Origin of the sequence: Pseudoduganella violacea, assembly GCF_014191875.1 — a bacterium.
Taxonomy (GTDB): Bacteria; Pseudomonadota; Gammaproteobacteria; order Burkholderiales; family Burkholderiaceae_D; genus Rugamonas; species Rugamonas violacea_A.
Map to the genome: position 1 here is coordinate 1 of NZ_JACHXD010000001.1, position 56,992 is coordinate 56,992.

The 56,992-nt window shown below is 62.0% G+C and carries 54 protein-coding genes, 1 tRNA gene and 1 pseudogene (1 of these 56 cut by a window edge); 21 read left to right on the forward strand and 35 right to left on the reverse strand.

Annotated features, from left to right (window positions below; genetic code table 11):
• Together FHS03_RS00005 and FHS03_RS00010 are read right to left on the reverse strand one after the other, a co-directional pair.
• Positions 1-313, reverse strand: a 313-nt coding sequence (locus tag FHS03_RS00005; RefSeq protein WP_183438990.1) for an IS3 family transposase, incomplete at its 3' end; no start/stop codon positions are given.
• The gene (locus tag FHS03_RS00010; protein ID WP_183438992.1) at positions 310-609 is read right to left on the reverse strand and encodes a transposase; all 300 of its coding nucleotides are present in this window, start codon (positions 607-609) and stop codon (positions 310-312) included. The genes FHS03_RS00010 and FHS03_RS00005, both read right to left, overlap by 4 nt.
• A 62-nt stretch (positions 610-671) precedes the next feature.
• Here FHS03_RS00010 and FHS03_RS00015 point away from each other — a divergent pair.
• The 6 genes and pseudogenes from FHS03_RS00015 to FHS03_RS00040 form a co-directional block, all read left to right on the forward strand.
• Positions 672-797 (forward strand): annotated as a pseudogene (locus FHS03_RS00015) (IS3 family transposase); the annotation flags it as partial.
• 534 nt (positions 798-1,331) lie between these two features.
• A complete protein-coding gene (locus FHS03_RS00020) occupies positions 1,332-4,109 on the forward strand; it encodes a type I restriction endonuclease subunit R (RefSeq protein WP_183438993.1) in 2,778 nt (925 codons plus the stop codon).
• Positions 4,106-5,656 (forward strand): restriction endonuclease subunit S, encoded by a 1,551-nt coding sequence (locus FHS03_RS00025; RefSeq protein WP_183438995.1) that lies wholly within the window; start codon positions 4,106-4,108, stop codon positions 5,654-5,656. The genes FHS03_RS00020 and FHS03_RS00025 overlap by 4 nt, the downstream gene beginning before the upstream one ends.
• On the forward strand, positions 5,653-7,641 hold the full coding sequence (locus FHS03_RS00030) for a DUF8451 domain-containing protein (protein WP_183438996.1): 1,989 nt from the start codon (positions 5,653-5,655) through the stop codon (positions 7,639-7,641). The genes FHS03_RS00025 and FHS03_RS00030 overlap by 4 nt, the downstream gene beginning before the upstream one ends.
• The gene (locus FHS03_RS00035; RefSeq protein ID WP_183438998.1) at positions 7,638-9,098 is read left to right on the forward strand and encodes a class I SAM-dependent DNA methyltransferase; all 1,461 of its coding nucleotides are present in this window, start codon (positions 7,638-7,640) and stop codon (positions 9,096-9,098) included. The genes FHS03_RS00030 and FHS03_RS00035 overlap by 4 nt, the downstream gene beginning before the upstream one ends.
• A gap of 13 nt (positions 9,099-9,111) precedes the next feature.
• Positions 9,112-9,372 (forward strand): helix-turn-helix domain-containing protein, encoded by a 261-nt coding sequence (locus FHS03_RS00040; RefSeq protein WP_260108009.1) that lies wholly within the window; start codon positions 9,112-9,114, stop codon positions 9,370-9,372.
• A gap of 135 nt (positions 9,373-9,507) precedes the next feature.
• On the opposite strand, the gene FHS03_RS00045 is transcribed toward FHS03_RS00040, so the two are convergent.
• From FHS03_RS00045 to petA, 6 genes are all read right to left on the reverse strand, one after another.
• A tRNA-Thr gene (locus FHS03_RS00045) sits at positions 9,508-9,583 on the reverse strand.
• 26 nt (positions 9,584-9,609) lie between these two features.
• Entirely contained in the window at positions 9,610-10,107 is a 498-nt protein-coding gene (locus FHS03_RS00050) for a ClpXP protease specificity-enhancing factor (protein ID WP_183438999.1), read from the reverse strand.
• 78 nt (positions 10,108-10,185) lie between these two features.
• Complete coding sequence (locus FHS03_RS00055; protein WP_050409980.1) at positions 10,186-10,797, reverse strand: glutathione S-transferase N-terminal domain-containing protein; 612 nt, start codon at positions 10,795-10,797, stop codon at positions 10,186-10,188.
• A gap of 115 nt (positions 10,798-10,912) precedes the next feature.
• Positions 10,913-11,677, reverse strand: a complete 765-nt coding sequence (locus FHS03_RS00060; RefSeq protein ID WP_183439001.1) for a cytochrome c1 — start codon at positions 11,675-11,677, stop codon at positions 10,913-10,915.
• A gap of 35 nt (positions 11,678-11,712) precedes the next feature.
• Positions 11,713-13,125 carry a cytochrome b gene (locus FHS03_RS00065; protein WP_050409983.1) on the reverse strand — a complete coding sequence of 471 codons (1,413 nt, stop codon included), beginning with the start codon at positions 13,123-13,125 and terminating at the stop codon, positions 11,713-11,715.
• Positions 13,126-13,127: 2 nt separating this feature from the next.
• Complete coding sequence (petA, locus tag FHS03_RS00070) at positions 13,128-13,736, reverse strand: ubiquinol-cytochrome c reductase iron-sulfur subunit (RefSeq protein WP_050409985.1); 609 nt, start codon at positions 13,734-13,736, stop codon at positions 13,128-13,130.
• Between the two features lie 315 nt (positions 13,737-14,051).
• On the opposite strand from petA, the gene mscL reads away from it, so the two are divergent.
• From mscL to FHS03_RS00095, 5 genes are all read left to right on the forward strand, one after another.
• A complete protein-coding gene (gene mscL / locus FHS03_RS00075) occupies positions 14,052-14,474 on the forward strand; it encodes a large conductance mechanosensitive channel protein MscL (protein ID WP_307729457.1) in 423 nt (140 codons plus the stop codon).
• 66 nt (positions 14,475-14,540) lie between these two features.
• Positions 14,541-15,704, forward strand: a complete 1,164-nt coding sequence (locus FHS03_RS00080; protein WP_183439002.1) for a Do family serine endopeptidase — start codon at positions 14,541-14,543, stop codon at positions 15,702-15,704.
• A gap of 11 nt (positions 15,705-15,715) precedes the next feature.
• On the forward strand, positions 15,716-16,405 hold the full coding sequence (locus FHS03_RS00085; protein ID WP_183439004.1) for a DUF2461 domain-containing protein: 690 nt from the start codon (positions 15,716-15,718) through the stop codon (positions 16,403-16,405).
• 227 nt (positions 16,406-16,632) lie between these two features.
• Positions 16,633-16,830, forward strand: coding sequence for a hypothetical protein (locus FHS03_RS00090; protein ID WP_183439006.1), 198 nt, complete (start codon positions 16,633-16,635; stop codon positions 16,828-16,830).
• A gap of 41 nt (positions 16,831-16,871) precedes the next feature.
• Positions 16,872-17,636, forward strand: coding sequence for a GIN domain-containing protein (locus FHS03_RS00095; RefSeq protein ID WP_183439008.1), 765 nt, complete (start codon positions 16,872-16,874; stop codon positions 17,634-17,636).
• A 16-nt stretch (positions 17,637-17,652) separates the two neighbouring features.
• Here the strand turns inward: FHS03_RS00095 and FHS03_RS00100 are convergent, their stop codons facing one another.
• From FHS03_RS00100 to FHS03_RS00165, 14 genes are all read right to left on the reverse strand, one after another.
• Entirely contained in the window at positions 17,653-18,771 is a 1,119-nt protein-coding gene (locus FHS03_RS00100; RefSeq protein WP_183439010.1) for a LytR C-terminal domain-containing protein, read from the reverse strand.
• 18 nt (positions 18,772-18,789) lie between these two features.
• Positions 18,790-19,719 (reverse strand): type II secretion system F family protein, encoded by a 930-nt coding sequence (locus FHS03_RS00105; RefSeq protein ID WP_183439012.1) that lies wholly within the window; start codon positions 19,717-19,719, stop codon positions 18,790-18,792.
• Entirely contained in the window at positions 19,716-20,690 is a 975-nt protein-coding gene (locus tag FHS03_RS00110; RefSeq protein ID WP_183439013.1) for a type II secretion system F family protein, read from the reverse strand. Before FHS03_RS00110 ends, FHS03_RS00105 begins: the two co-directional genes overlap by 4 nt.
• A 10-nt stretch (positions 20,691-20,700) precedes the next feature.
• Positions 20,701-22,047 (reverse strand): TadA family conjugal transfer-associated ATPase, encoded by a 1,347-nt coding sequence (locus FHS03_RS00115; RefSeq protein ID WP_183439015.1) that lies wholly within the window; start codon positions 22,045-22,047, stop codon positions 20,701-20,703.
• A 25-nt stretch (positions 22,048-22,072) separates the two neighbouring features.
• The gene (locus tag FHS03_RS00120) at positions 22,073-23,248 is read right to left on the reverse strand and encodes a CpaE/TadZ family protein (RefSeq protein ID WP_183439016.1); all 1,176 of its coding nucleotides are present in this window, start codon (positions 23,246-23,248) and stop codon (positions 22,073-22,075) included.
• A gap of 30 nt (positions 23,249-23,278) precedes the next feature.
• A complete protein-coding gene (locus FHS03_RS00125) occupies positions 23,279-23,833 on the reverse strand; it encodes a TadE/TadG family type IV pilus assembly protein (protein WP_183439018.1) in 555 nt (184 codons plus the stop codon).
• Positions 23,823-24,269: a TadE/TadG family type IV pilus assembly protein gene (locus FHS03_RS00130; RefSeq protein ID WP_183439020.1), complete on the reverse strand. Its 447-nt coding sequence runs from the start codon at positions 24,267-24,269 to the stop codon at positions 23,823-23,825. Before FHS03_RS00130 ends, FHS03_RS00125 begins: the two co-directional genes overlap by 11 nt.
• Entirely contained in the window at positions 24,266-25,678 is a 1,413-nt protein-coding gene (locus tag FHS03_RS00135) for a pilus assembly protein TadG-related protein (RefSeq protein WP_183439021.1), read from the reverse strand. Before FHS03_RS00135 ends, FHS03_RS00130 begins: the two co-directional genes overlap by 4 nt.
• Positions 25,675-25,956 (reverse strand): hypothetical protein, encoded by a 282-nt coding sequence (locus FHS03_RS00140; RefSeq protein WP_183439023.1) that lies wholly within the window; start codon positions 25,954-25,956, stop codon positions 25,675-25,677. The genes FHS03_RS00135 and FHS03_RS00140 overlap by 4 nt, the downstream gene beginning before the upstream one ends.
• An 8-nt stretch (positions 25,957-25,964) precedes the next feature.
• Positions 25,965-27,596 carry a type II and III secretion system protein family protein gene (locus FHS03_RS00145; RefSeq protein ID WP_307729458.1) on the reverse strand — a complete coding sequence of 544 codons (1,632 nt, stop codon included), beginning with the start codon at positions 27,594-27,596 and terminating at the stop codon, positions 25,965-25,967.
• A 9-nt stretch (positions 27,597-27,605) separates the two neighbouring features.
• Positions 27,606-28,484 (reverse strand): Flp pilus assembly protein CpaB, encoded by an 879-nt coding sequence (gene cpaB, locus FHS03_RS00150; protein ID WP_183439025.1) that lies wholly within the window; start codon positions 28,482-28,484, stop codon positions 27,606-27,608.
• On the reverse strand, positions 28,481-29,884 hold the full coding sequence (locus tag FHS03_RS00155) for a DUF8689 domain-containing protein (RefSeq protein WP_183439026.1): 1,404 nt from the start codon (positions 29,882-29,884) through the stop codon (positions 28,481-28,483). The genes cpaB and FHS03_RS00155 overlap by 4 nt, the downstream gene beginning before the upstream one ends.
• A complete protein-coding gene (locus tag FHS03_RS00160; RefSeq protein WP_183439028.1) occupies positions 29,881-30,393 on the reverse strand; it encodes a prepilin peptidase in 513 nt (170 codons plus the stop codon). Before FHS03_RS00160 ends, FHS03_RS00155 begins: the two co-directional genes overlap by 4 nt.
• Before the next feature lie 61 nt (positions 30,394-30,454).
• Entirely contained in the window at positions 30,455-30,631 is a 177-nt protein-coding gene (locus tag FHS03_RS00165) for a Flp family type IVb pilin (protein ID WP_176345348.1), read from the reverse strand.
• Positions 30,632-31,086: 455 nt separating this feature from the next.
• Between FHS03_RS00165 and FHS03_RS00170 the strand changes: the two genes are divergently transcribed.
• Positions 31,087-32,136: a GGDEF domain-containing protein gene (locus tag FHS03_RS00170; protein WP_183439030.1), complete on the forward strand. Its 1,050-nt coding sequence runs from the start codon at positions 31,087-31,089 to the stop codon at positions 32,134-32,136.
• Here the strand turns inward: FHS03_RS00170 and FHS03_RS00175 are convergent, their stop codons facing one another.
• Positions 32,137-33,363: an HD-GYP domain-containing protein gene (locus FHS03_RS00175; protein ID WP_183439032.1), complete on the reverse strand. Its 1,227-nt coding sequence runs from the start codon at positions 33,361-33,363 to the stop codon at positions 32,137-32,139. It lies immediately after the preceding gene.
• A gap of 99 nt (positions 33,364-33,462) precedes the next feature.
• Here FHS03_RS00175 and FHS03_RS00180 point away from each other — a divergent pair, with 99 nt between their 5' ends.
• Positions 33,463-34,392: a LysR substrate-binding domain-containing protein gene (locus FHS03_RS00180; protein WP_183439033.1), complete on the forward strand. Its 930-nt coding sequence runs from the start codon at positions 33,463-33,465 to the stop codon at positions 34,390-34,392.
• Positions 34,393-34,405: 13 nt separating this feature from the next.
• On the opposite strand, the gene FHS03_RS00185 is transcribed toward FHS03_RS00180, so the two are convergent.
• From FHS03_RS00185 to FHS03_RS00195, 3 genes are all read right to left on the reverse strand, one after another.
• The gene (locus FHS03_RS00185) at positions 34,406-35,629 is read right to left on the reverse strand and encodes a glycosyltransferase (RefSeq protein WP_183439034.1); all 1,224 of its coding nucleotides are present in this window, start codon (positions 35,627-35,629) and stop codon (positions 34,406-34,408) included.
• Positions 35,630-35,734: 105 nt separating this feature from the next.
• Positions 35,735-36,148 carry a type II toxin-antitoxin system PemK/MazF family toxin gene (locus tag FHS03_RS00190; RefSeq protein WP_183439035.1) on the reverse strand — a complete coding sequence of 138 codons (414 nt, stop codon included), beginning with the start codon at positions 36,146-36,148 and terminating at the stop codon, positions 35,735-35,737.
• A gap of 3 nt (positions 36,149-36,151) precedes the next feature.
• On the reverse strand, positions 36,152-36,433 hold the full coding sequence (locus FHS03_RS00195; protein WP_183439036.1) for a hypothetical protein: 282 nt from the start codon (positions 36,431-36,433) through the stop codon (positions 36,152-36,154).
• Between the two features lie 891 nt (positions 36,434-37,324).
• Here FHS03_RS00195 and FHS03_RS27875 point away from each other — a divergent pair.
• From FHS03_RS27875 to FHS03_RS00230, 7 genes are all read left to right on the forward strand, one after another.
• Entirely contained in the window at positions 37,325-38,185 is an 861-nt protein-coding gene (locus FHS03_RS27875; protein ID WP_221207997.1) for a hypothetical protein, read from the forward strand.
• Positions 38,186-38,404: 219 nt separating this feature from the next.
• Entirely contained in the window at positions 38,405-38,623 is a 219-nt protein-coding gene (locus tag FHS03_RS00205) for a hypothetical protein (RefSeq protein ID WP_183439037.1), read from the forward strand.
• Positions 38,624-38,947: 324 nt separating this feature from the next.
• A complete protein-coding gene (locus tag FHS03_RS00210; protein ID WP_183439038.1) occupies positions 38,948-42,511 on the forward strand; it encodes an indolepyruvate ferredoxin oxidoreductase family protein in 3,564 nt (1,187 codons plus the stop codon).
• A 118-nt stretch (positions 42,512-42,629) separates the two neighbouring features.
• The gene (gene icmF / locus FHS03_RS00215) at positions 42,630-45,923 is read left to right on the forward strand and encodes a fused isobutyryl-CoA mutase/GTPase IcmF (protein WP_183439039.1); all 3,294 of its coding nucleotides are present in this window, start codon (positions 42,630-42,632) and stop codon (positions 45,921-45,923) included.
• A 75-nt stretch (positions 45,924-45,998) separates the two neighbouring features.
• On the forward strand, positions 45,999-46,241 hold the full coding sequence (locus FHS03_RS00220) for a hypothetical protein (protein ID WP_183439040.1): 243 nt from the start codon (positions 45,999-46,001) through the stop codon (positions 46,239-46,241).
• Positions 46,222-46,647: a putative toxin-antitoxin system toxin component, PIN family gene (locus tag FHS03_RS00225; protein WP_183439041.1), complete on the forward strand. Its 426-nt coding sequence runs from the start codon at positions 46,222-46,224 to the stop codon at positions 46,645-46,647. Before FHS03_RS00220 ends, FHS03_RS00225 begins: the two co-directional genes overlap by 20 nt.
• A gap of 75 nt (positions 46,648-46,722) precedes the next feature.
• Positions 46,723-46,974 carry a hypothetical protein gene (locus FHS03_RS00230; protein WP_183439042.1) on the forward strand — a complete coding sequence of 84 codons (252 nt, stop codon included), beginning with the start codon at positions 46,723-46,725 and terminating at the stop codon, positions 46,972-46,974.
• On the opposite strand, the gene FHS03_RS00235 is transcribed toward FHS03_RS00230, so the two are convergent.
• From FHS03_RS00235 to FHS03_RS00275, 9 genes are all read right to left on the reverse strand, one after another.
• A complete protein-coding gene (locus tag FHS03_RS00235; protein ID WP_183439043.1) occupies positions 46,971-48,131 on the reverse strand; it encodes an ATP-binding protein in 1,161 nt (386 codons plus the stop codon). The two genes, FHS03_RS00230 and FHS03_RS00235, sit on opposite strands and share 4 nt — an antisense overlap.
• A 54-nt stretch (positions 48,132-48,185) precedes the next feature.
• Positions 48,186-48,470, reverse strand: coding sequence for a barstar family protein (locus tag FHS03_RS00240; protein WP_183439044.1), 285 nt, complete (start codon positions 48,468-48,470; stop codon positions 48,186-48,188).
• Positions 48,471-48,487: 17 nt separating this feature from the next.
• On the reverse strand, positions 48,488-48,805 hold the full coding sequence (locus tag FHS03_RS00245; RefSeq protein ID WP_183439045.1) for a hypothetical protein: 318 nt from the start codon (positions 48,803-48,805) through the stop codon (positions 48,488-48,490).
• 9 nt (positions 48,806-48,814) lie between these two features.
• Positions 48,815-49,633, reverse strand: coding sequence for a hypothetical protein (locus FHS03_RS00250; RefSeq protein ID WP_183439046.1), 819 nt, complete (start codon positions 49,631-49,633; stop codon positions 48,815-48,817).
• 15 nt (positions 49,634-49,648) lie between these two features.
• Positions 49,649-50,659: a substrate-binding domain-containing protein gene (locus FHS03_RS00255; protein WP_183439047.1), complete on the reverse strand. Its 1,011-nt coding sequence runs from the start codon at positions 50,657-50,659 to the stop codon at positions 49,649-49,651.
• Positions 50,660-50,671: 12 nt separating this feature from the next.
• Complete coding sequence (locus FHS03_RS00260; protein WP_183439048.1) at positions 50,672-51,940, reverse strand: MFS transporter; 1,269 nt, start codon at positions 51,938-51,940, stop codon at positions 50,672-50,674.
• A 30-nt stretch (positions 51,941-51,970) separates the two neighbouring features.
• Complete coding sequence (gene pgmB, locus FHS03_RS00265) at positions 51,971-52,612, reverse strand: beta-phosphoglucomutase (protein WP_183439049.1); 642 nt, start codon at positions 52,610-52,612, stop codon at positions 51,971-51,973.
• A 10-nt stretch (positions 52,613-52,622) separates the two neighbouring features.
• Positions 52,623-54,956 carry a glycoside hydrolase family 65 protein gene (locus FHS03_RS00270; protein WP_371871555.1) on the reverse strand — a complete coding sequence of 778 codons (2,334 nt, stop codon included), beginning with the start codon at positions 54,954-54,956 and terminating at the stop codon, positions 52,623-52,625.
• A gap of 116 nt (positions 54,957-55,072) precedes the next feature.
• Complete coding sequence (locus tag FHS03_RS00275; RefSeq protein WP_229425997.1) at positions 55,073-56,074, reverse strand: LacI family DNA-binding transcriptional regulator; 1,002 nt, start codon at positions 56,072-56,074, stop codon at positions 55,073-55,075.
• Positions 56,075-56,283: 209 nt separating this feature from the next.
• Between FHS03_RS00275 and FHS03_RS00280 the strand changes: the two genes are divergently transcribed.
• Positions 56,284-56,992, forward strand: the beginning of a protein-coding gene (locus FHS03_RS00280) for a TonB-dependent receptor (protein WP_183439050.1). The gene runs 1,733 nt beyond the window's last position; 709 of the gene's 2,442 nt are visible here — the first part of the coding sequence; it begins with the start codon at positions 56,284-56,286; its stop codon lies beyond the right edge, outside the window.

Below are 56,992 nucleotides of genomic sequence, written 5' to 3' on the forward strand. Positions count from 1 at the left end.
TGCTGTCTGTCGTGTGGATAAATTTTCGCTTCCAGACGGGTTTTAATGCGCCCTGGCGCATCAAGCTGCGAACCTTGTAGCGCCCGATGCGAAAGCCGGCGTTGGCCATGGCGGTGACCAGCCGGCGGCTACCGTAGCTTTGCTGGCTCGCCTGGAATTGGGCTTTCAGGTGCGCGCTGACCTTGCACGGCGCAGGCTTGGCTGAACGCCGCTGCGCCTCGTAGTAGCCCGATCGACTGACCTCGAGGACGCGGCAGCTCTGCTTGACCGGGATGGCCTCCTTTTGCAGTTGCTGAACGAACTGATAAATCATTTCATTTCGCGGGCAAAGAAGGCCGAAGCCTTTTTTAAGATGGTCACATCCTGCTTCAGTTGCTGATTTTCCAGCTCCAATTGCCGAATCCGCTGCTGCTCGGCGGTAAGCGGTTTGCCGATACCGGGCTGGCCGGTTTGCTCAGCGCTATACTGCTTGAGCCAGCGCCGGATTGCGCTCTGCCCAATGCTCATGCTTTCGCTGACGTTCTGGATACTCAGACCCTGTTCTTTGACCATTCGGACCACTTCCAGCTTCAGGCTTGGATCAAATGTTTTACGTTTTCTTGTCGTCATGCTTTAACTCCTCAGATAGTGGATTTTCCACCTATTGAGGTGTCCGGGCAAATTAGACCACGGCACAACGGGACATCAGTCATTACCTGATGCACCGGTATAACTGGATACGGCCACATCAGTTCAACCAGGGACAGGCACCGGCCGTCGCCGAAGAAAAACTTAACGTAGTGTCCGGGACGGGTTGACCACTACAATGCCGATTCAGTGACCCGCTCCCCAAGGGGGCCTAAAGTCCCCCTCCATATACATTGCATCGTCCTGGTCCTCAAGAATTTTTTCGCGTAACTTCGAGCGGGCGATGCGAGGGTGATGCAACACGTCTAAACGGCTCTGTGCGCCCCGAAGCTGAAACTTCATGTGCGCCGATTAATGTCTGTCAACGCCTAAAGTAAGGAGGCGGAGCCGAAGGAGTGGGGGCAGCATCGGCGGCGTTCCAGCACGGCCTCCACTAGCCACATTTAGCCACATTTCCAGTTTTATCCAGCGCCGTCGACATGTCGGCATTTTTCGTTTGGTTACACCGCATTCTTCACCCAATAGCAGTTTGGCAAGTTCGCCCGTATCCATGGCACAAAATGGCGTGGAGGAAATGCATTGCCGCTACAATACGGCCATGTATACAGACGGCCCTATTTGCGAATAAGCGCTCGATCAAACATCTTGCGCCGCATCGGTTATAGCCGGGTGATAGCCCCGCACATTGAAAGGGAAGCATACGCATGACGCCGGAAACCAAGGCCCGTCAGCAAATCGACCAGAAACTCGAGCAAGCTGGCTGGGTGATTCAGGACATGAAACAGCTCAACCTGTCAGCCGGGATGGGTGTGGCAATTCGTGAATACACTACTGACACCGGCCCAGCCGATTACGTGCTGTTCGTGGATCGCGTGGCGTGTGGCGTGATCGAAGCCAAGAAAGACAGCGCTGGCGAGAATCTCACCGCCACCGAAAGTCAAACCGAGCGCTACGCCACCGCTAACCTCAAATGGCGCAAGGACAACACGCCACTGCGCTTTCTGTTCGAGGCCACTGGCCAGATCGTCCGCTTCACCGATAACGCCGACCCGGCACCGCGTTCGCGCGAGCTGTTCCATTTCGTCCAGCCCGCCCAACTCAAGGAATGGCTGGCCCAGCCCGACACCCTGCGACGACGCCTCGCGGAACAGATGCCGGCATTGCCGGAACAGAACCTGCGCGACTGCCAGGTCAGCGCCGTCACCGGGCTGGAAAAATCGCTGGCGCAAAACAAGCCACGCGCGCTTATCCACATGGCAACCGGCGCGGGCAAAACTTTCACAGCCATCACCGCCGTCTACCGCCTACTCAAGTTCGGCGGCGCCAAGCGCATTCTGTTCCTAGTTGATACTCGCAACCTCGGCAAGCAGGCTCACCAAGAGTTCATGGCCTATACGCCGCCAGACGATGCGCGCAAATTCACCGAACTGTACAACGTGCAACGGCTGGCATCTTCCAGCATCGACCCGCACGCGCAGGTGTGCATCAGTACCATTCAGCGCATGTACTCCATCCTTAGTTGCGAATCCCTCGATGAAGCCGCCGAGGACGTGTCGCCCAACGAGGCGCAGCAACCTACCAAACAGCAAAAGCTGGTGCGCTACAACCCGGCGATTGCGGTCGAGGAATTCGACTTCATTATCATTGACGAGTGCCATCGCAGTATCTACAACTTGTGGAAGCAGGTGCTCGACTACTTCGACGCCTACCTCATCGGCCTCACCGCGACGCCGGACAAACGCACTTTTGGTTTCTTCAGCGAAAACATCGTCGCCGAATACAGCTACGAAGACTCGGTAGCAGATGGCGTGAACGTCGGCTATGACGTGTACGAGATCGTCACCGAAGTCACCCAGAAAGGCTCGGAGCTGAAGGCGAAGGAATGGGTGGACCATCGCGACCGCGCCACCCGCAAGAAGCGCTGGGCCGAGACCGAGGAAGACACCGCCTACTCCGCCAAAGAGCTGGACAAATCGGTGGTCAATCCGAGCCAGATCCGGCAGGTGATCCAGGCCATGAAGACGGCGGTGGAAACTCAGATCTTCCCCGCACGCAAGGAAACGCCCAAAACCCTCATCTTCGCCAAGACCGACAGCCATGCGGACGACATCATCAACATCGTGCGCGAGGTCTACGGACAGGGCAATGCCTTTTGCCGTAAGGTGACCTACAGCGAAAAGGACGCCGATGGCGTGCTGGCGAGCTTCCGTAATGACTTCCATCCGCGCATCGCCGTCACCGTGGACATGATCGCAACTGGGACCGATGTGAAACCGCTGGAGGTGCTGCTCTTCATGCGCGATGTGCGCAGCAAGGGCTACTACGAACAGATGAAAGGTCGTGGCGTGCGCAGTCTGGACGCCGACAGTCTGAAGCGCGTCAGCGGCAGTGCCGATGGCGCCAAGACCCGCTTCGTACTGATCGACGCGGTGGGCGTGGAAAAATCCTGCAAGACGGAAAGCCGTCCGCTGGAAAAGAACCCCAGCATGGCACTGAAAGATCTACTGCAAGGTGTGGCCTTAGGGCCCCGCGACAACGACATCGTGTTGTCACTGGCGAATCGCCTCGTGCGCCTGAACAAGCAAATCGATGACAAGGCGAAGGCTCGCATCGAAAAGCACAGTGGCGGCATTCCGTTGGGCGAGCTGGGCAAAGCACTGATCCATGCGCTGGACCCAGACGCCATCGTGCAAACTGCGCTGGCCACGGCGAAAGCGAAGGGTATCACGCGCAGCGAAGACAGCTTGCTCCCCGAAGAAATCGACGCCGCCCGCAAGACCCGCGTGATGGCGGCCTGCGCACCTTTCGACAAACCGGAACTGCGCGACGAGATCGAAAACGCCCGCCGCGAGCGCGAGCAACTCATCGACCACATTAACCTGGATCAGGTAACATTCAGCGGCTTCTCCGAGCAGGCTGAGGCGCAGGCGAAAAAGACGATCCAGAGCTTTGCCGACTACCTCAAGGCTCACAAGGACGAAATCGCCGCGCTTGGCTTTTTCTACGCCCAGCCCTACCAGCGCCGCGCGCTCACCTTCGACATGATCGAAGAGTTGCACGAACAGTTGAGCCGTCCGCCGCTGATGCTCACCACCGAGCGGCTGTGGAGCGCCTATGCGCGGGTGCAGGCTAGCCAGGTGAAAGGCGCGGACAAGAAGCGCCAGCTTACCGATCTAGTGTCCCTCGTGCGTTTCGCGCTCGAGTTGGACGGCGAGCTTAAGCCCTTTGCTGAGGAAGTGGACAGGCGCTTCCAAGCCTGGATCTGGCGCCACAACGCCCAGCGCGGGACCGCCTTCAGCGCTGAGCAAACCGAATGGCTGCGACTGATGAAGGAGCACATCGCCAGCTCATGCTCGATCAGCCGCGAGGATTTTGATTACGCGGAACTGGCCGACAAGGGCGGGCTGCAGAAGGCTTGGGGGCTGTTTGACAAGGAATTGGATACGCTGATGAACGAAATGAATGAGGAGTTGGTGGCGTGAGTGAGTTGCCGAAGGGTTGGAGCACTGCAACGCTCGAAGACGTTGCAGTGTGGTCGTCAGGTGGGACTCCCTCACGGTCCAATCCTGCGTACTTCACAGGTGCCATTCCATGGTTCAAAACAGGCGAGCTTGGGCCGCGTGTTCTACTCGCCTCTGAAGAACATATTTCTGTAGCCGCAGTTGAGTCTTCCAGTGCAAAGATATTTCCACGAGGTTCCGTGGCTCTTGCAATGTACGGGGCAACGATAGGAAAGGTTTCGATTTTTGGCATAGACGCAGCCACAAACCAAGCATGTGCCGTTGGCATACCGGACGCAACGACTGCTGAGTTCCTTTATTACTTCTTGGTTTCTCAGGAAAAAGCATTTGCTGATGCCGGCAAAGGCGGGGCGCAGCCAAATATTTCTCAGGGAATTGTTAAGGCTTGGCCTCTGTTGCTTCCTCCTCGCGCCGAACAATCCCGTATCGTGGCAAAGCTCGAGGAGCTGCTGTCCGACCTCGATGCCGGCGTGGCGGAGCTGAAGTCCGCGCAGAAGAAGTTGCAGCAATATCGCCAGTCCCTGCTCAAAGCTGCCGTCGAAGGCGCGCTCACGGCCTCATGGCGCGAAGCCCAGCGTGCCTCGAACACGTCCCTTGAGACCGGCGAGCAACTGTTGGAGCGCATCCTCCGAGAGCGCCGCGCCCGCTGGGAAACCAAACAGCTCGCCAAGTTTAAGGAACAAGGCAAAACCCCGCCCAAGGATTGGCAAAAGAATTACCCCGAACCCGTCGCGCCCGACGCTACCGGCCTGCCGGCATTGCCGGAGGGGTGGGTGTGGGCAAGTGTGGAGCAAGTCGCATCTGATGAACGCTACAGCCTCGCAATTGGGCCATTTGGAAGCAATCTCAGGGTGCCTGATTATCGCGATTCCGGAGTTCCGCTTGTTTTTGTGCGGAACATTCGCTCTGGCAAATACGGTGGTGAGCACACTAGATATGTGACTTCAGAAAAGGCTTTCGAGCTAGATGCCCACAGTGTTAAATCCGGTGATGTCTTGGTCACAAAGATGGGAGAACCGCCCGGCGACGCAGATGTTTATCCGGGTGATCAGCCGCCGGCAATCATCACGGCCGATTGCATCAAGATTCGATGCTGGAACGGCTTGTTGCGACCGCACTTCCTAAAGTCCGTGATCAATTCGCACATCGGGAAACAGCAGATCGAGCCCATAACTCAAGGGGTTGCTCAGAAAAAAGTGAGCCTTGGACGGTTTTCCAGCCTTGCCCTTCCCGTTCCCCCGGCAGTAGAACAAGCAGAAATTGAACTTGCGATTGAAATAGCAAATCGTGAGATAAATGAGCAATTAGTGACGGTTGAACTCTCCCTCAAACAATCCGCCGCCCAACGCCAAAACATCCTGCGCGCAGCCTTCGCTGGCCAGCTCGTGCCGCAAGATCCGAACGACGAACCGGCCAGCATGCTGCTCGAGCGCATCCGCAGCGAGCGCGCCGTGCACGCCCCCACAAGAAAGCCGCGCGGGCGCAAGACTGAGGAAATCGCAGCATGAACGGATTGATTGAGGAGCCGTGGAGCGAGGATGATTTCGCCGGCTTGGCCGAATCTTGCGACCTGGAGTGCAAGGCGGCGCAGGGGCGCGACGGGCGTGGCGAACTACCGGAGGATTTCTGGAAGAGCTACAGCGCCATGGCTAATACTAACGGCGGCGTTATCCTGCTTGGCGTGCAGGAAAAGCCGCGCGGGCAGTTCCGCCCGCTGGGTCTGACCGATGTGGAGCGGGTGCGCAAGGCGCTGTGGGACAACCTGCACAACCGCAAACAGATCAGTCTCAATCTGTTGAGCGAGGCCGACATTCAGCCGATCTACGTCGCAGGCAAGACGATTTTGCAGGTGCGGGTACCGCGTGCGGCCCGTCAGCAGCGGCCTGTGCATTTGGGCGGTAATCCGTTCGGCGGCACTTGGCTGCGCCGCTTTGAGGGCGACTACCCCGCCGACGATGAAGCGGTACGCCGTATGCTGGCAGAGCGTGTTGAAGACTCGCGCGACGAACGTGTGCTCAAGGGCTTTGATTTCGGCGACTTGGACATGGACACCGTGGCGGCCTATCGTAACCGCTTTGCGGCGGTGAAGCAGGGCCATGTATGGACAGATCTGCCCGTGCCGGAATTTCTTGAACGCATAGGCGCCTGGGGTAAAAACCGCGAAGAAGGCTATAGCGGGCTGCGGCTGGCGGGCCTGCTGATGTTCGGCCGCGCCGAGGTGATTCGAGATGCGTTGCCGCATTACATGGTGGACTTTCAGGAGCGTCCCGAGGCCAAAACCGAGAAGCGCTGGATCGACCGTTTGGTGCCGGACGGTAGCTGGTCAGGCAATCTGTACGACTTTTTCCGCCGCGTGTACCAGAAGCTCACGGCCGATCTGAAAGTGCCGTTTCAGTTGCAGGATGGTCAGCGAGTGGAAGACACGCCTGTGCACGAAGCGCTGCGTGAGGCGTTGGCCAACACGCTAATCCATGCGGACTACTCGGGGCGCGTGTCGGTGTTGGTTGTCAAGCGGCCGGATATGTATGGCTTTCGCAATCCGGGACGGATGCGTATTCCGCCGGAAATCGCCATCCATGGCGGCAACAGCGATTGCCGAAACCGCCGCCTGCAGACCATGTTCCAATTGGTAGGCTACGGCGACCACGCCGGTTCAGGCTTACCCAAGATTTATACCAACTGGGCAGGCCAGCACTGGCGTCGCCCGGTTCTGCACGAGTTGCCGGAGCCTGAGCAGACTCTAATGGAGCTGCGCATGAGCAGCCTGGTGCCTCCGCAAGCCGTTGCCGAGCTGACAAAGCTGTTGGGCGATCGTTTTGCCGCGCTGCCGGAGACCGCGCGTCTGGCCCTCATCACGGCGCAGGTGGAAGGGTTGGTCAGCCACGACCGACTCAAGCAGATATGTACAGACCATCCCGCAGACCTGACAAAGATGCTGCGTGGCCTAGTGCAGAACGGTTTTCTGGTGCCGGACGGCGCTGGCCGGGGAATGGTCTATTTTCTCCCTTGGCAACGGCGCTCGGCAGCGACGGTTTTTGACTTGGCCGATCAGGCCGGCTCGGCGGCTGGCTCCGATGTTGTACCACCGGAGCTTGCGGGCGTACCACCGGAGCTAGTCGCCATACCACCGGAGTTAGTCGTCGTACCACCGGAGCTAGGGGCGCCAGCTTCTGCCCCGGTAGGGCCTTATCTCGACTGGTCTGCCCTTCCTGACGCGCTGCAGACCCAACTGATCGAACAGGGACGCATGGTTTCCGGGCAAGGGCGAGTGGCCCCGATTGTCCTTCGGGAAACAATCTTGGCTCTCTGCACCAATCGCCTGCTGGGGCTGCGTGTGCTGGCGCAAGCGCTGCAGCGCGACTCGGACGATCTGCGTAAACGAACGCTCACTCCCATGGTCAAGGAAGGTGCCCTGCGCACCGCTTATCCTTCCATGACCGACCCACGGCAAGCGTATACAGCTTCAGCCAATTTTGCGGAAAACAAGGAATGAATACCTCTACCCTCATTCAGAAAGTCTGGAATTTTTGTCACACGCTGCGCGATGACGGCGTGGGCTATGGCGATTACCTGGAGCAGCTCACCTACCTGCTGTTCCTGAAGATGGCACACGAGTATGCGCAGGAGCCGTACAACCGCGACACCCACATTCCCAAGGGTTTTGATTGGGCCACCCTGCGGGCCAAGACCGGTGAGCCGCTGGAAGCGCACTATCTAGCCACCCTGCACAAGCTGGGTTCCGAGTCGGGCATGCTGGGCGCGATCTTCTTCAAGGCGCAGAACAAGATCCAGGACCCGGCCAAGCTCTCACGCCTCGTGCAGATGATCGACGAACAAAGCTGGGTGGGCATGGATGCCGACACCAAGGGTGATTTGTACGAGGGGCTTCTGCAAAAGAACGCTGAAGACACCAAGAGTGGCGCCGGCCAGTACTTCACGCCACGTGCCTTAATCCAGGCCATGGTGGAGTGTGTACGACCAGAACCGGGCAAGACCATCGCCGACCCAGCCTGCGGCACGGGTGGCTTCTTCCTCGGCGCCTACAACTGGCTGACCCGCCCGAACGCTACTCTGAACAAGACGCAAAAGGCTTTTTTGCGCGATTCGACCTTCCATGGCAACGAGATCGTACCCAACACGCGCCGCATGTGCCTGATGAACCTGTTTCTGCACAATATCGGCGAGCTGGAAGGCGAACCTTCAGTGGAGCGTTCAGATACCCTGATCGCGGAACCCAAACGCAAGGTAGATTACGTGCTGGCCAACCCACCGTTTGGCAAGAAGAGCAGCATGACGATCACAAACGAGGAAGGCGAGGAAGACCGCGACGCGCTGACCTATGAACGCCAGGACTTCTGGGAAACCACCTCGAACAAGCAGCTCAACTTCCTGCAGCACATCGTCAGCATGCTCAAGGTAGACGGCAAAGCTGCCGTGGTATTACCCGATAACGTGCTGTTCGAGGGTGGCGCTGGCGAGAAGATTCGCAGGAAATTGTTGGAGACCTGCGATGTGCACACCATCTTGCGCCTACCCACCGGCATTTTCTATGCACAGGGGGTGAAGGCCAACGTGGTGTTCTTCGACAATGCGCCAAAGGATGGTCGTGTGCATACCAAAGGCGTGTGGTTCTACGACCTGCGCACCAACAAGCACTTCACACTGAAGACACGCACCCTGAAGCTGGATGATTTGCAGGACTTTATCGCCTGCTATCATCCAGAAAACCGCCACGAGCGGCACGAAACCGAACGCTTCAAGTACTACCGCTACGAAGACCTGGTCGCCCGCGACAAGGCCAGCCTGGACATCTTCTGGTTGAAAGACAATAGCCTGGATAGTCTCGATGACCTGCCTCCACCCGATGTACTGCAGCAGGAAATCATCGAGCATCTCGAAGCGGCCTTAGCCTCGTTTCGAGACGTGGAAGTCGGATTGCGGGCAAACTGACACGCGCGCAGCATTGTCGCAAGAACGGTTGGGTGTATTGGCTGGTATCGACGAAATGTCATACAGCGCAAGGATGAACCAGTACGAGAAGGCGAAGCACGAGCCTGACTTCTCCATGGTAGAGAGGATCGCCAAAGTCCTGAATGTCCCAGAGTCATACTTTTATGCCGTGGACGACGAGGCAGCCTGGCTGCTCGTAGTTTTTCACCGTATGGCAACCGCAGAACGCGCCAAATTACTTCAGACCGCTCGCGAACTTGTTGAGCCCGAGTAGTACGACTTCCCACGAAGGCCAAAGCATCGTTGACCGAAGTGGGGTACAAGTGGGGTACAAAACTGAGGGCGAGACACAAAAAGCAAAAAGGGCTACAAGCCGAAGCTTATAACCCTTTGATGCATTTGATGTTTTTGGTGCCGGCTGCCGGTTTCGAACTGGCCACCTGATGATTACAAATCAACTGCTCTACCAAATGAGCTAAGCCGGCGTAACTTTTACGGGGACGATTATACGCTATTTGATACGCGTGAGGGTGGGGCGGCTGCCTTTTTTGGGCGGTTCGCCGCCGTCGTCCGGACCCTTGTCCTCGTCCTCGCTGGCCGGGGCCGGGGCGCTGGCGGGAACGGCCGACAGCACCGGCGCGGGGGCCGCTGGCGCGTCGGATTCAGGCGCGTCTTCCGCCGCCGCCGAGGCCATGCCCAGCAGCGGTTCGAAGGCCATGCCCTGGCCGTTTTCGTTGGCGTAAATCGCCATTACATTGTTGACCGGGATGTAAATCTCGCGCGACACGCCGCCGAAGCGGGCGTGGAAGTAGATCGCGTCGTTGTCCATCTTCAGGGACGACGTGGCGCCGTAGCTGATGTTGAGCACGATCTCGCCCTTCTTCACGTACTCCATCGGCACGCGGGTGGCGCCATCGACTTTCACCGCCAGGTAGGGGGTGTAGCCGCAGTCGGTGCACCATTCGTAAATGGCGCGCAGCATATAGGGCTTGGTTGAGATTTCAGACATATTGAAAACCAGATAAAACACGGCGCGCCGGCCTGGGGCCGCACGCGCCGGAAAGTCAGTGACAGACGTGTGCCGCGCTTAGCGGCGCATCACCTTCTCGGATGGGGTCAGCGCTTCGATATAGGCCGGACGCGAGAAGATGCGCTCGGCGTATTTCATCAGCGGGGCGGCCGTTTTCGACAGTTCGATGCCGTAATGGTCGAGGCGCCACAGCAGCGGAGCCACGGCCACGTCCAGCATGGAGAACTCGTCGCCCAGCATGTATTTGTTCTTCAGGAACAGCGGGGCCAGCGTGGTCAGACGGTCGCGGATTTCCGCGCGCGCCTTGTCGTGGCTCTTGTCGTTGGCCTTGGCGCGCTCGCTTTCCAGCGTGTGCACGTGGACGAACAACTCTTTTTCGAAGTTGAACAGCATCAGGCGCGCGCGCGCGCGCATCAGCGGATCGGCCGGCATCAGTTGCGGATGCGGGAAGCGTTCGTCGATGTATTCGTTGATGATATTCGATTCGTACAGAATCAATTCGCGTTCGACCAGGATCGGCACCTGGCCGTAGGGATTCATGGTCGAAATATCTTCCGGCTTGTTGAACAGGTCAACATCGCGCACCTCAAAGTCCATGCCTTTTTCGAACAGGACCAGACGGCAACGTTGGGAGAATGGACAAGTAGTACCCGAGTAGAGAACCATCATGTTTGTAGTTCCTTAGAAACAAAGGGGGCGATACCGCCGAGCGGATCACCCCAGATCGGGCCTGCTTGATTGGCAGGCCGCGTGAAACACGCGCCGGACAAGCCGGCGCGCTCTCTTATTTAACTTCTTTCCAGTACGACGCGTTCAGGCGCCATGCCAGCAGTGCAAAGCCGGTCAGGAAGATCAGCACCCAGACGCCCAGCTTCTTGCGAGTCTGTTGCGCGGGTTCCGCCATCCATTCCATGTAGCCGACCAGATCCGCCACCTGGGTGTCGAAATCGATCTTGCTCAGGGTGCCCGGCGTCACCTGCTTGAAGCCGGTGAACTTGTGCACGCTCTTGCTTGGGTCGTGCGGATCTTTTTCATTGACGAAGACCGCCTCCTGCACGCCCTGCATCTGCCACAGCACGTGCGGCATCGCCACGTTCGGTACAACCATATTGTTGTAGCCGGTCGGACGCGCCTCGTCTTTGTAGAAGGTACGCAGGTAAGTATACAGGTAGTCGCCGCCGGTGCCGGCAGGCGAAGCTTTTGCGCGCGCGATCACCGACAGATCCGGCGGCACCACGCCGAACCAGGCCTTGGCATCCTTGGCCTGCATGGCGGTGGTCATCATTTCGCCCACTTTTTCATCGGTGAACAACAGGTTGGCCTTGATCTGGTCTTCGCTCAGCCCCAGGTCACGCAGGCGATTGTAACGCATGGACGAGGCATTGTGGCAGTTCAGGCAGTAGTTGACGAACAGCTTGGCGCCATTCTGCAGTGCCGCCATATTGTGCGAACGGTCCGGCGCCTTGTCCAGCGGGTGGCCACCTTCACTTGCGAAGGCAAGGCCTGGCAGCAGGGCCAGGATGGCGAGCAGTTTCTTAGGAAAATTCATGTATCAATCCTTTTGCTTAGCGTTCGGGTCGTCGATTAGTGCGGATGGAAAGTCACGCGATCCGGCACTTTCTTGAACGTACCCGCGGCGCTCCACCATGGCATCAGCAGGAAGAAGCCGAAGTAGTACAGGGTGCACACTTGCGAAACGATGGTGCCGATCACGCTTGGCGCCTGGGTACCAAGGTAGCCCAGGGTCACGAAGGCGATGGCCAGCAGCGCGTACACATACTTGTGCCAATCAGGACGATAACGGATCGATTTCACCGGCGAGTGGTCCAGCCATGGCAGGAAGGCCAGGATCACGACGGAACCGCCGAAGAAGACCACGCCCCAGAATTTCGCATCCAGCACGCTCGGCAGCATGCCGACGATGGCCACCAGGGCGCCCACGGCAATCGCCGCCTTGACCTGGAAGGACAGGCGCGATTTCAGCCACAGGAAGGCGACGTAAGCGGCGGTACCGGCCATCAGCACCCACATGAAGTCGGCGGTGGTGGCGCGCAGCACCGAGTAGAACGGCGTGAAGTACCAGGTCGGCGCGATGTGCAGCGGGGTTTTCAGCGAATCGCCCGGCAGGAAGTTGTTATATTCCAGGAAATAACCCCCCATTTCCGGCGCGAAGAACACGACGGCGCTGAAGATCAGCAGGAAGATCGAGACGCCGAACAGATCGTGCACGGTGTAGTAAGGGTGGGAAGGAATCGAATCCACCGGGTGGCCGTCGGCGCCCAGGTTTTCTTTGACTTCGATGCCGTCCGGATTGCTCGAACCGACTTCGTGCAGCGCGATCAGGTGGGCCGCCACCAGACCCAGCAGCACCAGCGGGATCGCGATCACGTGGAAGGCGAAGAAGCGGTTCAGGGTCGCGTCGGACACCACGTAGTCGCCGCGGATCCACAGCGACAGGTCAGGGCCGATCAGCGGAATGGCGCCGAACAGGTTGACGATCACCTGGGCGCCCCAGTACGACATCTGGCCCCATGGCAGCAGGTAGCCGAAGAAGGCTTCGGCCATCAGGCATAGGAAGATGGCGAAACCAAACAGCCAGATCAGCTCGCGCGGCTTGCGGTAGGAGCCATACATCAGACCACGGGTCATGTGCAGGTAGACGATGATGAAGAACGACGAGGCGCCGGTCGAGTGCATATAGCGCACCAGCCAGCCCCACGGTACTTCACGCATGATGTATTCGACCGAACCGAAGGCCAGGTTGGCGTCCGGCTTGTAGTGCATGGTCAGGAAGATGCCGGTGACGATCTGCAGCACCAGCACGAACATGGCCAGGGAACCGAAGATGTACCAGAAGTTGAAGTTTTTCGGAGCGTAGTATTTGCCCCATTGGTCGTTCCACAGCTTGGTCAGCGGGAAGCGGTCGTCGATCCAGCCCACCGCCTTCTGCGCCACCGGCGCGTCGGCTGGGAATTTGGTTTCCTTGAAAGCCGCCATGGTTATGCCTCGCCTTTCTCGTCTTTACCGATCAGGATCTTGCTGTCGCTCAGGTACATATGGCGCGGTACGGGCAGATTGTCCGGCGCCGGCTTGTTCTTGAATACGCGGCCGGCCATGTCGAAGGTCGAACCGTGGCATGGGCAGAGGAAGCCGCCTTGCCAGTCGTCCGGCAGGGAAGGCTGGGGGCCGGAGGCGAATTTGGTCGATGGCGAGCAGCCCAGGTGGGTACAGATGCCGACGGCTACCAGGATTTCCGGCTTGATCGAGCGGTGCTCGTTCATGCAGTACTCGGGCGTGAATTCGGCTGGGTTGCGTTGGGAGTCGGCGTCGGCCAGTTGGTTATGGGTTTTTTTCAGCGACGCCACCATTTCCGGGGTGCGCTTCAGAATCCAGACCGGCTTGCCGCGCCATTCCACGGTTTTCATCTCACCGGGCTGCAGGGAAGAGATATCCACCTCAACCGGTGCACCGGCGGCTTTCGCCCGTTCCGATGGCTGGAATGTACTTACCAAGGCTCCCGTAGTACCCAAACCGACCACCCCACCCGCCGCGCACGTGGCGACGAGCAAGCCGCGTCGGCTGGAATCGACCTGCTTTTCGTTACTCATACAAACCCCAATCAGTCAAAATGCGAATCTTATTTATTTAAGAACTCGTTCCGAAACGGCGATGGGGGCGATACAAGTCCCGCCCAGCAAAAAGCTGCAACAACTCCATGGCCATTTTGAAACGAGTTCTAAGCGTTAATAGAGCTTCTAGCAACCTTAAATTATAAGGTAAGCTCAAAGCGATTTAAAGAAAAACCGTTTGCAATCCAGGATTGTGCCCGCATTTGGCGAAATTTCCCAGCATGCAACAGATTTGCGGCAAAAACGGAAAAAACTGTATGATCGGCGAAACATTCAAACTCACGGAGGTGCCATATGGCCATGTTGCAGGAATTTAAAGACTTTGCCATGAAGGGCAATGTGATCGACCTGGCGGTCGGCGTGATCATCGGCGCGGCCTTCGGCAAGATCGTCGATTCGCTGGTGCAGGACATCATCATGCCGCCCATCGGCAAATTGCTGGGCGGGCTCGATTTCGCCAACTATTATGTGCCGCTCAATGGCCAGGCGGCCAATCTGAGCCTGGCCGAGGCGAAAAAGCTGGGCGCCGTCCTTGCTTACGGCAACTTCCTGACCATCCTGCTAAACTTCGTCATATTGGCTTTCGTGATCTTCCAGATGGTGCGCCTGATGAACAAGGCCCAGCGCAAGGAAGCCGCGCCGGCCGCCGCCGAACCGGCACCGCCGGCGGAAGATATCGTGCTGCTGCGCGAAATCCGCGATGCCTTGAAGCGCTAAGCCCCCTCCCCGGCCAGGGAGCGGACAGGCCGTGCGCGCGGCCTGTCTTAATATATTAGAAACACCATGCGAAGACTCTGGTTATTGTTTGCGCAAACGGTGACCATTGTCCTGGCACTGTACTTCGTCTATTCCGCCCTGCGCCCGGCGCGCGAGGCGCGCGCGCCCGAGCGCGCGCAGCAGCTGGGCACCACCACCCGCCCCGCCGTGCTGCTGGAATCGACCGGCGGCGCGCCCCAGGCCGGCTCTTACCGGGCCGCGGCCGGCCGCGCCATGCCAGCCGTGGTCAATATCCTCACCTCGAAAACGCCGAAGCGCCAGCATCCGCTGAGCCGCGATCCCTTCTTCAAGCGCTTTTTCGGCGAGCGCGAACGCGATGGCGATGAAGAGGAACAGAACAGCCTCGGTTCGGGCGTGATCGTCAGCCAGGAAGGCTATATCCTGACCAATAACCATGTGGTCGACGCCGCCGACGAAATCGAGGTGGTGCTGGCCGACGGCCGCAAGGCCGCCGCCAGCGTGGTCGGCACCGACCCGGAAACCGACCTGGCCGTCATCAAGATCAATCTGGAGAAGCTGCCCGTCATCGTGCTCGGCCACGACGAGCAAGCCCGCGTCGGCGACGTGGTGCTGGCCATCGGCAATCCCTTCGGCGTGGGCCAGACCGTCACTATGGGCATCATCTCCGCGCTGGGCCGCAACAATCTGCACATCAACCATTTCGAGAATTTCATCCAGACCGACGCCGCCATCAACTTCGGCAACTCGGGCGGCGCCCTGATCGACACCAACGGCAATCTGCTCGGCATCAATTCGGCCATCTATTCGCAAAGCGGCGGCTCGGTGGGCATCGGCTTCGCCATTCCCGTCACCACCGCCAAGTCGGTGCTGGAATCGATCATCCGCAGCGGCCACGTGGTGCGCGGCTGGATCGGCGTCGAGTCGCAGGAGATCACGCCCGAACTGGCGCACAGCTTCGGCCTGCAACGCGACAGCGGCGCCATCATCGCCGGCGTGGTGCGCAACGGCCCGGCCGACCGCGCCGGCATGCGTCCCGGCGACATCCTGCTGTCGGTGGACGGCAAGCCGGTGAAGGACACCAATGAAATGCTCAACCTGATCGCCCAGCTGCAACCGGGCGGCCAGTCCAGGATGCGCGTGCTGCGCAAGAGCCGCGAAACCGAACTCGAACTCACCGTGGGCAAACGCCCTGTCACCAAAACCAAGTAAAACGGAAACCTATGCATCTGCGCGACCTGACCCGCTATCTGCAAGAACTCAGCGAAAACAATAATCGACCCTGGTTCATCATGAACAAACCGCGCTACGACATCCTGCGCGAGGAATTCCTGGAGCTGGTCACCCAGGTCATTACGGAAGTCGGCAAGTTCGATCCGGCCGTCAAGTTCTGCAATCCGAAGAAGGCCATGTTCCGCATCAACCGCGATGTGCGCTTCGCCCACGACAAAAGCCCGTACAAGACCAATTTCTCGGCCGCGCTGGCGCCCAACGATATGCGCCGTCCCACCATGGCGGGCGGCCCGACCTACTACTTCCAGCTCAATAAGGAAGGCATGCTGCATTTCGGCGCCGGCGAATACATTCCGCCGCCGCACCGCTTGCGCGCCCTGCGCAAGCATATGGTGGAAGACGCGGCCGGCTTCCGCAAGGTATTGAACAACAAGGCGCTCAAGACGCGCTACGGCACGATCCAGAACGAGGGCAAGCTGCAGCGCCCACCCAAGGGCTTCGACGCCGATCATGAACACATCGAGTTCATCAAGCTGAAAAGCTTCTTCATCTGGACCGAGGTGAAGATAGAGCTGAACAAGCCCGAACTGCTGCTGCCGCAGATCGCGGCCGGCCTGAAGGATTCGCTGCCCCTCGTGACCTGGATGCGCGAGGCCAAAACGGAGGAAGAAGAGAGCTGATTTTCCTGCACTTTTCACTCTGCACGCCCCGCCCTTCCCCTGCGCTTTTCCCTCCCCGCTGAGTTTCATACGCGAACTTGAGCCGAATCTGGCTCAAGTTCGCTTAAACGCATTTCAAGTCGCCAAAAATGCAGTTCGTCGCAAGTCCATAGAGTTGGACAGGGCGCTTCTCTATAGTTCACTCATCGGAACACGAAACACGCAGCGAACTGACAAGGAGAGCACAAATGAACATCGCCAAACACATGGAAGCCATCTTCATCGTGGCAGCAGTACTGGGCGGCGCCAGCGCCATGGCAACGGCGGCCGTACCGGCAAGCGCCAAGGCCAATGCGCCTGTGGTGGCCAAGGCCCCCGCCGGCGATATGCAAGTGGTGACGATCACCGCGAAACGCCTGAGCGCCGCCGAAAAAGCCGCCCTCTGATGATGTTCCACCAACCGCATCCCCTGACGACGGAGCACTCGATGAACAAGTTTATCAACGCAACGATGATGGCTGTGACCCTGTATGCCAATGCCAGCACCATGGCGATGGCGGCCGAAACGGCAAGCGAGTCGCGCCAGGTCGATGCGCGCGTCGTCAAGGTGGTGCTGGATGGGGTGATCGACCTGCACCTGAAACAGGGGCCGGCGGCCTCGCTGGTGGTGTCGGGCGACAAGCGCTATCTGCAAAAGATCACCATCACGCAAAACGGGCAGACCCTGCGCATCGGCACCGAGCTGCGCGGCATGCATCTCTCCAGCCCGAATCTGCGCGCCGAGCTGACGCTGCCGAATCTGCGCGAGCTGGTCTCATCGGGCGTCGGTTCCGCCGTCGTCACCGGTTTCGACGGCGAAGAAATGCGCCTCTCGCTGGAAGGCGCGGGCGCCGTCACCATGACCTCGCACTTCAAGAGCTATGACGCGCGCCTCAGCGGCGTGGGCAGCATGACGGTGAATGCGGGCGACACCGAAAACATCGACCTCAATCTGCGCGGCGCGGGCCAGATTGTCATCGCCGGGCAAAGCAAGAAGCTGCGCGCCAAACTGGGCGGCATCGGCAGCCTCGATGCGCAGCAATTGCGCGCCGACAGCGTAGACGTCGACATGAGCGGCCTTGGTGGCGCCACCGTCTATGCCAAGAATTCGGCCAATCTGCGCCTGAGCGGCATGGGATCGGCCACCGTGTATGGCCGTCCCACCAGCCGCCAGTCCAGCTCACGCGGACTGGGTAGCGTGGCCTGGCAGTAAAACTTTCTCTCCATGCCTATGGTGCTTGCCGTCCGGCCGGTCCGGACGGCTTTTTTATTTCCGGCGCCGCAGACAGATCGCGGCCCAGCACCAAACGGATATCCACCCGCTTAGACTGGGCCGGCGCCTGCTGCGCCTGCGGCAATTCTCCGCGCCCTACGCGCCGCTCCAGCACAGCGACCGCCTCGCGCCGGCCTTCGCCATATTCGATATGCGTCTGGCGCACGGCAAAGGGCCGTACATTCGACAGCCGCACCACCTCCACGCCATTGCCGCGCAGACGGCGCGCCATCGCCGCAGCCATCCCTTGCACGCCATTGCCATTGCTGATTTCCAGGCGCAGCACGGCGGCGGGGCGCTCTTCCGCGCGCGCTTGAACGCCCGCAGCGGCGGCCGGCATGGCGGCCGGCATGGCGGCCGCCGGCTGTGCGGCTTGCGCTGGCTGCAGCGGCACGCGGCGCACTTCCACCAGGGCCGGGCCCACGGCATGCAGCTCGGTCTTTTCCGCCAGTTCCGGCCAGGCGCTGGCGAGGCCGGCCACCGCCGCTGGCAAGGCCGTGGCGGGCACGCTGCCGCGCGCCAGCGCATAGTCCTGGCCGATATCGTGCTGACGCAGCATGCGCGCCTGGCGCATCATCTGCAAAGCGCGCGCGCTCTGACCGGTCCGCTCCAGCAGCGCCGCCAGCTTCTCCCAGTTCTGCGCATTGGCCGGCTGCAGCGCGCAGACTTTTTCCAGCAACTGCAAGGCCGCTTCGGCATCGTTCTTCAGGTAGTAGGCATAGGCCAGGTTCGCCAGCAACAAGGCGCTGTCCTGCAGCGGCAATTGCGGCTCGTCTTCCAGTAAAGCTCTCCACTGCGCGATCGCACCATCGTAATCGCCCTGCTCGGCCAGCAGCACCGCCAGGCCATTACGCGCATGGGCATGGCGCGGATCGATCTGCAGGGCGAGGCCATAGGCACGCCGCGCCTGCGGCGCATGATGGGCCTCATGCTCGCTGCGGCCCAGGGCGTAATAGCCATCGGCACCGATGCCGGCCGGTGGCGCCACCTCCACCAGCGGCGGCGGTGCGGAGCTGCAAGCCAGCAGCATGGCCGCGAGGGCCATCGCGCTGCAGCATGTGGTGCGGGTGTTCATCGTGTTCTCCCGAAAAATTTAATGCGGCTGATCGAGGAAGATCCGGCTCATCTGAATGCCGGCTGGTCCCATCAGGACCACCATCAAGGCAGGGAAGATGCAGAAAATCAGCGGAAACAGCAGCTTTACCGCCACCTTGGAGGCCGCCTCCTCCGCCGCCTGGCTGCGTTTCAGGCGCAGGTTCTCGGCATGCACGCGCAAGGAATCGCCCATGCTGGTGCCGAAGCGTTCAGCCTGCACCAGCATCGCCACCAGGGTGTCCACGTCTTCCACGCCGCTGCGCAAGGCCAGGTTGCGCAAGGCTTTCTCCTTGCTGAAACCGGCGCGCATTTCCATCAGCACCAGTTGCAGCTCCTGCGCCAGCACCACGCTTTTGATATGCACCTCGGCCGCCACCTTGGCCAAGGCGCGCTCCATGCTCAGTCCCGCTTCGACGCAGACCGTGAGCAGGTCCAGCGCGTCGGGCAGGTTCTCGAAAATGTCGCGCTGGCGGCGGCGCGCGATATTGGCCAGCACGCCGTTCGGCAGGTAATAGCCCAGCGTCGCCGCGCCGAACAGCAAGAACATGAAGCCCTGGCCCGGCATCCGCGACGCCAATCCCGCCGCCAGCGCGCCGCTCACGGCCGGCAGGCCCAGGGACAGCACGGTCTTGGCGGCGAAATACAGGGTCGGCACGGAAGCGTTGCGCCAGCCCGCGTTCATGAAGCGGGTGCGCAACTCGGAGCGTTCCCAGCCCTCTTCCGGCAGCGACAGACGGGTAAAGGGCTGGACCACGCGCGCCACGCGTTCGATCCAGCGGCCTTCCTCGTCCTTGCCGCCGGGCGGCTCTTCCAGCGCGCCGATGCGCTGGCGCAGCGCGCCGGCGCCGAACAGGAACATGGCAAGGGCGGCCAGTCCAGCCACCACCAGGAAGACCAGGCCCAGAAACAGCCACTGTTCGGTATTCATATGCGTATCCTTATCATCTGCCGCATCCAGACCACGCCCACCAGCATGATGCCGACGGCGAACCACAGCAATTGCACGCCGACCGGATCGGTCCACAGCACCCGCACATAGCCCGGGTTCACCAGCGACAGCACCAGCATCACCGCCAGCGGCAGCAGCGACAGCACCCAGGCCGACATCTTGCCCTCGGCCGCCTGCACGCGCACCTGGCCCAGCAGCTTGAGGCGGGCGCGCGTCAGGCGGCTGACATTGCCCAGCAGCTCGGCCAGGTTGCCGCCCGATTCGCGCTGGATCAGCACCGCGATCACCAGATAGCGCAGATCGGTAAGCGGCACGCGCTGCGCCAGATTGTGCAGCGCCTCATTCATCGACACGCCGTAGTGGATTTCCTCGTAGGTCAGCTTGAATTCGCCCGCGAGCGGCTCGGGCAGCTCGTTGCCCGCCATCTGCAGCACATTGGCAAAGGAGTGCCCGGCGCGCAGCGCGCGCGCGAGGAAGTCGGCGGCTTCCGGCAGTTGCTCCTCCACCTTCTTCAGGCGCTTGCCGCGCGCGCGCAGCAGCACGAAACAGGGCGCGGCGGCGGCCAGCAGCGGCAGCAGCAGCGATGGCAGCGCGGGCACGTCGAGCCAGAGCGGCAGGACCAGCGATGCCACGTCAGCCGTCAGCGCCCCGCCCAGCAGGCGACCCACGGTCCACGGCAAGCCGGCCTGCAACAGCAAGCGGTCCAGCGTGGCGACGCCGGGCAGGCGCCGCAGCCAGCCTTCCAGCCATGGCGATTCGCTGTAGCGCCGCTGTTTCAGGATGCCGCCCGCGCCCAGCCCTTCGCTGCGCGCCGACATCGAACGCAAGCGGCGCGCAATGCGGCGCGCGCCGCCGCCATGCGTGCCCGACCACCAGAGCCAGACGCCTTCGATCATGAAGATCACGGCCGCGAACAGCAGCACGGCGAACGCGGTAAACAGCATGTCCATGCTATTCCCCTCACTCGAACACGCGATCGGGATCGAAGGCGCTGTCCGGCACCGGCGCGCCGAAGGTGCGCAAACGGTCGGCGAAACGCGGCCGCAGTCCGGTGGCGCAGAAGTGGCCGCAGACGCGGCCGTTTTCATCGACCCCGGTCTGCTCGTAGCGGAAGATCTCGTGCATGGCCAGCATATCGCCTTCCATGCCGGTGATTTCCTGCAGGCTGACCAGCTTGCGCGTGCCGTCCGTCAGGCGCGACACCTGCAACACCACCGTCACCGCCGAACAAATTTGCTGGCGCGTGGCGCGCGGCGTGAGGTTGGCGCCGGCCATGCCGACCATATTCTCCAGCCTTGCCAGGGCGTCGCGCGGCGAGTTGGCGTGGATGGTGGCCAGCGAGCCTTCATGACCGGTGTTCATGGCCTGCAGCATGTCCATGGCTTCGGCGCCGCGCACCTCGCCCAGGATGATGCGGTCGGGCCGCATGCGCAGCGCATTGCGCACCAGCGAACGCTGGGTCACCTCGCCGCGCCCTTCGATATTTGGCGGCCGCGTTTCCAGGCGCACCACATGCGGCTGGCGCATCTGCAGCTCGGCCGCATCCTCGATGGTGACGATGCGCTCGGCCGGCGGAATGAAGCCGGACAGCACATTCAGCAAGGTGGTCTTGCCGCTGCCGGTGCCGCCCGAAATCAGGATATTGATCTTGGCGCGGCCCAGGGCCCGCAGCACGTCGATCATGGGCGGGGTCAGGCTTTTGTAGCTGAGCATCTGCTCGATGCTCAGCGGGTTGGCAGAGAAGCGGCGGATCGACAGGATGGGGCCATCCACCGCCAGCGGCGGGATGATCGCGTTCACGCGCGATCCGTCCGGCAGGCGTGCATCGACCATGGGACTGGATTCGTCCACGCGCCGGCCCACGCGCGAGACGATCTTTTCGATGATCTTCATCAGGTGGGCATCGTCGTGGAAGCTGACGGCGGTCAATTCCAGCCGACCGGCGCGTTCGACATACACCTTGGCGTGCGTGTTGACCAGGATGTCCGAGACGCCGGGATCGGCCAGCAGCGGCTCCAGCGGGCCGAAGCCCAGCATCTCGTGCTGGATGTCGAGCACCAGGCTGTGGCGCTCCGACTGGTTCAGCACAATACGCTCTTCCTCGATGATGCGCTGGACCAGCAGCGCCAGCTCGTGCTTGAACTGCTCCGGCGTCAGGCGCTTCAGGCGTTCCAGGTCGATGCGGTCCAGGATCGCCTGGTGCATGGACTTCTTCAATTCGCGATAGGCGGCGCTGGCCATGCCGGCCGGCGTGGCGCAGGCCGCACGGACGTCGTCGGCAAGCGCAAGGCGTTCGCGCAGGCTCATGGTGTTCTCCTCGGACGGCATGGGCTTATTGCTCGGCTTCGCTGCGGCCGAACAGGCGGTTGAACAGACCCTTGTTCTCCATCACGCGCCGCTCCGTTACCAGCGCCACCAGCTCGGCCAGGCTGCGCGCCACCGGGCTGCTGCGCGAAAGCTGCAGCACCGGCACGCCCTGGTTCACCGAATCGGTGGCGCACAGGTAATCGTTGGGCACCGTGTGCAGCACATCGGCGCCGAGCGCCTGTTCCAGGTCCGCCAGGCGCAGCTTGCCGCCCTTCTCGTAGCGGTTGACGATCAGGCGGGTACGCTCGGACGGATAGCCGAGCGAGCGGAAGATGTCGAGCAGGCGGCGGCCGTCGCGGATATCGGGCAAGGCCAGCTGCAGCACCGGGTAGATGGCGTCGGCGCAATCGAGGGCGCGCAACGACAAGGCGTCGATCTGGCGTCCCACGTCGAGCACGATGTAGTCGTAGTGCTGGCGCGCCACGCGCAGGATGGTGTCCATATGCTCGGGCTTCATCGCCACGGTCTGGCCCGGGTCGTCGGCCGCCGCCAGCACGCCGAAGCCGGGCGAGACATGCACCAGGCTCGATTCCAGGAAGGCGCCGTCCATGCGGCCGATCTGGGCGCAGATATCGGACAGGGTCATGCTGGGCTTCTGGTCCGACACATACAGCGTGGCGTCGCCGAACTGGCCGTGCAGGTCGATCAGCAGCACCTTCTTGTCGGCCAGGGCCGCCAGCGCATAGCCGAAATTGGTGGAGAGGAAGGTGGCGCCGCTGCCGCCCTTGCAGGAGATGAAGGCCAGCGCCTTGCCGTCGCGCATGCGCGTGACGCCGGTCTCGATTTCGATGCGGTCGATGGCCTCGTGGAAGGCGCGGTGCACCAGCGGCAGCGGCAGCACTTCGCGCATGCCGGCGCGCATGGCGCGGATCAGCAGATCCTGCTGCGGTTCGCGCGCCAGCAGGATGAAGCGGGCCTGCGGATACAGGCGCGCCAACCGCTCCACCATGTCGGCCTCGCCCGGCTCGACATCGCTGGCGTCGAAGATCACCAGCTCCGGCGCATCGGACATGATGCGCTCCACCGCGTCGCGCAGGCCGGCGCGCGTGGCCGCCAGCAGCACCGGCGGCATGCGCGCCGAACCCTGGGCGCCGATCTCCGCATGCAACTGCCTATCGTTACTGATCATCAGTGCCTTCATGATTCTTCCTTTCGCATGGCTTGCGGCGTTTTAAGGGGAAAGCGGTGCGCCCGGCGTGAAGCCCAGCGACTCGGCGCGCACCACCACGGTGGAACGCGGCAGCGCAAGCTGCAGGGGCAGCTGCGCCGGGGAAATGAAGGGCAAAGACGGACAAGCGCCGCCATTGCCACACCAGCGCACCCGCACGAAGCGGATGCAGGAGGCGCCCTGCGGATCGCGCAGGCAGTTGAAGGCATTGCCGGCGGGGCTGGCCGGCATGGGCGACGCCGGCTGCAGCGCGCCCGCCGCGTCCAGTCGCAGGTAATCGATGGCGAGGTTGTCGCCGTTGATCGTGCCATCCAGCGTGGCGGCGCCGAACATGGCTTGCTGGCGCAGCTGCGCCATGGCGGCGCTGTCGGAGAAGTCGGTGATGGCCGCCGCGCGCGCCGCGCGCCGCGCCACCTCCTGGCTCAGGTTCAACAGATACATATAGCGCGCCAGCTCCATCCAGCCGAGCAGGAAGAGGAAAAAAACCAGGCTGGCCAGCGCCACCTCGACCGTGGTGGCGCCGCGCTGGCGGCGCAGGGCTGGCGGCTTAGTTGACATAGGGTTGCACCGAAGAGCCGGACAGCGTGATGCTGCCCGCGCCCAGGAGATTGAACAGCGGATCGCTGAGCTGGATCTGCACCGTGACGCCGATCCGCTGCGGCAGCGCGCCGCCGCAGGGCAGATCGTCGCAGCGCACCGAGATCTGCCCGGCGCCCGGCCTGGTGTCGAGCGCCGCTTCGCCGACCGCGTCCAGCACCAGCTGGCTGGCGCGCGCCGCCAGCGTCGGCGCCAGCAAGGGGTTGCCCAGTTCCGGGCGGGGCATGGTCGCCATATAGCGGGCGGCGTCGAAGGCCGCCCTTTGCAGCACCGTGTAATGCCACATCATGCGCCCGCCCATCAGCAGCACGGCCAGCAGCAGCAGCACCGCCAGATCCAGCACGATGGCCAGTTCGATGGCGACCACGCCGCCCTGCTTGCGCCGCGGCGCGCTCATCGCAGCAACTCCACCGGCGTGCCCAGGCTCTGCTCACTGGCCAGGCCCGCGAATTCGGCGCTGATGGCCGCGCCGCTGGCCGGCGCCACCATGAAGAAGGTGCCGATCGCCAGTACACTGGCCTGCTGCAGCTGCCCGGCCGGCACCGGACAGGCCAGCAGCGGAATTTGCAGCAGGCGCCGGCGCGCCACGCCGACATTGCCCGTGGGGGCCGTCACCATCGCGACATAGGGCGCCGACAGGGCTGGATACGATGGCGCCGTCGGCACGCTCGGCGAGGCCGGGTACAGCTGCGGCCAGTAAGCGCGCGGATACGCCGCGCCGGACGGCGCAATCGCGGCCGGGCCATAGGCCCACAGCGGGCCGTAGGCCGCGGCATTCACCACCGGTTCCGGCAAGGGGTCGGCCACGGTGCTCAGCGGCTTGCCGGGCGTGCCGGCGGTGGTGGGCTGGGCATGGGGCGCGCTGGGCGCCACGCTCATCCAGCTGGCGGCCGCGAACGACGCGACATTGCTGTCCGGCGGCGCCGCCAGCGGCGTGCAGGATAGAGGATCGGCCGCCGGTCCATAGCTGTTGAAGCGGGAGTTGAGCTGCAGCGCCAGGGTAAACGGCGTTTTGCGGCGCACCGTCAATAACTGGCTGCCGATGCGGCGCAGGTGCAGGCGGCCGGCGCACATGAAGGGCGCCAGCACGCTGTCTTCGGTATTGGCCAGCGTGCCGAGGGTGCCGGCGGCGCTGACGGGATCGACCAGAAAGTACTCGCCGCTGCTGGCGCCCAGCGCCGGATTCAGGTTCAGCAGGTTGTAGCTGACGCCGCGCCGGAAGCCATACTGCACCAGCTCATCGACCGGCCCGGCGATATTGCGCGTCTTGCTGGGCGCCGGGTCCATGGCGCAAATCGCCAGCGGCGCGATGGCCAGGCCGGAGCGCCCCGCCACCGCCACGGCGGCCACCTGCTTGCTGGCCTGGGCCGGCGCCAGCAGAAACAGGAAGGCGGTGGCCACCGTGCCATGCTCCTCGGCCAACTGGCGCGTATCGACGCGGGCGAAGAGCCGCCCGGCAGGGCTGGCGGCGGTATCGGCCACGCTATGCCAGGGGCCATCGGGATCGTCGGCAAAGCTCAGGGCGGCGCTGGACCAGCTGACGGGCTGCGAATAGCGGTAATGGCTGACGACGGCAGTCTGCGCCGCATGCGACAAGGCGTTGTTGACGCCGGCCGCCGTGCCATTCAGCTCGCGCGCCGCCGCCAGCGCGGTGCTGTCGGCCAGGGTGCGCATCTCCTGTTCGCGGCTGTACAACTGGCCCAGGTCGATCACCAGGCCGAGCAAACCAAGCAGCAGCACGACCAGCAGGCCAAACATCAGCGCGATCGCGCCACGCTGGCGGCGCAGGGAGGTGTGGCGTTTCATTTTCCACCACTGACGCCGATGGTGAAGGCGCTCGGCTGCGGCGCCGGCGCACTGAAGGACTTGCGGTACTGCTCCTGCGCCTGCAGCGCCGCCGCGCCGTCGATGCCGCGCACCTGTTCCGGATTGACGCCGCCGGGGTGGATGCGCTGGCGCGCCATCGCGGCGCGCACGGCGTCGCCGAAACGCGCATCCCATTGCGGCGTGCTGCTGGCCGCGTCGATGCCGGCGCAGCCCGACAGCAGCGCGCCGGCCAGCAGCAAGGTCAGTGCCTGTTTCATGGCGGCTCCTATTTCAGTTGGAAGCCGCTGTCGCGCGGCGCGGAGGAAGCGTTGGATGCGGCGTTGGACGCGGCGGCGGCCGGCGCGGCGCCTTCCAGGCGGCCGTTCAGCATCAGGCTGGAACGGCTGGGCGCGGGTGGGCCATCGGTCGGCAAGCCATAGCCGGGCGGCAGCGGCTTGACCAGATGGGCGGTGACGACAAACAGCAGCTCGGTGCGGTCCTGCTGGAAATCGGTGCTGCGGAACAGCGCACCCAGTACCGGCACCTCGCCCAGCACCGGCATGGCCTGCAGATTGCCGGATTGGGTATGGCGGATCAAGCCGCCGATGGCGAAGCTCTGTCCATCGAACAGCTGCAAGGTGGTAGCGGCGCGGCGCGTGGTGATCAGGGGCAGGACCGAGCTGCCGCCCAGGCCCGCCGCGCTGATGCCCACGCCTTCGCGCGACAGCTCCGACACTTCCGGCGCCACCTTGAGGTGGATGCGGCCGCCCGACAGCACGGTGGGCGTGAAACGCAGGCCGACACCGAATTCCTTCTCCTGCAGGGTGACGCGGTTGTTGTCCTGACCGACGGGAATCAGCACCTTGCCGCCCGCGAGAAAACTGCCTTCCTGGCCGCTGATCGCCATCACCGTCGGCTCGGCCAGGATGCGCACCAGGGCGTCGTGGCGTTCGCCGTCCACGCGCAGGCGGTTGCCATCGGGCTTGCCCAGCATCAGGCCACCGCCCGTGGTGCCGCTCAGGAAGTTGGACAGCACGCTGGCCGTCCAGCTGCCCACGCCGCGGTGCAGCAGGGCGCTGCCTTCCAGCTTGTCGAGCAGGGTCTTGGACACTTCCGCCACCTTCACTTCAAGCATCACCTGCTGCGGCGCCGTGACCGACAGCATGTTCACGATGCGGCCTTGCGCGGCGCCGCTGTCCGGCGTACCGGCGGCGGGCGCGGATGGCTTGGCCGGCGATCCGCCCGCTGCCTCCTCCGGAGCGGCGGCGGCCAGCGCCTGCGCCGGACGCCGCACATAGGCTTGCGCCAGCTCCAGCACGCGCGCCAGCGTCGGCGCGTCCTCCACTTCGCCGCTCAGCACCAGCGCATCGGCGGCGGCGCTGACGCGGATATGGCGCTCCGCCGGCAACAGTTCGGCCAGCGCCGCCTGCAGGCCGGCCGTGTCCACGCCCACCGTCACTTCGATCACGCTGCAAACGCCGCTGCGACCCTGCACGATCATATTGGTGCTGCCCACGTCCGTGCCCAGCACGTACAAGGTGTCGGGCGCAACCAACATGGCTTGCAGTATGGCGGGATTGCCCACGCTGCGGTTGCTCACCGCTTCCGGCAGGCGCAGCAAGGTTGACTTTCCGATCGGCAGCGCCAGCTTGCCCGGCGCGGCGGCCTGGCCGCCGCAATGCAAGGCGGCGTTAAGCGCGGTCCGCTGCACCACTTTCGATGCGGCGGCGGCCGGCATGGGAGCCGCGCCACCCGGCGCAAGCGGCGTGGAAGCGGCCGACGCCACAGCCAACGTGCCGGACGCCGGCGCGGCAAGGGCGCTCCGCGGCGGCGCAGTGCCGCCGCACAGGGCGAGCGTCAGCAGGCAGGCCTGCGGCAGGCGGCGCTGCAGGAGAAGGTGGAAGAGGCGGGTCGTCATGGCGGCTCCTCACAGACACTCCCGGCGGCTGCGCAAGCCGTCGATCACGCCGCTGCAGGCTTTGTCCGCCGCGGCGGCTGGGCGGGCGCCGCGCGCGCGCCGCGAAGGCGCGGCCGGCGCGGCCTCGGGCGTCATGGCGGCGGGGACGGCAACGGCCGGCGGCAGCGCGGCGACGGCCGCCTGGCCGCCCAGCAGCGAGAGCTTGGTGGCGCCGCCGGTCACGCCGGGATGCGGGTCCACCTGGTTGCGCAGCGCCAGGGACAGGCTGCCCACGCTGCGCGCCAGGTCCAGCTTCTCGGCCTGCACCGGCGTCACTTCCAGCGTCACGGCGTTGACCACGCGCGGCTTGGTATCGTCGCGGCTCACCTCCTGCGCCACGGCCAGCACCAGGATCCGTTCCAGCACGATCTTGGAGATGGCCGCCTCCTGCGCGCCGCGCGCGCCGCTCTCGGCCTGCATATTGACCAGGATGTCGACGAAGTTGCCGGGCAGGGCGAAGCCGGCCACGCCCACCACGTCGTTGACGCGCACCGTGATGGCGCGCTTGCCTTCGGCGATCAGGGCCGACAGGCCGCCCAGGGTGCCGGCCGGCGCCAGCTTGGCCGCCGTCAGCGGCTCGCCGCGCAGCACGCTCGATTTGAGCACGCGCCCATTCAGCTGCAAGGGATCGCGCAGGGCGCCTTGCGGCAGGCTGGCCGCCGGCCAGTCGGCCAGCTTGAGCATGTCCGGCGCCAGGCGCTGGCCCAGGTTGACGTCGATCCCGGCCACCACGATGCGCGCCGCCGCGCCGCTGTTCTTGTGCAGCAGCCAGCGTGAGGCCAGCACCACGGCACACAGGCCCAGCGCCACGGCCACCGCCATCATCAGATATGCGCGCCGGTTCTTCATTTGATGCTTTCGTAGAGGCTGGCGTCGGCCGCCTCGCAGTTATGCAGCGCGGGACCGCTGGACAGGGCTGCTGCGCCCTCCTCGTCCGCGGCGGCAAACATGCTGCTCCAGGCCTGCTCCAGCGCGGCGCGCATCAGGCGCGGCGTGGCCCCGGTGAAACCGGCAAAGTCCACCAGCCGGCTCACCACTTCGCGCGGATAGCAGGCCAGCAAAGGCTCGCCGCTGCCGCCATGCAGCTCGGCGACCAGGTAGCCGAGCATGGCTTCGTCCGGCGCGATATTGGCGGCGCGGCAGTGCTGGCGGAACAAGGCGCGGTAAGCGTCCTCGCCGATGGCGCCGACGGCGATCTTGTAGGCGACGCGGCGCAGCGCGGCGCTATCGAGCAGGGCGTGCGGCGCCAGGCTGGTGGCGAACACCAGCACCGCGTCGAACGGTAGGCTGAACTGATGGCCGCCCTGCAGCGTGAGCTGGTCGCGGCGCGCATCGAGCGGCTGGGCGAAACGGTTCAGCAGGTCGGCCGGGCGCACGCGCTGGCGTCCCAGGTCATCGATGATGAACAAGCCGTTGTTGGCCTTGAGGTGGGGCGGCGCCTGGTAGCAGCCGCTGTAGGCGTCGTAGCGCAGGTCGAGCATATCGGCCGCCAGTTCCGCGCCGGCCTGCACCACGGGACGCTGGCACAGCACCCAACGGCTGTCGCCATGGCGCCGCTCCAGCGGCTGGCGGCCCACCGCGCTGGCCGGCGGCAGGTGCAGCAGCGGATCGTAGATCTGCACGATTTCCTGGCCCAGCGCCAGCGCATACGGCACCGCCACCACGCCCTGCAGCAGGCCGCCCAGCTTGCGCGCCAGCGTGCTCTTGCCGCTGCCCGGCGGGCCGTACAGGAAGATCGAGCGGCCCGAATGCAGGGCCGCGCCGGCCAGCGCATGCACGCTGGCCGGCAGGCAGTCGCCGGCAAACACTTCGGCCATATCCTCGGCCGTGATGGCGGCCAGCAAGCCGGCCTGGCGCTGCAGCACGGCGCAATAGGCTTCCAGCGTGACCGGAGCCGGGCCGGCATAGCGGCAGCGCTCCAACCAGGCGGCGGCGCGCTGGCGGCCGGCGCCGGTCAGCTGGTACTGCACGTCGATGTCGGAGTCGCCGCGCCAAGCCACTTCGGCCAGTTGCTCAGCCACCAGGAAGTCGAGCAGCTCGCGCAGCACATTGAGCGACAGGCGCAGGCGGGTGGCCAGCGCCGGCAGCGGGCTGCGGCCGGCGATGCACAGGGTCTTGCCCAGCAGTTCGACCAGCATCGGCTGGTCCAGGCCGGTGTCGCGCACGGTCTTCGCTTGCGGCGGCAGCAGCGGCGCCGCCTCCTCATGGGCGCCGCCGAAAACGGCGGCCAGGGTTTCGCTTTCCATCATGCTGATCCTCCTGTATGAGCAACCGATTCTAGCGACGTGTTTCCTAGTGGATATTGATCGGCAGCAAAAGGTTGGGCCGTGGCCGGCAGCGGCCGATGCGCCCACGCCACAAGCAACAAGCCGCCCAGCGCCACCGCCACGCCATACGGCAGGCGACGGCGCGGCGGCCGCGCCAGCAAGGCCAGCAGCGCCAGCACGCCGCCGATCAGGAAGGCCAGCCAGGCGATCTGCAGCGCGCCGAGCGGGCCGGTGAAGGCGCCCACCATGATCAGCAGCTTGACGTCGCCGGCCGCCATGGCGCCGCGCAAGTACAGCGGCAAAAACAGCAGCGCGCCGGCCGCCATGCCGCCCAGCGCCGGCAACAGCGGCAGGTTCAGCTTCCAGCGCAGCGCAAAGGCCAGCAGCAAGCCGCCCAGCACCAGCAGATTGGGAATGCGGCGCCAAGCCAGGTCGGTGATGGCCGCCTGCAGCAGCAGGCAAAGCAGAAGAATTTCGAGCACGTTCAGCATGGCCGGCTCCCAAAAGGCTGCCGGCGCGCGGCCGGCAGCCAAGACGCTTGCCCCGATGGCGTTACGGGGTGAGCAGGGCGGCGATATTGGTGAAGCGGGCCAGCAGGGCCGGCGTGAACAGCGCGAGCGCCGCCACGATGGCCGCCGCCATCAGCGCCGCGATCAGGCCGTATTCGATGGCCGTGGCGCCCTCCTCATCGCGCACAAAACGGCTCAGTGCTTGTTTCAAGGTATCCATGATTGACTCCCATAAAATGTTGAATGGACTCTGGCGCTATTGCATTGCAGCACCATTGCACTCAACTATAGGAGCGGCGGTTTTGGCGAGAATTGATGAGACGCAAGCTTCCCGCAAGGAACTATTCTTTCGCTGCAACAAACACCTTGCGCTGCGCGCCGTTTGTGTCAAACTGCAACAACAGTTTCCAGCAAGCTCATTAAAACCGGCCCAAACAGGGGTTTTCCCTGGGAAAACGGACGGAAATGGGGTATAAGCGCCTTCGCGGGCGCCGCTGGAAGCGAAAAAATTTCGTAATTTTTTCACAGCTTAATTGCCTATTATGCAAAAAGCTATTATCCTGATCAGCTGTCCTTCGGAAAGGCCTCGTGCTTTGCGTCACTGTGTGCCTTAATTAACATAAAAACAATAGCCCACTCGCCGCGACGGTACCTGATTATTTTCAGAGAACGAGCATGGATTCCCTACTGAAACACATGGTGGACATGACCGGCCACCGCGATCACACGATGCTCGACATCTCCGTGATCTCGGCGGTACAGGAGCTGGCGCGCGCCTCGCAAACCCGGGTGCTGACGCTGGCCCAGGTGCGTGGCCAGACCTTTGTCCGGGCGCGCGCCAGCATCGAGAGCGGCCGCCCGGCGCGCATGGACGAGTCGCCCGACCCGGCCAGTCCCGGCGAGCCGCTCAGCAACTACCCGGCGCTGGCGCGCTGCATTGCGCGCCACGAGCTGAATGCGGACATGGAAGACGCCGAAGGCCGCCATACCCTGTGGCTGCCGATCTGGCTCGGCGACAAGGCCAGCACCTGCCTGGAAATCGTCCACCCCACGCCCTACACCAGCGAAACCATCCACATCATCGGCGGCATCGTCAGCGTGTACCGCAACTTCCAGAACCTGCTCGACTACAGCGAGCGCGACTCCCTGACCGGCCTGCTCAACCGCAAAACCTTCGACGACCAGCTGGCCAAGATGCAGCAAGCCTCGCACGCTGAACCGGACGGTCTGACCCTGCCGCCGGGCGAGCCGGAACGGCGCCACCACTGCGAGGCGGAGCGGCAATGGCTGGCGGTGGTCGACGTCGACCACTTCAAGCATGTGAACGACCGCTTCGGCCATTTGTACGGCGACGAGGTGCTGATCCTGATCGCCAACCTGCTGCAATCGTCCTTCCGCGCCCAGGACCGCGTGTTCCGCTTCGGCGGCGAAGAATTCGTGGTGCTGCTGCGCTCGACCACGCTGGACAATGCGCGCCGCATCATCGACCGCTTCCGCATGAATGTGGAGCAGCACGATTTCCCGCAGGTGGGCAAGGTCACGGTCAGCGTGGGCTTCGTCAGCATCAGCAGCTACGAGGCGCCGGTGGTGGTGCTGGGCCGCGCCGACCAGGCGCTGTACTACGCCAAGAGCCACGGCCGCAATATGTCCTGCCACTACGATGAGCTGGTGAGCGGCGGCCTGCTGCACGCCATCGAATCGAACGATACGGCCGAATTCTTCTGATCAGGCCTCGGCCAGGGTCAGGAAACGCATCGGGTCCACATTCCATTTGGCCGGCAGCTCGTGGCCGACGATCTTGTCGCCGCCGCCGAAGCCCAGGCCGCGCGACAGGTCCACGGTTTCCGGCTTGATGTAGATGTTCGACTTGGTGTTGAAGAAGACGTTGACCTTGGGCGCCAGCAGATTGGTTTCGTGCGGCTCCACCACCACGCCCAGACGGCCCGACTCCAGCAGCACCAGGGTGCCGACCGGATAGATGCCGACGCAGCGCATGAATTCCTGCACATACTGCGGGTTGAAGTGGAACTTGCTCCACTCATAGATCTTGCGCAGCGCGGCGGCGGCCGGCATGCCCTTGTGGTAGCAGCGGTCGGCCGTGATGGCGTCGTACACATCGACGATGGCCGCCATCTGCGCCAGCTCGCTGATGCCGTCGCCCGCCTGCTGCGAAGGATAGCCGGTGCCGTCGCGCCGCTCGTGGTGGTGCAGGGTGATGTCGAGCGGGATGGGGCCGATGCCGGGCGATTTGCGCAGGATGTCGTAGCCGTCCTGCGGATGCTTGCGGATGACGTCGAACTCCTCCTCGGTCAGGCGGCCCGGCTTGTTCAGAATGGCGTCCGGCACCAAGGCCTTGCCGGCGTCGTGTAGCAGGCCGCCCAGGCCCGCCTCGCGCGTGATCTCCTCGTCCATGCCGCGCGAATTGCAGAAGGCCACCAGCAGCGCGCACACGCTGACCGAATGCAGGAAGGTGTAGTCGTCCTTGGTTTTGATGCGCAGCAGGCCAAGCAGGGCGCCCGGATTGCGCAGGATCGATTCGGTGATGTTCTGCACCACCGGCTGCACCTGGTCCACTTCCACCGCCTTGCCCAGGCGGACGTCAGCCATCACATTGCGCACCAGGTTCGAGGCCTGGTGGCGGATCTGGGCCGCGCGCTGCAATTCCTCGCCCAAGCCGACCTTGACCACCTTGGCCGGCTTGGCCGCCAGCTGCGTGATTTCGCGCTCGGTCGCCTCTTGCGCCTCGGCCACGGTGGGGGCCGCCTCCACGTCCAAGCCCTTGGAGGCGTCGATGATAACGTCGTGGATGCCGGCTTTGAGGATCTTGCGGATCTCGTCTTCGCTGGTGATCAGGAAGCGGTTGCGCACGAAGGGGTGGGTCATCCAGTCGCAGCTGAGATCCTGGATATACATGCCGACCTTGAGCTGGGACGAATCAACTTTCTTGAACATACAGATCCTGCAAGGTGGGAGGGCGGAAAGCGTTAGAATGAGTATAACAAAGAGTTTCCTCTAGGGATCACCTTTACCCCGCGCGCTACACTAAGTTACATGGAAATACGCCAACTCCGCTACTTTGTTGCAATTGTCGATCATGGTTCCCTGTCGCGCGCGGCCCTGGTGCTGCATGTGGCCCAGCCGGCGCTGACCCAGCAACTACGCCATCTGGAGGAAGAATTGGGGGTGCAACTGCTGCACCGTTCGGCGCAAGGCGTGCTCAGCACCGATGCCGGCAAAGTGTTTTACGACCATGCCCAGGCGATCCTGAAACAAGTGGCGGATGCGAAACAAGCGGTTACCCATTCGGCCCGTCCCGCGGGCAGCGTCACGCTCGGCCTGCCGCACAGCGTCTCGGGCGCGCTGGCCCTGCCGCTGCTGACGGCGGCCCAGCAGCACTATCCCGACATCACCCTGCAACTGACGGAGGAGTTGACCGGCAATCTGGCCGAGCAGCTCAAATCCGGCCGCGTCAATCTGGCCGTGCTGTTCGACGATGGCCAGCTCACGCCCTTCGCCACCACGCCGCTGGCGGAAGAAGAACTGGCTTATATCTGCCGCGCCGACGGCGAGGACTTCAAGCTGGGCGCCAGCGTGACCCTGGCCCAGGCGCTGGGCACGAAGCTGATCCTGCCCGGCCTGCAGCACGGCGTGCGGCCGCGCATCGAAGCGGTGGCGCGCGCCGCCGGCCTGCATACGGGCGACGTCATCGAAATCAATTCCATCGCCATCCTGAAATCGGCCATCCTGGCCGGCATGGGCGCCACCATCCTGCCGGTGGCGCCGCTGCTGGCCGAGATCGAACGCGGCAGCATGCGCGTCCATTCCATCCACCACCCGCCCATCTCGCGCACGGCGGTGCTGTGCGCCTCGCGCACGATTCCCTTGACGAATGCGGCCAACGCCATCAGCCAATTGGCGCTGCAAGTGGCGCAGGAACTGTGCCGCAGCGGCGCCTGGCCCGGCGCCCGCCTGCTCGGCTGAAGCGGCGCGCCAGCTAAGCGAGGGCGAAACGCTTCTGCTCGGGCAGGCAATGGCGCTGCAAATCGTATCCCTGCACGATGGTGTTGCGCGCCGCTTCGCGCAGATGGCCGAGCGAGGCGCGCCGCTGCAAGGCGTCCGCCACGCTCGCGGCCAGCGCCTGCGGGTCGAAGAAGTCGGTCAGCAGGCCATTCACGCCATGTTCGATCACCTCCTCCACCGGCGCCGTGCGTGAGGCCACGATCAGGCAACCCACGCTCATCGCCTCCATCAGGGACCAGGACAGCACGAAGGGATAGGTGAGATAGCTGTACACCGCCGACACCTGCATCAGCTGGGTGAGCAAGGCATGCGGGACTTTGCCGACGAAATGGATGCGGCGCATATCGAGCCGCGCCGCCACCTCGTCGCGGAAGATCGCTTTCCAGCTCTGCCCCTTGGGTGGCGCGGCGCCATAGCTGACGCCATCGCCGCCCACAATCACGATGCGCGCGTTCGGCCGCAAACGCTGCAGCTCCGGCAAGGCGCGCATGAAGGTGTGATAGCCGCGGTAAGGCTCCAGATGGCGCGCCACGAACGTCACCACCTCGTCGCCCGGCCGCAGCACCAGCCCCGCCTTGGACAGCGTGACGCGGGCCTGGGCATCGGGCCGGAAGCGCTGGCTGTCGATGCCGTCGTGGATGACCGAAATGCGCTGGCGGAACCAGTCTGGATGGCGGTCGCGCTGGAAGCGCGTCGGCGACAGGCCCGCGTCCGCGCTGGCCATCGCATGCAGCAAATGGGTATTGCGCAGCCGCAGGCGCTGGCGGCTCTGCAGGGTGGCTTCGGCGCTGAATTCCGGATCGAAGTGGGAATCGCCGCCCTCGGCGCCGTAATAGTATTCGGCATAGATTAGCAGGCGCGCGCGCGGAAACACGTCCTGGGCGAACAAGCCCTCGCCCCAGCCGGGATGGACGAAGATCACCTCCGGCGTAAAGCCCTGCTCCTTGAGCCGCTGCAGCGACTCCGCCGCCGATTCGCCGCGCAGCAGCTTGCCGTACAAATCGCGCAGCTGCGGCGCTGAGGACGTGCCGCCGGCCCCCGGCGCCAAGTGGTGGCAGACATAGCGCACGCCCGGCAGCGCTTCGCTCTGGGCACGCATGCCGAGGGCGACGACCTCGTGGCCATCGGCCGCCAGGGCCGGCGCCAAATGGCGGAACTGGCCGGGGAAATTCTGGTGGATGAAGAGAAAGCGTGCCATAAAGCTTGCGAAATTGTATTTTGGAAATAATATATCAATTTTGCAAAGCAGCTCCAGCCATCATTATTTCTTATATCCCGGCAGGCCCGCCGTCCTGATGCGAAGTTAAGACTTCTTATTCTTGAGCGCGGCGGCAATCGCCGGCATATAACTGGAATGCAAGATTCCCATCTTGGGTAAGGGAAGATGGGCTTGCGGACCAGGCGCCGGAGCAAACCAGTCGCTATCGAAGGGAAGCGCAAGCAGTACCGCCACGTCAAATTTGGTCCGGTAGGACAGGCCGCTGCTGGAAAATCCGGGATCTGCCGGGTCCAGTACGACCTCGGTCGGATACAAGCGGTCGGTTTTCTGGCTCGTCCCATACACAACCGAAACTTCATGCGTGCCCGGCGACACCCTGGCCACCAACGCCGGCCGCCGCTTAGGGCCGGGCTGGCCCAATACCTGCGGAAAGGCGCACCAGACAATATCCCCCGGCGCAGGCAACGGATGGAAGAGCCGCTTTGGCCGCAGCGCCATGGCTCAGAAAATCCGCTCCGTGAAACTCTCTTCCGGCGTACCGGTGGCCGGACTCTCCCTGCGGATAGCGTCGATTTGGTCTTGGCTTAAAGTCCCGTCGTCTTGCTCGTAAAAGGGCAGGTAGCGCTCCGCCATCTGTTTTAGCGCCAAATGCGCCACTTCTGTTTTGCTCAGGCCCGTGACCGCCATCAGCTTTTCCAGTGTCGCCTGGCTCACGCCGGTCGGCGTATCCTGCTTGCGCAAGCGCAACAGAAATCCGGCTTGCTGCAATTCTGTTTTGTCCATTTTCCACGTCCCCGCATTCGATATATCTAATATATATCAGCCACCCCGGTTTTCAATCAGCCATCATTTTTCCTTATGACGCCCTCCGAGTTTCATATTTGTTTGTACGTAAACTTGACCGAACACTGAACAAGGAGGGCTGCACACGCCATCCACAGCCCGTCCATCTCACGCACCTTGGTGCTGTGCGCCTCGCGCCCCATTTCGCTGGCGAACGCGGCCAGCGCAATTGCCCGCGAGGCCCAGCAAGCCGTCGTCGAGCTATACGAGAGCGTTCCGTCATATTGCCCCAACTCTCACTACTGGAGACCTGAAGGCGTCGCACTCGGAATGAGGACCAATCCGATGTCTTATCAGGAGTCCGCCACATCTGCCACCGCGTACGCAGCCCAAACCGGGCAGCGACTCTTACTTCGACTCTGAATTCTCCAGCGGCCCCATCTTCATACGCGGCAAGACTGAAAAGGCATTTTCCACAATGAGGTTGCAGCAGGATTGGATATACGCCGCATCCATTTTCGTCGGCAAGCTGTGCGGTACTGACCCAGTTGAATCAATGCTCCCTAAACATGATGCGCGTGGATAAGCTAAGTCCGTGTGAGCCGCGGAAAACGCCAGCCTTCTGGGCTGTTCAGCATTAGCAGTTAATCTTCCCTATTAATATGCATGCGAACTGAAAGTGCTGGCATTTTTAAATATTAATCAAGTGACAATTTGATAGTATTTTAGATTTTATGCCGCGTTATATTTAATGCAATCACATCAAGTTAAATGTTAAGGAAGATTTTTAAATTTAACATTTAAACAATCAAACCTTAGCTACTAGGATGGAAAACAAAATTGGATGTGATTTATAACCACATTATAGAAAGTTAAATTCCTATGACAGGCATGAAGAAACTTTTAATTAGCATCTTATGCGCAACAAATATTCTTTTTCTAGAATCTGCTGCAGCAGCTCCCGCTGGAGATATTTCCGTAAAATCTTTTATCCACTTCTCTTGGACAGAGGGCAACACCATCTCTTACTGCGCTGTGAACAGTAGAGGAGAATCCTCCTGTAAGAATGCAGAAATGCCACAGACAGTAAAACATGTTTTGAAAGTCTTGCCCGGTAGTTTTGTATCGATAACCAAACCTAATTGGCTCGTGTTATCGGACAGCAGAGTAAGTCTTTGCGTACTAGCGGATGTTGATGAGATTTTATGCACAAAAGTAATGGAGGGGAGTGAACATCTTGGCTACGACATAACGTATCAAGACGCTTCTTTGCAAATCACCGAACAACCAAGAAATGGCGCCGCCGCCGAGAGAACGTCTAATTTTTCAGCACAATTTTCTAAATCGATGACAACAGCATCACTTCGGCTCTTTAGCGTAATGCGGAATTTTGATGGCAAAATTACAACCCCGTCGCAAGATAGGCCTACTTTAGCTACAAGAAAGGATAAGGTATCCAATAGAGATTTGCATCATACCGATAACACCGACTCATTAAATATACGAGGTGCAATTAAAGACGAACCGCAAACTGACCTGCGTTACGTGGACGATGATGATGACTCCAATGGGGAGTTTGGTGGGTTTGGTGGATTTGGCGGCGGATTTGGCGCAGCTGGTGGCGGAGGTGGTCCGACATGCTCGCCAGTAGGTTGTGTTATCACGATTCCTCCTCCACCACCGATCAACGACCCAACCCCCCCCCTCTTCCGCCTTATTCCCCAGTGTCACTTTGCATACAATTTGGGATAAACTGCGATACGCCAGCCCCAAGTACTCCAAGTACACCGTTGCCAAACTTAGGTGATAGTAGTGTGGGGGAGGCGAAGAGATGCGAAAAGGTCAGAGCAGATTGTCGTGCAGCCTGTAGCGATGCAACGTTGCCAACCCCTCCTGGAAATGATGGTTGGAATTTCTATCGTTGCTTAAACAAGTGCATTGCCAGCGCAGGCTGTCCTTAAAGGGGAAGATATGCAAAAACATATTGCAGTGGAAATCAATAAACTGATGATGGAATTTTCCAAAAAGCTAAATGATTCGCTTATCCTGGTGCAGGATGGCGGCGAACCAGATGATTTTGCGAAATACCGCGAAGAGGTAAGCAAGCTTATGACAATCATGTATCTGGATATCATGAAGCCAATCCATCTTTGCTATCCTGATCTGGAGCCTCAAGGCTTAAAGAATTAGCTTTCCCCAGCGCCCCTCATCTTGCTCTCAAGATAGCGTAGTTCAGCCCAAATTGCGGCGTCATCATCGGTTTGCTATGGACCGATGATGACGCCCTTTTTCTTAAAATCAAACTAAATTCGTCTGATAAATGGCTTGCTCCAATAGTTAGCCATCATTTTTCCTTATACCCCCATCCGAATTCCGTATTTCCGTATACGTAAACTTGGCCGTACACTGAAAAAGGCTGCCCACGCTGCAGCCATCGTGACTAGGAGAGGACGCGCCCACCCGGCGCCGACCCCGCCAGACACACACCGGACCACAACTTTGGAGACAGCCACCATGCCCGATATCTCGGCACCAGGCAGCAACTCGCCTGTACTGAACCCCGTCACCCTCGACGATAAATACACTTCCACTTCCGGCAAGATCTTCCTCTCCGGCATTCAAGCCCTGGTGCGCCTGCCGATGATGCAGCGCGTGCGCGATGCGGCGGCCGGGCTGAATACCGCCGGCTTCATCTCCGGCTACCGCGGCTCGCCGCTGGGCGGCCTGGATGAAACTCTGTGGAAGGCGAAAAAGCATCTGGAAGCGAACCACGTGCAGTTCGTGCCGGGCGTGAACGAGGATCTGGCCGCGACGGCGGTCTGGGGTTCGCAGCAGGTGGACCTGATCGGTCCCGCCAAATACGATGGCGTCTACGCCATGTGGTACGGCAAAGGGCCGGGCGTGGACCGCTGCGGCGACGTCTTCAAACATATGAACCATGCCGGCACCTCGAAGCATGGCGGCATCCTGCTGGTGGCGGGCGACGACCATGGCGCCTACTCCTCCACCCTGCCCCACCAGTCCGACCATATCTTCTCGGCCTGCATGATCCCCCTGCTGTATCCCTGCAATGTGCAGGAATACCTGGATCTGGGCGTGCACGGCTGGGCCATGTCGCGCTTTTCCGGCTGCGCGGTGGCCTTCAAGGCGCTGGCCGACACAGTGGAATCGAGCGCCTCGGTCGATGCCGACCCATTCCGCGTGCAAGTGAAGATTCCCAAGGACTTCCAGATGCCGGAAGGCGGCCTCAATGCCCGCCTGTCCAGCATCCCGCTGGGCCAGCAGGCGCGCAATCAGGAAGCGCTGATGCAGGACTATAAAATCTACGCGGCCCTGGCTTACGCCCGCGAGAACAAATTGAATCACACCACCATCGACAGCAAGGACGCCAAGCTGGGCATCATCGCTTCCGGCAAGTCCTATCTCGACGTGCTGGAAGCGCTGGAAGAACTGGGCATCGACGAGGCGATGGCGGCGAAAGTCGGCCTGCGCCTGTTCAAGGTGGCCATGCCTTGGCCGTTGGAGCCGGACAGCGTGCGCGAATTCGCGCAAGGCCTGGACGAGATCCTGGTGGTGGAGGAAAAACGCCAGATTGTCGAGTACCAGCTCAAGGAGCAGCTGTACAACTGGCGCGACGACGTGCGTCCGCGCGTGATCGGCAAGTTCGATGAAAAAGGCGAGTGGGTGGCGCCGCGCGGCGAATGGCTGCTGACGTCGAAGGCCGACTTCTCGGTGTCGCAAGTGGCGCGCGTGATCGCCAGCCGCGTCAAGCGCTATATCGCCGACACCAATATCCAGGACCAGATCAAGGCCCGCCTGACTTTCCTCGACGCCAAGGACGCGGTGCTGCGGAAGGCTATCGGCACGCCTTTCCGTCCAGCCTTCTATTGCTCCGGCTGCCCGCACAATACCTCGACCAAGGTGCCGGACGGCAGCTTCGCCCTGGCCGGCATCGGCTGCCACGTGATGGCGACCTCGATCTATCCGGAGATGAACAAGCTGACCACCCATATGGGCGGCGAAGGCGCGCCATGGATCGGCCAGGCCGCCTTCTCCAAAGTGCCGCATGTGTTCCAGAACCTGGGCGACGGCACTTACTTCCACTCCGGCTATCTGGCGATCCGCGCCGCCGTGGCGGCGAAAGTGAACATCACCTACAAGATCCTGTACAACGACGCCGTGGCCATGACCGGCGGCCAGCCGGTGGACGGCACCGTCTCCGTGCCGATGATCGCGCAGCAGATGGCGGCCGAAGGCGTGAAGCGCGTGGCCCTGGTGACGGAAGACCTGTCGCGCTATGAAGACCGCTCCGCCCTGCCGGAGCTGGTGACGCTGCACGACCGCAAGGATATGGACGCGGTACAGCGCGAACTGCGCGAACTCGATGGCTGCTCGGTGCTGATCTACGACCAGACCTGCGCCGCAGAGAAGCGCCGCCGCCGCAAGAAAAACGAATTCCCCGATCCGAACAAGCGCATGGTCATCAACGAAGCCGTGTGCGAAGGCTGCGGCGACTGCGGCATCCAGTCCAACTGCGTGTCCATCCTGCCGAAGGAAACGGAATTCGGCCGCAAGCGCACCATCGACCAGTCCTCCTGCAATAAGGACTATTCCTGCGTCAAAGGCTTCTGCCCCAGCTTCGTGACGGTGGAAGGCGGCGCACTGAAGAAATCGAAGACCGGCGTGAGCAAGGACAAGAACAGCGACGATGGCTGGGGCGCGCTGCCGCAGCCGGTGCTGCCGGCCTGCGAGCAACCCTACAACATCCTGATCAACGGCATCGGCGGCACCGGCGTGATTACCGTCGGCGCGCTGATGGGCATGGCCGCCCACCTCGAAGGCAAGGGCGCCTCCGTACTGGACATGACCGGCATGTCGCAGAAAAACGGTTCGGTGACTTCGCATGTGAAAATCGCCGCCTCGCCGGCCCACCTGCGCGCCCAGCGCATCGCCACCGGCGAAGCCGACCTGATTCTGGGCTGCGATATGCTGACCGCCGGCGCCGCCGACGCGGTGTCAAAAATGCGTCCGGGCCGCACCCTGGCCGTAGTCAACCTGCACGAGCAGCCGCCCGGCACCTTCGCCCAGAACGCCGACTGGCAGTATCCGGCGGAAGAAGTGCGCGCCCTGATCAGCGAATCGGTGGGCGCCGCCAGCAACCCGGGCAGCGTGGACTTCATCGACGCCACCAAACTGGCGACGGCGCTGATGGGCGATTCGATCGCCGCCAACCTCTTCATGCTGGGCTATTCCTGGCAGCGCGGCCGCATCCCGCTGAGCGAAGCCTCGCTGCTGCGCGCCATCGAAATGAATGGCGTGGCGGTGGAATCGAACAAGCGCAGCTTCCTGTGGGGCCGCCGCGCCGCCGTCGACCTGAAGCGCGTGGAGAAAGTGGCGACGCCGACCCAGGCCATCGTGGTGCAGATGCCGCAAAGCCTGGACACCATCATCAAGAAGCGCGTGGACTTCCTGACCGGCTACCAGAACGCGGCCTACGCCGCCCAATACGCGGAGCTGGTGGAACAGGTGCGCGCCAAGGAAACGGCCCTGGGCCTGGGCAATAAGCTCACCACCGCCGTGGCCAAGAACCTGTCCAAACTGATGGCCTACAAGGACGAATACGAAGTTGCCCGCCTGTATACCGACGGCCGCTTCGTCGAGCAGATGAAGCAGCAGTTCGAAGGCGACTTCTCGCTCAAGTTCAACCTGGCGCCGCCGATCTTCGCCAAGAAGGATGCGCAAGGCCATCTGGTGAAAGCCGAATACGGTTCGTGGATGTGGAAAGCCTTCCAGCTGCTGGCCAAGTTCAAGGGCCTGCGCGGCGGCGCCCTGGACATCTTCGGCTACACTGAAGAACGCAAGATGGAACGCGCCCTGATCGTGGAATACCGCGAACTGGTCGCCGATCTGCTGGCGCGCCTCGACGCCGGCAACCACGAGCAGGCTGTGGCCCTGGCCGCCCTGCCGGAGAAAATCCGTGGCTTCGGCCATGTGAAGGAAAAAGCCGTCGCTACCTTCCATGAAGAGAAAGCCCGCCTGCTGGCCGACCTCCGCGAAGGCCAGAAACGCGCCGCCTAAGGCCGCGCCCTCCCCCGCTCCGGCACACCGGACGGGGGACGAGTTGCTTGACGTTTACGTTAACGTCATATAATTTAGATCTGATCCCGATCGCGTGACAAGAATTTCAAGGACATCCATGAACGATCTCACCACCGCCAAGAATCTCGCCGTCGAACCTGAGCAGGCGAAACCTGCCAACAAGGTTCGTTTCGTTACCGCCGCTTCGCTGTTCGATGGCCATGACGCTTCGATCAATATCATGCGCCGCATCCTGCAATCGAACGGCGTGGAAGTGGTTCACCTGGGCCATAACCGCTCGGTGGACGATGTGGTGACGGCCGCGCTGGCGGAGGATGTGCAGGGCATCGCCATCTCCAGCTACCAGGGTGGTCACGTCGAATACTTCAAATACATGATCGACCTGCTGCGCCAGCGCGGCGGCGCGCATATCAAGGTGTTCGGCGGCGGCGGCGGCGTGATCGTGCCGTCCGAAATCGCCGACCTGCATGCCTATGGCGTGACGCGCATCTTCAGCCCGGAGGACGGCCAGCGCATGGGCCTCGCCGGCATGATCCAGTGGATGGTGCAGCAGTGCGATATCGACCTGTCGGCCTATTCCCCGACCTCGCTGGCGCCGCTGCAGGAAGGCGAGATCACCGCGCGCCACCGTCCGCTGGCCCAGCTCATCACCGCGCTGGAAAACGACAAGGCTTCCGCGCCGCTGCGCGCCGAGCTGCACAAGGCGGCCGAAGGCTTGAAGATTCCCGCCCTGGGCATTACCGGCACCGGCGGCGCGGGCAAATCCTCGCTGACCGATGAGCTGATCCGCCGCATCCGCCTGGACCAGGGCGACGCGCTGAATATCGCCGTGATTTCGATCGACCCTTCGCGCCGCAAATCGGGCGGCGCGCTGCTGGGGGACCGTATCCGCATGAACGCGATCAACCCGTGGGCCGGCCAGGCGCGCGTCTTCATGCGTTCGCTGGCCACGCGCGAAGCGGGCTCCGAGATTTCGCAGGCGCTGCCGGACGTGATCGCGGCCTGCAAGGTGGCGGGCTTCGATCTGGTGATCGTGGAAACCTCGGGCATCGGCCAGGGCGACGCCGCCATCGTGCCGCATGTGGATGTCAGCATGTATGTGATGACGCCGGAATTCGGCGCCGCCTCGCAGCTGGAAAAAATCGACATGCTCGATTTCGCCGACTTCATCGCGATCAATAAATTCGACCGCAAGGGCGCGCAGGACGCGCTGCGCGACGTCGCCAAGCAGTACCAGCGCAACCGCGAATTGTGGAGCAAGCGTCCGGAGGAAATGCCGGTGTTCGGCACCCAGGCTTCGCGCTTCAACGACGATGGCGTGACGGCCCTGTACCAGGGCTTGCTGCCCAAGCTGGCGCAGTTCGGCCTGTCCACCAAGGCCGGCATCCTGCCGGTGGAGAACGTGCGCTTCAGCAGCGGCAAGAACGTGATCGTGCCGCCGGCGCGCGCGCGCTACCTGGCTGAAATCGCCGACACCGTGCGCGGCTATCACAAGAACACGCACAAGCAGGTCAAGCTGGCGCGCGAACGCCAGCAGCTGCAGGAAGCCAAGCGCATGCTGGAAGACGCGGGCAAGACCGTGGCCGATTTCGACGGCATCATCCTGGAACGCGACCATGCGATGGATGCGGCGTCCAAGAAGCTGCTGGCCATGTGGCCCGATATGCAGGCCGCCTATTCGGGCGACGAGTATGTGGTGAAAATCCGCGACAAGGAAATCCGCACCGGCCTGATTCAGCACACCCTGTCCGGCACCAAGATCCGCAAGGTATCGCTGCCCAAATACGCCGACCACGGCGAGCTGCTGCGCTGGCTGATGCTGGAAAACGTGCCCGGCTCCTTCCCCTTCACCGCCGGCGTATTCGCCTTCAAGCGCGAGGGCGAAGACCCGACCCGCATGTTCGCCGGTGAAGGCGACGCCTTCCGTACCAACCGCCGCTTCAAGCTGGTGTCCGAAGGCCTGGACGCGAAGCGCCTGTCCACCGCCTTCGACTCGGTGACGCTGTACGGCGCCGATCCGGCCCTGCGTCCCGACATTTACGGCAAGGTGGGCAACTCTGGCGTGTCCATCGCCACGCTGGACGATATGAAGGTGCTGTACGACGGCTTCAATCTGTGCAGCCCAAGCACCTCGGTATCGATGACCATCAACGGCCCGGCCCCGACCATTCTCGCCATGTTCATGAACACCGCCATCGACCAGCAGGTCGAGAAGTTCGTGGAAGAGAACAAGCGCCAGCCGACCGAGGACGAAGCGGCGAAGATCAAAGCCTGGGTGCTGCAGAACGTGCGCGGCACAGTGCAGGCCGACATCCTGAAGGAAGACCAGGGCCAGAACACCTGCATCTTCTCCACCGAGTTCTCGCTGAAGGTGATGGGCGATATCCAGGAATACTTCGTCCACAACGAGGTGCGCAATTTCTACTCGGTGTCGATCTCCGGCTACCACATCGCCGAAGCGGGCGCGAATCCGATTTCGCAACTGGCCTTCACACTGTCGAACGGCTTCACCTTCGTGGAAGCGTATCTGGCGCGCGGCATGCACATCGACGATTTCGCGCCGAATCTGTCCTTCTTCTTCTCCAACGGCATGGACCCGGAATACACGGTGCTGGGCCGCGTGGCGCGCCGCATCTGGGCCGTGACCATGAAGGACAAATACGGCGCCAACGACCGCAGCCAGAAGCTCAAGTACCACATCCAGACTTCGGGCCGCTCGCTGCATGCGCAGGAAATCGACTTCAACGATATCCGCACCACGCTGCAGGCGCTGATCGCGATCTACGACAACTGCAACTCCCTGCACACCAACGCCTACGACGAGGCGATCACCACGCCGACCGACGAATCGGTGCGCCGCGCGCTGGCGATCCAGCTCATCATCAACCGCGAGTGGGGTCTGGCGAAGAACGAGAATCCGAACCAGGGTTCCTTCATCATCGAAGAGCTGACCGATATGGTGGAAGAAGCCGTGCTGCAGGAGTTCGAGCGCATCGCCGAGCGTGGCGGCGTGCTGGGCGCCATGGAAACCGGCTACCAGCGCGGCAAGATCCAGGAAGAGTCGCTGCTGTATGAGCACAAGAAGCACGACGGCTCCCTGCCCATCATCGGCGTCAACACCTTCCGCAACCCGAAAGGCAGCGAAGCCCCGGCAACCATCGAACTGGCGCGCTCCACCGACGACGAGAAGCAATCGCAGCTCACCCGTCTGGAGGAGTTCCACACCCGCCATGCCGATGCCGCCCCCGCCGCCCTGGCCGCGCTGCAGAAAGCCGCCATCGACAACGAAAACGTGTTCGCCAAGCTGATGGACGCGGCCCGCGTCTGCTCCCTGGGCCAGATCACGACCGCCCTGTTCGAAGTCGGCGGCCAGTATCGCCGCAATATGTAATCCCACCGGGAGGCGCGTCCGCGCCTCCCTTTTCCCTCAAGTGCTACACTGAATCCGATAGATACGGAGGCAGTCATGGCAAGCTTTCAACTCACCCTTCCCGACGATCTCGCCGAACAAGCGGCCGAATTCGGTCTACTCGATCCCTCAGCTATCGCCGACCTTCTGCGCGCCGAAATCCGGCGACAGATCATGCACAAAATCTCCGCCGGGATTGCAAGTCTGGAGTCATCTGACGAGGTGCCGATGAGCGAAGAGGATGTCCAAGCCGAAGTACGCGTTGTGCGGGATACACAGCGTGTACCGGCTCGTGCTTGATACCAATGTAATAATTTCCGCACTCTTGTGGCGTGGCACGCCCAATCAATTACTGACCACAGCAGCAAGTGGTCTTGACGTCTTATACACCTGCCAGGAGATACTTTCTGAACTCAGGACAGTTTTACAGCGGGCCAAATTCACATCCAGATTGCGTAGCTATGGCAGTACTCCAGATCAGCTGACAAGTTATTTCGCCTTGTTGGCAAATCAGGTGCAATTGACGCTCCCCATTCCTTCGATTACCGGCGATCCTGCGGACGATATGGTACTGGCCTGTGGTGTTGCCGCCAGCGCCGATTTTATCGTTACGGGGGATACTGGCTTACTCAATATCTCCTGTTATCGCGGCATCCCGGTTGCCTCTCCGCGCATGGCTTTGAAAAAAATCGAGCAGCATCCGTAAGCTAGCGGTATATCAAAACAACTCGGCGATCACACTTTTACACTAGTCACTCTTATTCACAATGGAGGGACCGAGATGGCAACGATACAGATTTCCCTGCCGCGTGAGCTGGCGGAAGAGGCGGCGACGCTGGGTTTGTTGAAATCGCAAGTACTGGCCGAGCTGCTGCGCGATGAGATCCGGCGGCGCACCTTCAGCGAGCTGTTTGCGCAGGCCGATCCAAGTCTGAGGCTGAGCGAGCCGCCAGCCGACGAGGCTCAACATCCCGACCGCCGCAGCAACCGCAGTCCGCGCAATATGCATCGCCCGCCCAAATCCTGCTGCTAAACGCCATCCTCGCCGGACAGAAATTCCGGCGCTGCCAGCAGCCATTCGGCCAGCTGGTGGTCTTCGATTTCATACACGCCGCGCGCCGCCTGGTAAATGATCTGCTCCGTCAGCAGGCGCTCCACGGCCACCTGCACCTGGCGCGCCGTTAAAGGCTCGCCTTCGATGCCGACCGCCTGCGCCAGTTGTCGCCGCGTCTCTTCGATGTACAGCGGCTGGCGCGCGACGATGGCACGGATTACGCCGCGGTCCAGCGGACGCATTTCCATCAGCCGTTCCGCATAGCCGGATGCTTCGCGCGAGTCGGCCAGCACACGCTGGGCCACGCCGAGAATATCGGTGCCGCCCATCTTCATCAGGCGCTCGACCGCATCATGGAACAGGCCCGGCGTATGGCTCAGCGCGTCGAAGGCCGCGTTGGCCTGGGCCGGGTCCAGCGTCCGTCCGGTGGCTTGCTGAAAAGAGGCCGACATGAATTCGACAAAGCCGCTGTCGAGATCGGGGAAGTCGGTGCTTTGGCTGAACTGGAACAGCGGCGCCTTGATCTGGCTGAACATCAGCTGCAGGCGGTTACGCGAGGAGCCGGTGAACACCGTCTTCACGCTGCGCTTGCGCACATCAAGCGTGGTGCGCAAGGCCGCCACCAGTTCGGTGAATTCGGGCTTGGCCAGATGCTGGATTTCGTCGAAGGCAATCAGCACCTTGCCTTTGGACTCCGCCACCACCGCATCGATCAATTCGGGAAGCCGCTGCAACTGCGCCTGGCTGGCGTCGCCCTTGGCGTGGAATTCGGCTTCGGCCTTGAGCTTGCCCACCGGCCCCAGGTCCAGTTCCAGATTGGCTTTCTTGAAAGGCTTGAGCAGCTTGTTTTGCAGCTTGGCGCCGAAGGTCTTGGGCTTGGCCGCCTGCGACAGCGCGAGCAGCAGCGCCGCCAGCGGGTCGCTGCGGTTCTGCCACATGCTGCAGTAGACAGTCAGATAGCCTTGGGCTTCGGCGGCCGGGAACAAATCCTCCAGCAGGAATTCGGTCTTGCCCTTGCGGCGCGGCGCGAACAGCACCAGCGAGGAAATCAGGCCGGCGCGCAAAGTCTCCAGATAGGCATCGGCCAGCGCCTTGCGCGGATAGTGCCAGCGGATCTCTTCAGCGTGATTTACCATGAATTACCATCAGGGAATGTAATTACAATACCCTATTGTAATTCAATGTAAAAGCTAGTCGAACACGATTGAAACACCGGAATCGTCTCTTACCTCGCGGGCAATGCGTTGCAGCCCGTTGAAGAATTGCGCTGTTTGTTTCTGCAGATTGCCGGTGTTGCAGACCCTGATCCGGCATTCGCCCGGCCAGCCTGGACCGCCGCCCGAAACAGCATCCCAGAAAGCGCTCAGATTCCGGCCAAAAACCTGCGCGCCATCAGGGCGGATGGTTTCAAGGTAGAGCCGCCAGAAATCGCCCTCCGAACTGATTTTCGAGCAGTCGAGCAGATAGGTCTTCATTGGCGTCCTAGGCGGCATTACATCGGGAGAGAAAAAGGGGTGCCCGATTTTTGCGGACACCATCCTTGAGCGAGAGCATGGCGGATGATTGCGGCGACCTGCCCCGGCTTCACGCTCAAGTAATTATCCGAAGATTCTATATGTGGGAAGTCCAGCCAATAGTCGCGGCTACGCAGCCCTTCCACCTTGAGGATTGAAGCATCACCGCTCTCGATTTGAATGATCAGGTTCAGCGTGAAGTGCCCGTCATCGCTGGCTCCGGACTTTGAAATCACGTAGCGGTAGCGGACTTCATCCACTTCGATAGCGCGGCTCTTTTTCCTTGGGAAGCTCATTTCGAGAACCTATTCATGGCACTCCCGCAAAACGTCGGCGAAGACTTCATCGGCCAACGCGCCCAGCGTCGGCAGCACATCTTGAAGCCAGATGGCACCATGCCGATCGGGCGAAGCATATGGTTCTTGATCCTTCAGCAGATACGTCCCCACCTCAATCACTGAGGCGGAATCTTCAATGCCGCAAGCAATGATGGCCTCAATCGGCGCGCGCAAAAGCTCCCGCGTCAAGTGAGGGCGCAGCAGGCATGCCGGCGCGATGATACAAAAAATCTGCTGGACGGCGCAAAAAGCATTGGTCGGCCAGTACGTTTTTTCAATCTGCTCGAGCAACTCCTGGTCGCTCACCGTGCCGGGATTCAATCGCGCTTGTTCGTACAGCGCAAATAGTGGCGCAGCCCTCGCGACGTCAGCAATGCAGGACAGAGGTCCAGGGAACTGCAGCGTTGCCTCCTGGAGCGGGACGCTAAAGCGAAAAACAGCGCCCGCCGTTGACAATACCCGCACCCAGCCACCCTCGGCTTCTATCCGATCGAAGGGATTGGACTGCTCCGAAACAAATGTCCAGATCGGCTCGTGATTTTGCAGCGACTCCAAAACAACGACGCCGATTGAGCCGTGTTCCAAAGCCTCGCCGCACTTCACCATGTACTGCCCACCGGACAACTCCTTCTGCGCCAGGATCGCGACATTGAGCCAATCATCGGACTCTTGTCCCGCATGAACTCGGACCATTCCGCTGTCCTGTACTGCGTATAACTCGCCGTTGGCGCACACGAGGCCATTGAAGCTGCGCACTTCCTGGTTTTCCCACTTTGTAGCGATCACTTTGATGATCCTTGCTCAGTGTGGACAGGAACCGGCCGTGGCACCGGCCAGAAGCACCGGCTGCCACAGCTCCTGCAAGGACTCGGCGGGCGCGCCTTCGATCAGGGACAGCAGCATCTGGCTCATGCGCGCGCCGGCGCGGCGGGCATCCGGCTGGTCGATGGTGGTGACGTCGAGGCCGACCAGGGTATCGGCCACGCTGCCCCAGACAATGACCGACATCTCCTTGCCAATCTCGATGCCCGCATCCATCAGCGCGCGCACGGCGCCGACGCCGGACAGGTGATTATCCACCACCACCGCTGTCGGACGGTCGGTGCATTCGAGCAGCTGCTGCATGGCCTGGTAGCCGCTGCGGCGGTCGATGGTGTCGCCGATCATCCAGCGCGGATCGGCGCGCAGTCCCGCCTCCGCCATCATGGCGAGGAAGCTTTCCTTGCGCTGGCAGGCGAAGTTCATTTGCAGCGGGGCGCTGAGCAAGCCGATGCGCTGGTGGCCGAGGCTCAGCAAGCGTCCCAGCGCCAGGCGGATGCCTGATTCGTTATCGTAGTCGAACCAGGCGTAAGGCGTATCAAGCCGCGTGCGGCCATGGGCGACAAAGGGGAAGCCCGCCTTGCACAGATAGGCGATGCGCTCGTCATGCACCATGGTGCGGCTGACCACCAGGCCGTCGACGCGCTTGCCGCGCACCATCTGCTCGTAGGACGGCAGCTCGTTCGCCTGCGAAACCGGGGCGATGATGAGGTTCATGCGCGCCGCTTCCAGCGCTTCAGACATGCCGCCCACGACATCGAGGAACATGGAATCGCCCAGGTCCGCCGGCAACAGGGGATAGATTATGCCGAGCACATTGCTGCGGCCCACGGCGAGGCTGCGCGCCATGGGGTTCGCTTCGTATCCGGCTTCGCGCGCCGCCTCCAGCACGCGCTGGCGGGTCTTGTCATTTACTTCGGGATAACCGTTGAGGGCGCGGCTTACCGTTGTCTTCGACATGCCAAGAAGATTGGCAAGGCTCTTTAAATTCATCGTACAAACGGTTCAGTGCTGTCCCGAAATTATAGCCGAGGCATCATAGCCATCAGAACCACCGTCGACCGCCTTTTTGAAGAAATACAACATAATCAGCACGATCGAGATCGGCACCAGGGTCAAATAGAAAGCAAAGTGGCCGCTGAAGTTACCGAACACATAGCCGGTAATCAGCGAGCCGGTGGTGCCGCCCAGCGCCGAGAAAATCACCAGCAGGCCAGTCATGGCGGAATGCTGATTCTTCGGCAGAGAGCTGAGCATCACCGAATTAATGCCCGGATATATGGGGGCCATGAACAGCCCTATCAAGGGGAAAAGAAAAGCGGCGATGGGCGCGCGCGACCAGCTGATGTCCGGATCGAGCACCACATTGTGCGTCAGGGGCAGCGCCAGCAGCACCATGGCGCCCATGCCCAGCACGCAGGCATTCATCACGGGATACCAGTTCAGGCGGCGCATCAGCACCCCGGCCGACAATCGTCCCACCGCCAGGCAGGCGGCAAAGATGCTGGTCACTTGCACGCTCATGGCAGTGGGCAGTTTCAGGATCTCGTTATTGAAGGTGGGCAGCCAGGTGCCGACGCTCTGCTCCACCAGCACGTACAGGAAGGCGGTGATGACGAAGATGCAGACTAGGGGCTTGAAGAACAGCTTGAGCATCTCGGCAAAGTCCTGCGCCAGGCTGCGGTCTTCCGGCAGGGCCGCCAGGTGCTCGTCGAAGGGCGTGGCGAGCAGCAGCATGAAGGTCGCCGCGCACAGCCCGGCCAGCAGCCAATACACTTGCAGCCAGCTTTGCGATTGCGGATTGGCGGAGTCGATGAAGTAGCCGAATACCCAGTAGGCACTGAGCACGCCGATCATGAAGAAGCCTTCCAGCGTATTCATGATGCCCGCGTGCTGCTTGCGGTCCACCGAGATCAGCCCGATGGTGGAATACACCGATACCTTGACCAGTGCGAAAGCCACGCCGACGCAGAGGAAAAGCATCTTGGTGGTGAGGAAGCCAGGCAGCAGCGGCATGGCGCTGCTGGCCGCCGTGACGATGGCCAGCCCGGCCAGCATGGCGTTCTTGTAGCCGAAGCGCGGCAGGAAGGACGCCACGAGGAAGGACACAATCGCAATGGGCAGATCCTTGAAGCCTTCCAGCACGCTGGCACCGGACTTGCTGACGCCATAGTTGTTGATGACTTGAAGGATGACCGTGCCCACGCTATTGAGCAGGATGGCGAATACGAAGTAAATCAGGAACAGGATGAACAGAATGCGCTGCTTCTTCATGGTGTCTCCGTGCTTCTTGTCGTTGTGCGTTTAGTATGAAGCCAGATCGAATTGCGCCAGGCCGGGAATCACGGCGTCGGCCTGTTCCAGCGTTTGCGGGTCGCCTATGCCCAGCGCCCACATGCCGGCCGACTTGATCGCGGCCACGCCGGCCACCGCGTCTTCCACTCCCAGGCATTCGGCGGGCGGCACGTCCAGCTCGCGCGCCGCCTTCAGGAAGATTTCGGGATCGGGCTTGCCCTTGGCGATGGTGGCGGCATCGACCACGTAATCGAATTTTCCGCGTATGCCCAGGCGGTCCAGCACGGTGAAGGCGTTACGGCTCACGGATGCCAGACCAATTTTCAGGCCGGCGGTGCGGCAAGTGTCGAGCGCCCGCACCGCGCCGGGCAGCAGGTCGCCGGGCGACATGGTGACGATCAGCTCCTTATAGTGCTCGTTTTTCTCGTCGGCCAGCGCCAGCTTTTCTTCCTGGCTGTAGCTGCGCTGGGACGAAGCCAGGATCAGCTCCAATGATCCCATGCGGTCGATGCCTTTCAGGTGCTCGTTGAAGGCTTCGTCGAAATGCACGCCCTGGGTTTCGGCCAGGCGCTTCCAGGCTAGGTAGTGGTAGCGCGCGGTATCGGTAATCACGCCATCGAGATCGAAGATCACGGCTTTGAATCGGCTCATGCTGCTCTCCTTAATGATTCGCCAGGCGCAGCGGCGCGTCTTGCACCAACTGTACGCGCTTGCCGCAATGGGTCAATTCCAGCGTTTCGCCTTTCAACAGGCGGTATTCGGTCTGCTCTCCTTCCACCCGCACCTGCAACAGGCAGCCATGCAGTTGGATGCGGAACTGGTAGTGCTGCCATTGCGCCGGCAGTTTGGGCGCGAAGCGCGCTTCGCCATCGATGACGCGCATGCCGGCGAAACCATAGGCCACGCCCATCCACGTTCCGGCCATGGCGGCCGTGTGCACGCCGTAGTGGGTGTTGCCGTGCGTGTTGTCCAGGTCGAGGCGCGCCGTCTCCATGAAGTAGTCGTATGCCTTGTCGGCATAACCCACTTCGGAGGCGATGATGCTGTAGATGCAGGAGGACAGCGAAGAGTCGTGGGTCGTCACCGCCTCGTAGTAGTCGAAGTCGCGCTTCTTGTCTTCCGCCGTGAACTGGTCGCTCAACAGCAGCAGGGCCAGCACCACATCGGCTTGTTTGCAAACCTGGTGGCGGTAGATCACCATCGGGTGGTAGTTCAGCAGCAGCGGATAGTTTTCCTTCGGCGTGTTGGCGAAGTCCCACACTTTCTTGGAGAGGAAGCTGTCGTCCTGCTCGTGGATTTGCAGGCGCTGGTCGTAAGGCAGAAGCATCAGGTCGGCGGCGCGGCACCATTCTTCCGGCTCCTCCGCTTCCAGTTCCATGGCGGCGGCGATGCGCGCATAGTCTTGCGGATACTGGTTCTGCAGGCGTTCGGCGATGGCGGCGGCGTAGTGCAGATGCATGCGCGCCATAGCGTTGGTGTAGTAGTTGTTATTGACCAGGGCCGTGTACTCGTCCGGTCCCGTCACCTGGTTGATGACGAAAGCACCGTCGCGGTTATAGCTGCCGATGCCGAGCCAGATGCGCGCGGTGTCCATCACGATCTCGGCACCGCTTTGCAGCAGGTAGGTGGTATCGCCAGTGGCCTCCATATACATCTTGATCGAATAGGCGATATCGGCGTTGATATGGTACTGGGCCGAACCGGCCGGGAAGTAGGCCGAGCACTCCTCGCCGGCGATGGTGCGCCAGGGATAGAGCGCCCCCTTGGCATGCGACATCTGGCGCGCGCGTTCGCGGGCAAAGGGCAAGCCTGCCTGGCGGTAGTCGAGCAGCTTGCGAGCGATCTCCGGTTTGTTATACAGGAAGAAGGGGAAGATGTAGATTTCCGTGTCCCAGAAATAATGGCCTTCATAGCCCTCTCCGGTCAGGCCTTTGGCCGAGATATTCGTCTTGCCGTCGCGGCCCACCGATTGCAGCAGGTGGAACTGGTTGAAGCGTATGCCTTGCTGGAGCGCGTCGTCGCCCGCGATTTCGACGTCGGCCTGCTGCCAGAAATCGGCCAGGTAGGCCTCCTGGCGCTGGGCCAGTGCGGAGAAACCTTGCGCCTGCGCGATGGACAGCGCCTCTTTGCTGAGGCCAAGCAGCTGATCTTCGGCATAGTCGCGCGAAGAGTAATACACGCCGTATTTATGGAAGCGCACGGTCTGGCCTTGCTGCGCCGCCACTGCATAGCTTTGCTCCAGGCGCAAGCCATTGCGCGCGAACCGCAACTCATGCGGGCCTTCCATGCCGGAGAGTTCAGCGCTGACCAGCTTGAAGCCGCTGTTATGCGTGCGCTGTACCAGGGCCGAGAAATGCGCCCACTGCTGCGCGTCTTCCATTTCCAGGCTGGGACCGGAAACGGCCGAACCCACGCGCGGATCGTCGCCCGCTTCCAGATTCTTGACCACGCCGTCGAGGGCCGACACCAGCCACACGCGGCCCGAAAAATTCAGCGGCGTCACTTCATAACTGATGGCGAAGAGATGCTTGTTGTCGAAGCAGACGATGCGGCGGCTGGTGATCGCCACCCGGCGGCCCTGCGGCGAGGTCCATTCCAGCTTGCGCAGCAGCTGGCCGGTGCGGAAATCCAGGATGCGTTCGTAACTGTCGAGGGAGCCTGCCATGAAATCGAAGCATTCGTCCTCGATCCACAGCGCGATGCCTTTCAGGTTCGGCACATTTAGCATGAACTGGTTGGTGCGCGCCAGGCCGTAGGCATTCTCTGGATACTGGATCGGCTCCGACTCGTAAAAGCCATTGAGGAAGTTGCCCTCGCGCGAGGTGCCGACCGGGCCGCCATAGCCTTCCTCATGGGTGCCGCGCAGGCCGATATAGCCGTTGCCAAGCGCGAAAAGCGTCTCGTCCAGGAAATTCGACCCCGTATCGAAGCTGGTTTCGCGGATGCACCAGGGGTCGAGAGGGAAAGTGTGTTGCAAAGTGTCGGCCGGAAGCACGATGTCGTCCTTTTTTCGCGTTTTTATAGATTCAAACCGGTTTGGATTTTAGAAAAACGAAGATCCAGAACGGTTTTACAAGGTATTTCAGAAAATCCGGCGCGCCGGGAAGACGTTTAAGTCTGGCGCACCATCAGCGTGGTTGGCAGCATTTCCGATGCCACGGGATTGCCGTTCATCAGGTCCAGCATCTTGCGCGCCAGCAGCACGCCGCCGTCGCGCAGGTATTGGTGCACGCTAGTCAGCGGCGGCACGAAGCTGACCGCGCCCGGCGTATCGTCATAACCGATGACGGAAACCTGCTCCGGCACCCGCATATTCTTCTCGGCCAGGGCGCGGATAGCGCCCATGGCGAGCAGGTCGCTGGCGGCAAATACGCCGTCGAACGAAGTCCCCTTCTTTTTCAGCAGCGACGAGATGCAATCGAAACCCGCCTCGAAGGTAAAAGCCTTGGGGCGCATGATATGCACCGTGCCATGGCCGTTCATTGCGTCGATGAAGCCGGCGCAACGCTCCTGCACCTCGGCGTGGTCCACGTCGCCGAGGAAAACCAGCTTGCTGCGGCCCTGCTCGATAAAGCGCTGGGCGGCGCTGACGCCCCCCTTGCGGTTATCGCTGCCGACCACGATGGTGTCCGAGCCCGGTTCCGGCGCGCCCCACACCACCAGCGGCAGACCCGTCTTCTGCAGGGTGCGCACCGCTTCGCCGTGCGAACCCTGCCCCAGCAGGATCATGCCGTCGGCGCCCTGGACCGGCGCCGTGTCCATCAATTGCTTCGAGGTCAGCACCACGCTGTAGCCGGCCGTGGTCAGCTCCTGCGTAATGCCGCCCAATAACTCCAGCGGATAGGGATCGGACATGGGCCGCCCCTTCACCGGTGTCATTTCCACCACAACCGCCACCGAGTACGACCGCCGCATGCGCAGGTTCCGGGCGCTGACATTCAGCCGGTAGCCCTGTTGCTCCGCCAACTGGCGGATCTTTTCGCGTGTTTCCACCGTGACCAGGGGACTGTCGCGCAAAGCCCGCGACACTGTGATTTTGGAGACACCGGCCATCTTCGCCAGGTCTTCCATCGTCAAAACAGTCTCGGTCCTGCGCACGCCAGTCTTGTTCAAGGCATCATCACTCAAAGGGTTAAAAACAGGGGGTTGCGAGCGCATTATGCCAGATTCCAAGCTGTTGTCACGGGAAATGATATCGATAACATTTTGATTGACATCGATATCATTTGCCGTTTTAATGAGCATTCCAATGTGGCAAGCTGGTCCGGCGGCATGTCCAGGAGACGACATTTACACAGATAAGATAGAAAGCAAAAAAAGCCATGAAAAGCCCAAATACGCTGTTGCTGTCCTCGATCACGCTGGCCGTTCTCACCCTCGCCCAACAAGCCCAGGCCCAGGCGCAAGCCGGCGCCGACCAGGCTCCCTCCCCTGCCGCCAGCAAGGAAGTGCAAGCAGAAATACAACAGGTGGTCGTGACCGGCGTGGCCGCGGCCGGCGGCATCCGCAAGGTCGATTCCGCCTTCTCCATCACCACCGCCAATGAGGAACAGCTGAAAGCCGCCTCGCCCACCAGCACCGCCGACATCCTGAAACTGGTGCCGGGGGTGTATGCGGAAGCGACGGGCGGCCAGTCGGGCGCCAATATCGAGGTGCGCGGCTTCCCCTCCGGCTCGGACTCGCCGTTTGTCTCGGTGCAGATGCAGGGCAATCCGATTTATCCGGTGCCGACTCTCTCCTTCTTCGAAGGTTCCTCCGCCTTCCGCCTGGACGATACGATCGAGCGCGTCGAAGTGCTGCGCGGCGGGCCGAGCACGATCTTCTCCAGCGGCCAGCCGGGCGCGACCATGAACTTCATCCTGAAAAAGGGCACGGACACGCCGGAAGGCAGTATCCGCTTCAGCACCGGCACGGGCGAGCTGCGCCGCGTTGACCTCTTCTACGGTGGCAAGATTTCCGACGGCTGGTATGGCACGGTGGGTGGCTTCTACCGCAAGACCAACGGCGTGCGCGACGCCGGCTTCCCGGCCG

Bases quoted from the DNA above. Each gene is read 5' to 3' on its own strand.
- FHS03_RS00125 (WP_183439018.1), bottom strand. From the start codon at position 23,833: ATGTCAACTAAGCCGCCAGCCCTGCGCCGCCAGCGCGGCGCCACCACG.
- FHS03_RS00085 (WP_183439004.1), top strand. From the start codon at position 15,716: ATGCATCTGCGCGACCTGACCCGCTATCTGCAAGAACTCAGCGAAAAC.
- FHS03_RS00155 (WP_183439026.1), bottom strand. From the start codon at position 29,884: ATGATGGAAAGCGAAACCCTGGCCGCCGTTTTCGGCGGCGCCCATGAG.
- FHS03_RS00185 (WP_183439034.1), bottom strand. From the start codon at position 35,629: ATGGCACGCTTTCTCTTCATCCACCAGAATTTCCCCGGCCAGTTCCGC.
- FHS03_RS00210 (WP_183439038.1), top strand. From the start codon at position 38,948: ATGCCCGATATCTCGGCACCAGGCAGCAACTCGCCTGTACTGAACCCC.
- FHS03_RS00180 (WP_183439033.1), top strand. From the start codon at position 33,463: ATGGAAATACGCCAACTCCGCTACTTTGTTGCAATTGTCGATCATGGT.
- icmF (WP_183439039.1), top strand. From the start codon at position 42,630: ATGAACGATCTCACCACCGCCAAGAATCTCGCCGTCGAACCTGAGCAG.
- pgmB (WP_183439049.1), bottom strand. From the start codon at position 52,612: ATGAGCCGATTCAAAGCCGTGATCTTCGATCTCGATGGCGTGATTACC.
- FHS03_RS00255 (WP_183439047.1), bottom strand. From the start codon at position 50,659: ATGAATTTAAAGAGCCTTGCCAATCTTCTTGGCATGTCGAAGACAACG.
- FHS03_RS00135 (WP_183439021.1), bottom strand. From the start codon at position 25,678: ATGAAACGCCACACCTCCCTGCGCCGCCAGCGTGGCGCGATCGCGCTG.
- FHS03_RS00140 (WP_183439023.1), bottom strand. From the start codon at position 25,956: ATGAAACAGGCACTGACCTTGCTGCTGGCCGGCGCGCTGCTGTCGGGC.
- FHS03_RS00260 (WP_183439048.1), bottom strand. From the start codon at position 51,940: ATGAAGAAGCAGCGCATTCTGTTCATCCTGTTCCTGATTTACTTCGTA.
- FHS03_RS00055 (WP_050409980.1), bottom strand. From the start codon at position 10,797: ATGATGGTTCTCTACTCGGGTACTACTTGTCCATTCTCCCAACGTTGC.
- FHS03_RS00105 (WP_183439012.1), bottom strand. From the start codon at position 19,719: ATGAATACCGAACAGTGGCTGTTTCTGGGCCTGGTCTTCCTGGTGGTG.
- FHS03_RS00010 (WP_183438992.1), bottom strand. From the start codon at position 609: ATGACGACAAGAAAACGTAAAACATTTGATCCAAGCCTGAAGCTGGAA.
- FHS03_RS00120 (WP_183439016.1), bottom strand. From the start codon at position 23,248: ATGAAGGCACTGATGATCAGTAACGATAGGCAGTTGCATGCGGAGATC.
- FHS03_RS00195 (WP_183439036.1), bottom strand. From the start codon at position 36,433: ATGGACAAAACAGAATTGCAGCAAGCCGGATTTCTGTTGCGCTTGCGC.
- FHS03_RS00060 (WP_183439001.1), bottom strand. From the start codon at position 11,677: ATGAATTTTCCTAAGAAACTGCTCGCCATCCTGGCCCTGCTGCCAGGC.
- FHS03_RS00205 (WP_183439037.1), top strand. From the start codon at position 38,405: ATGCAAAAACATATTGCAGTGGAAATCAATAAACTGATGATGGAATTT.
- mscL (WP_307729457.1), top strand. From the start codon at position 14,052: ATGGCCATGTTGCAGGAATTTAAAGACTTTGCCATGAAGGGCAATGTG.
- FHS03_RS00245 (WP_183439045.1), bottom strand. From the start codon at position 48,805: ATGAGCTTCCCAAGGAAAAAGAGCCGCGCTATCGAAGTGGATGAAGTC.
- FHS03_RS00065 (WP_050409983.1), bottom strand. From the start codon at position 13,125: ATGGCGGCTTTCAAGGAAACCAAATTCCCAGCCGACGCGCCGGTGGCG.
- FHS03_RS00050 (WP_183438999.1), bottom strand. From the start codon at position 10,107: ATGTCTGAAATCTCAACCAAGCCCTATATGCTGCGCGCCATTTACGAA.
- FHS03_RS00110 (WP_183439013.1), bottom strand. From the start codon at position 20,690: ATGGACATGCTGTTTACCGCGTTCGCCGTGCTGCTGTTCGCGGCCGTG.
- FHS03_RS00145 (WP_307729458.1), bottom strand. From the start codon at position 27,596: ATGACGACCCGCCTCTTCCACCTTCTCCTGCAGCGCCGCCTGCCGCAG.
- FHS03_RS00095 (WP_183439008.1), top strand. From the start codon at position 16,872: ATGAACAAGTTTATCAACGCAACGATGATGGCTGTGACCCTGTATGCC.
- FHS03_RS00080 (WP_183439002.1), top strand. From the start codon at position 14,541: ATGCGAAGACTCTGGTTATTGTTTGCGCAAACGGTGACCATTGTCCTG.
- FHS03_RS00240 (WP_183439044.1), bottom strand. From the start codon at position 48,470: ATGAAGACCTATCTGCTCGACTGCTCGAAAATCAGTTCGGAGGGCGAT.
- FHS03_RS00190 (WP_183439035.1), bottom strand. From the start codon at position 36,148: ATGGCGCTGCGGCCAAAGCGGCTCTTCCATCCGTTGCCTGCGCCGGGG.
- FHS03_RS00230 (WP_183439042.1), top strand. From the start codon at position 46,723: ATGGCAACGATACAGATTTCCCTGCCGCGTGAGCTGGCGGAAGAGGCG.
- FHS03_RS00165 (WP_176345348.1), bottom strand. From the start codon at position 30,631: ATGGATACCTTGAAACAAGCACTGAGCCGTTTTGTGCGCGATGAGGAG.
- FHS03_RS00175 (WP_183439032.1), bottom strand. From the start codon at position 33,363: ATGTTCAAGAAAGTTGATTCGTCCCAGCTCAAGGTCGGCATGTATATC.
- FHS03_RS00235 (WP_183439043.1), bottom strand. From the start codon at position 48,131: ATGGTAAATCACGCTGAAGAGATCCGCTGGCACTATCCGCGCAAGGCG.
- cpaB (WP_183439025.1), bottom strand. From the start codon at position 28,484: ATGAAGAACCGGCGCGCATATCTGATGATGGCGGTGGCCGTGGCGCTG.
- FHS03_RS27875 (WP_221207997.1), top strand. From the start codon at position 37,325: ATGAAGAAACTTTTAATTAGCATCTTATGCGCAACAAATATTCTTTTT.
- FHS03_RS00160 (WP_183439028.1), bottom strand. From the start codon at position 30,393: ATGCTGAACGTGCTCGAAATTCTTCTGCTTTGCCTGCTGCTGCAGGCG.
- FHS03_RS00170 (WP_183439030.1), top strand. From the start codon at position 31,087: ATGGATTCCCTACTGAAACACATGGTGGACATGACCGGCCACCGCGAT.
- FHS03_RS00035 (WP_183438998.1), top strand. From the start codon at position 7,638: ATGAATACCTCTACCCTCATTCAGAAAGTCTGGAATTTTTGTCACACG.
- FHS03_RS00100 (WP_183439010.1), bottom strand. From the start codon at position 18,771: ATGAACACCCGCACCACATGCTGCAGCGCGATGGCCCTCGCGGCCATG.
- FHS03_RS00090 (WP_183439006.1), top strand. From the start codon at position 16,633: ATGAACATCGCCAAACACATGGAAGCCATCTTCATCGTGGCAGCAGTA.
- FHS03_RS00020 (WP_183438993.1), top strand. From the start codon at position 1,332: ATGACGCCGGAAACCAAGGCCCGTCAGCAAATCGACCAGAAACTCGAG.
- petA (WP_050409985.1), bottom strand. From the start codon at position 13,736: ATGAGTAACGAAAAGCAGGTCGATTCCAGCCGACGCGGCTTGCTCGTC.
- FHS03_RS00115 (WP_183439015.1), bottom strand. From the start codon at position 22,047: ATGAGCCTGCGCGAACGCCTTGCGCTTGCCGACGACGTCCGTGCGGCC.
- FHS03_RS00030 (WP_183438996.1), top strand. From the start codon at position 5,653: ATGAACGGATTGATTGAGGAGCCGTGGAGCGAGGATGATTTCGCCGGC.
- FHS03_RS00220 (WP_183439040.1), top strand. From the start codon at position 45,999: ATGGCAAGCTTTCAACTCACCCTTCCCGACGATCTCGCCGAACAAGCG.
- FHS03_RS00130 (WP_183439020.1), bottom strand. From the start codon at position 24,269: ATGAGCGCGCCGCGGCGCAAGCAGGGCGGCGTGGTCGCCATCGAACTG.